A 47,343-nucleotide genomic window follows, 5' to 3' on the forward strand; every position below is an offset into this window, starting at 1 on the left:
GGCCGCGGAACGGGCCGCCGGAGGCGGTGACGACCAGCTTGCGGACCTCGGCGCGCTCGCCGCCGGCCAGCGCCTGGAAGAGCGCGGAGTGCTCGGAGTCGACGGGGACGATCTGGCCGGGCCTGGCGACGGCCTTGACCAGCGGGCCGCCGACGATCAGCGATTCCTTGTTGGCCAGGGCGAGCACCCGGCCGGCCTTCAGGGCGGCGAGGGTGGGGGCGAGGCCGATGGAGCCGGTGATGCCGTTGAGGACGGTGTGGCATGGCGAGGCGGCGAGCTCGGTGGCGGCGTCGGGGCCGGCCAGGATCTCGGGCAGCGGCTCCCCCGCCCCGTAGCGCGCCGCCAGGGCCTCGCGCAGCGCGGGGACGACGTTCTCCCGGGCGACGGCGACGGCGGACACCCGCAGCTGGTGGGCCTGGTCGGCGAGCAGGTCCACCCGGCCGCCGGCCGCGGAGAGCGCGGTGACGCGGAAGCGGTCGGGGTTGCGCAGCACGATGTCGATCGCCTGTGTGCCGATCGAACCGGTCGAGCCGAGGATCACGATGTCGCGCGGGCCCGCCGTACCGGCGGTGGCCGGCTCGAAGCGCAGGTGCGGATGGGAGAGGGAGTGGGAGTCCGTCATGCCGTCCATTGTTGCCGGTCGGCGGGGCTCCTCGTACGGGGGACCCGGTGGCCGCCCGTACGAGGGGCCGAGCGCGTCACCTCAGCCGATGGGGCGGCGCACGTTGTCCTTGGCGCTGGGGCCGGGGGTGGCGTCCGCGATCCAGGGGCCGTCGCCGCTGGGGTCGATCACGCCCTCCTCCAGCCAGGTGTAGCTGCCGCCGAGGACCCCGGAGACGATCTTGCGGTCGAGGTCGTCGGTATTCGCCCACAGCCGGTCGAACAGCTCCTCGACGCGGATCCGCGACTGGCGGCAGAAGACGTCGGCGAGCTGATGGGCCTCGCGGCCGTGCTCGCCGGTCAGCCGCAGATGTTCGGCGCGCACACAGGCGGCGCTCATGGCGAACAGCTCCGCACCGATGTCGACGATCCGGCCGAGGAAGCCCTGTTTGGTCTCCATCCGGCCCTGCCAGCGGGACATCGCGTAGAAGGTGGAGCGGGCGAGCTTGCGGGAGGCTCGCTCGACATACCGCAGATGGCCCGCGAGATCACCGAACTCCGCGTAGGTGCGCGGGAGTTGACCGGGTCCGGCGACGAGCTTGGGCAGCCAGCGGGCGTAGAACCCGCCGGCCCTGGCCGCCGCGCGGCCCTTCTCGGCGAGGGACTTCTCGGGGTCGATGAGGTCACCGGCGACGGACAGATGGGCGTCGACGGCCTCGCGGGCGATCAGCAGATGCATGATCTCCGTGGAGCCCTCGAAGATCCGGTTGATGCGCATATCGCGCAGCGTCTGTTCGGCGGGGACGGCGCGTTCGCCGCGGGCGGCGAGCGAATCGGCGGTCTCGAAGCCGCGGCCGCCGCGGATCTGCACCAGGTCGTCGGCCATCAGCCAGCCCATCTCGGAGCCGTAGAGCTTGGCGAGTGCGGCCTCGATGCGGATGTCGTTGCGGTTCTCGTCGGCCATCTGGGAGGAGAGGTCGACGACGGCCTCGAGGGCGAAGGTGGTGGCGGCGATGAAGGACACCTTGCCGCCGACGGCCTCGTGTTTCGCGATCGACTTGCCCCACTGCTCGCGGGCCGTGGACCATTCGCGGGCGATCTTCAGGCACCATTTGCCGACGCCGACGCACATCGCGGGCAGCGAGAGGCGGCCGGTGTTGAGCGTGGTCAGGGCGATCTTGAGGCCGGCGCCCTCGGGGCCGATGCGGTGGGCGGCCGGGACCCGTACCCGGTGGAAGCGGGTGACGCCGTTCTCCAGACCGCGCAGGCCCATGAAGGCGTTGCGGTTCTCGACGGTGATCCCGGGCGAGTCGGCCTCGACGACGAAGGCGGTGATGCCGCCCTTGTGGCCTTCGGAGGCGGGCACCCGCGCCATCACGACCAGCAGGTCGGCGACGACGCCGTTGGTGGTCCACAGCTTGACGCCGTCCAGGACGTAGTCGTCCCCGTCGGGGACCGCGGCGGTGGCCAGCCGGGCCGGGTCGGATCCGACGTCCGGTTCGGTCAGCAGGAACGCCGAGATGTCCGTACGGGCGCAGCGCGGCAGGAAGGCGTCCTTCTGCTCCTCGGTGCCGAAGAGCTTCAGCGGCTGCGGTACGCCGATGGACTGGTGGGCGGAGAGCAGTGCGCCGATGGCGGGGCTGGCGGAGCCGGCCAGGGCGAGGGCCCGGTTGTAGTAGACCTGGGTGAGGCCCAGACCGCCGTACTTGGTGTCGATCTTCATGCCGAGCGCGCCGATGTCCTTGAGCCCCTTGAGGGTCTCGTCGGGGATCTTGGCCTCGCGCTCGATGCGGGCGCCGTCGATCCTGGTCTCGCAGAATTCGCGCAGGGTGGCCAGGAACTTCTCGCCGCGCCGGACGTCGTCGGCAGCCGGTGTGGGGTGCGGATGGATGAGGTCGAGCCTGAAGCGTCCCAGGAACAGTTCCTTGGCGAAGCTGGGCTTGCGCCAGTCCTGCTCGCGGGCCGCCTCGGCGACCTGCCGGGCTTCGCGCTCGGAAACCTTGCGGATGGACGGAGCCGTCATCAGGAGCTCACCTCGCCGCGTCGGGGAGTGCTGCGCCGGACGGCCGGTCGGCCGGCCGGACAGTGCTACTTGTGAGGGTTACCCGATCCGCAGGTGTTGCACCAGTGGTGCCGCAGGAAGGCGGTGCGCGGGCGGGCGGTATCCGCCATGGGCCGTATGGGCGACGGCGCCGGCCGCGCGGGGGTCCGTCCTATCGGCCGAACGGGGGACGCGGCGCGCTCCGGTACGGGGGTGCCGGAGCGCGCCGCGGCCAGGGGCCGGCGCCGGGGGGTGCGCCGGCCGGAGCCTGGACGGCAGTACGGCCCAAGGGATGGCCGTCGCTGTCCACCGGTCCAGGCCGGTCCGGTGTGACGGTGTTGACAGTGTTACGGCTGCCACAGCTGTGACAGCTGTGACGGCGTTACAGAGCCAGTCCGGTCAGGACCAGGACCCGCTCGTAGGTGTAGTCGTCCATCGCGTAGCGCACGCCCTCGCGGCCCACGCCGGACTGCTTGGCGCCGCCGTACGGCATCTGGTCGGCCCGGTAGGACGGCACATCGCCGATGATCACGCCGCCGACCTCCAGGGCGCGGTGGGCGCGGAAGGCGGTCTGCGTGTCGTGCGTGAAGACACCGGCCTGCAGACCGTACTTGGAGGCGTTGACCGCGGCGAACGCCTCGGCCTCGCCGTCGACCTTCTGGATGCTCAGCACCGGGCCGAAGACCTCTTCGCAGGCCAGGGTGGCGTCGGCGGGCACGTCCGCCAGGACGGTCGGCGCGTAGGAGGCGCCGTCGCGCTTGCCGCCCGCGAGCAGCTTCGCACCGCGCTCGACGGCCTCGTCCACCCAGGACTCGACGCGCTGGGCGGCGGCCTCGTTGACCAGCGGGCCGACCTCGGTGGCGTCGTCGGAGGGGTCGCCGGTGACCTGCGCATTGACGGCCGCGACGATCTTGGGGACCAGGCGGTCGTAGACGGAGGCGTCGGCGATGACCCGCTGCACCGAGATGCAGGACTGGCCGCCCTGGTAGTTGGAGAAGGTGGCGATCCGCTGCGCCGCCCAGTCCAGGTCCGCCTCGGAGGACCAGTCGGGCAGCACGACGGCCGCGCCGTTGCCGCCGAGCTCCAGGGTGCAGTGCTTGCGCGGCACCGAGTCGAGGATGTCGTAGCCGACCTTCTCGGAACCGGTGAAGGAGATGACCGGCAGACGCTCGTCCTGCACCAGCGCCGGCATCGCCTCGTTGCCCACCGGGAGGATCGACCAGGAACCGGCCGGCAGGTCGGTGCCCTCCAGCAGCTCGCCGATGATGAGTCCCGAAAGCGGGGTGGCCGGGGCGGGCTTGAGGATGATCGGGACGCCGGCCGCGATGGCCGGGGCGATCTTGTGGGCGCACAGGTTCAGCGGGAAGTTGAACGGGGCGATGCCCAGGACCGTGCCGCGCGGGAAGCGGCGGGTCAGCGCGAGACGGCCGGTGCCGCCCGCGTCGGTGTCCAGGCGCTGCGCCTCGCCGCCGTTGAAGCGGCGGGCCTCCTCGGCCGCGAAACGGAACACCGAGATCGCCCGGCCCACCTCGCCGCGCGCCCACTTCATCGGCTTGCCGTTCTCGGCGGAGATCAGCCGGGCGATCTCCTCCGTACGCTCCACCAGCCGGCGGCCGACCTGGTCGAGGGCGGCGGCCCGCACATGGGCGGGGGTCGCGGCGAGCTCGTCCTGGACGGCGACGGAGGCGGCGATGGCCTCCTCGACCTGCGCCTCGGTGGGGACGCTCACCGTGCCGACAAGACGTCCGTCCCAGGGGGAGGTGACATCGAAGGTGGCATCGCCGGTGGCCCTGCGGCCGGCGAGCCAGAAGGCGGTGGGGGCTGCAGCAGTGTTCGGCACAGTAATCCCGGCCCTTCCCAAGTGGTGGAGTGGTGCATGGAGCTCCGCGGGCGGCTCGGTGAGCGGCACGCTGCACCCACGGTAGGGGCGGGGCGCCGCCCTGGCGTTTGTCCGAACCGGAGAAATCGGGGGGCGTGTCCCTACGCGGTGGAGGGGGCGGCCGCGTGCGCGTCACTCCTCCGGCGGCGCCGAGGTCGCCTTGAGCGCCAGCCACAGCTCCATCCGGACGTCCGCATCGTCCAGCGAGCGGCCCAGGATCTCCTCCACCCGCCGCATCCGGTAACGCAGCGTATGACGGTGTACGCCCAGGTCGGCGGCGGCCGCGTCCCACTGGCCGTGGCGGGCGAGCCAGGCGCGCAGCGAGGCGACGAGATCACCGCGCCCGGTCGCATCGTGCTCCCGCAGCGCCCGCAGCAGCCCGTCGGCGAACGCGCGTACCGCGTCGTCGGCGAGCAGCGGCAGCACGGAGCCGGCCGCCACGTCCTCGTGCTCGACCAGCGTCCGGCCGCGGCGGCGGGCGACGTAGAGGGCCTGTTCGGCCTGGCGGTAGGCGGTGGCGGCGGACATCGGGCCGGTCGGTGCGGAGATGCCGACCGCCAGGCCCTCGGCGCGGCCCGCCTCGTCCCGTGCGGACCGGCCGCCCACCCGCGGCCGGTCCCCGGCGCGGGCCTCGGCCAGGGCGGCGAACTCGGCGCAGGCGTCGGCGGCCGCCCCGCCGTCCGCGACCAGGACGATCAGCCGGGTGCCGTCCGGGACGGCGAGGACCGCCTCGCCGGTCCGGGCGGCGGCCGAGTCCATGGCATCGGCGAGCGCATCGAGAACGGCCGGGGTTCCGGCGCCCGGGGGCTCGCCCTCGGCGGCCACCGGCTCGGCCACCACCATCCGGAACGGGGCGTCCAGCAGCCCGCCGTAGAGCCGTCCCGCCACCGCCCGCGCATGGTCCGGCTCCCCCGCCAGCAGCATCTTGAGCACCGCGGCGCCGAGCCGCTGCTCGGCGTCCTGCAGGGCGCGGGACCGCTCGGTGGTGAGGGTGAGCAGGGCGACGGCGGAGTGCACGGCGTACCGCTCGGCGGTGCCCAGCGGCGCGCCCGTCCCGACCGCCAGCACCCCGCGCGCCCGCCGGCCGGTGCCCAGCGACTGCAGCTCGACCCGGTCGTCGCCGTCCGTGTCGCTCACCACCGAACTGGCGGGCGCGGGCCGCTCCCGCAGCCGCGCCACGTCGTCGGCCAGCCGGGCCGCGCGCCGGGCCGCCCAGTCGGGGGCGGCGGCCACCACGGCACCGGACGCGTCGTAGAGCGCGGCCCAGCCGTCCAGATGCGCGGCGAGCCGGGCCAGCAGTTCGGCCGGGCCCTCGGCGCTGAGCGCGGCCCGGGTCAGCTCCCGCTGCGCCTCGAACCCGGCCGTCACGGCCCGGTACTGATCGGCGGCGACGGCGGCCGACACGGCCTTGCTGATCGCGATGAACGGCGTCCGGCGCGGCACCCCCAGCAGCGGCAGCCCCTCCTGCCGGGCCGCCTCCACCAGCGCCTCGGGTGCCTCCTCGTAGTTCACCCCGACCGCGAAGCCCAGCCCGACGACACCCGCCTGCGCCACCCTGCGCACATACCGGCGGCTGGCCTCCGCGTCCTCCGCGTCCAGCTTCAGCGCGGTGATCAGCAGCAGCTCGCCGCCCTCCATGTAGGGCACCGGATCGATCAGCTCGCTCGCATGCGCCCAGCGCACCGGAACGTCCAGCCGGTCCTCACCCGCGAGCACGGTCAGCTTGAGCGCGGTGTGGTTGACGAGAGAGGCGAGGGTGTGGGGCATAGGACCTTCGATGACGAGGGGGAGCCGACGGCCACCCTACGGGGCTTTGCGCCGCCCCGTATGAACGGCCAGTGCCGATTCTGCCTGAACGGAGGAATCCAGGGGACCTCTCGTGCGGTTCCCGCAGGGACGGATCGGGACGGATCCCGCCTGTGGGCCGCCCGGGGCGCCGCCCCGTCCGGCCCTGCAACCGGCTCCTCCCCCTCACCTCGCCCCTCACCCCCTCAGATCCACCAGCACCGGCGGCGCATGCTCCCCCTTCACCGATGTCACCGACAGCACCGCATGCCCCGCGGGCAGGGAGTTGGCGAGATCCGAGGCGGACCAGCGCTCCCGTTCCACCGTCCGCACGGTGACCGCCTTGGCGGTGGCCGCCTTGCCGGTGACCAGCTGGCGGAAAATGTGGAACGCCTTGCCCGCGGCGCTCTCCGCGATGATCTGACGGTCGGTCACATCACGGGTCTCCACCCACTCCTTGCCCCACACCTCGGCGAACCGCGCGCCGTCCCACGTCGTCACGCCCGCGAACGCCATCCGGCAGCCGACCGCGCCGAGCAGCGCACTGCGCAGCGCGTCGGGGACGTCGTCCAGCGAGCGCAGCGTGAGCACCGCCCCGGCGTTCGCCGAGCGCAGCCGCTGGAGGCCGCGCAGCGCCTCGGCGGTGATGGTGTGCGCCGCCTCGTCCAGCACCAGACAGGCGAAGAGCGAACGGTCACTGCGGGCTACCGCGCACTCGGTGAACTGGGCGAGCACCAGGCGCGCCAGGATCCGTGAGGCCTCGGCGTGACCGCGTTCCGGAAGCTCGATACGGACCCGCAGGGGGTGGTCGAGCGCACGCAGCGAGACCTGGCGGGTGCGTCCGGTGGGGTCGAAGCAGTCGGCGAAGGCGGGCCGGTCGAGCAGCGCGATGCGGTCGGCGAGCAGCACGCCCGCATCGCCCGGACGCTCCGACTGCCGGGCACGCGCGTCCAGTTCGCGCAGCAGCGTCTGCTCGCCGCTCCCCTCCAGCGCGGACCGCAGCGCGCCCATCGCCGCGGGCGCGCCGTCGAGCAGTTCCCGCAGCTCGGGAACGCTGGGAAAGCGCTCATGCACGGCCCGGAAGGGCCCGAGCAGCTGCGCGAGCGCGGTAGCCGCCCGCCGGCTGTCCCCGCCGGGCAGCTGCTCGGCCAGATCACCGACCAGCGCCTCGGCGAGGATGGCGGCGGCCTCGTCGGGGTCGGTGGTGCCGCCGTAGAGGTCGAGGTCGCACTCCGGGTCGCGGCGGCCGATCGTGACCACCACATCGAACGCGTCGTCCGGGCCGAGGTCCGCACCGGCCGGTCCGACGGCGATCACCGCGCACTGCCCGGCCAGCGCCTGCAGGCACATCGACTCCACCACGGGCCGGACCACCCGGGTCGTCTTACCGCTCCCCGCCGGGCCGACGGCCAGCAGGGAGGTGCCGAGCACGGCAGGTTCCAGGGCACAGCCGGCGCCCCGGTGCTGGTACGGATTGCGCTCATGGTCGGCGGCGGTGCCGAGCCGCACCTGGTGGGCCAGGAGATCGTGCTCGGCGGTCCTACGGGTCAGATCGCGCCGGCCCGAGGGGTGCGCACAGGCCGCGGCACCCTGCCGCAGCACGGTGTCCGTGAAGGAGGCCAGCGAGTTCTTGCCGGACCGCACCGACTGCCAGGCACGGTCGATCCTGGCCACATCCACATCGTTCATCCGCCCGGCGCGGGCCTCCTCGGCAAGCTTGTCCGCGGCGTCGGGGGCACCGTGGGCGCGCAGCTCGGGCCATTGGGCGGGGTCGGTGGCGGGCTTGGGGGCGGCGGCGGCCGGGCGGGGACGCAGGCGCCGGACGAGCGGCCCGACGAGCGGCATCAGGAAGCGCCGGCCGAGTTCGGGCCAGCGGCCGAGGCGGCCGAAGACGACGGCCATGAGGACGATGAAAAGCCCGTAGTAGATGTAGCTGGCCCAGACATAGGCCATCGGGTCGGTGCCGTCCCGCCAGGAGTCGGGCGTGAGGAGCACCAGCGGCCACAGCCAGTAGCTGCCGAGATATTGGTTCCACAGCAGCGACCACAAAAGCCACCCGCACAGAAACGAGATCAGCGCACCGCTGATCAGCTGCCGGGTGGGAATCCGCTCCGGCTCCTCCGCAGGCCGCGGCCGGTGCCCGTACGTCCAGACGCCCGGCCCCGCCGCCGGGCGCGGGGTCCGCAGCCAGGCGAGCAGCGGCGGCTCGGGGGCGTCGGCGGGGTGGCCGGGCGGGGCCGTGGGCATGGCGGGAAGCCCGGCGGGGGGTGTGGCGGGAGGCGGCGGCGCATCCGGCGGTGCCGCCGGGCGCGGGACGAGTTCGGAGCGGGTGTTGCGTGCGTCCTGCGTGCCCTCGGTATCCATCCGCTGCCCTTGTCCCCCTCGAGCCGTCATCTGCTGACGCCGCTCAATCTACTGGCCCCCCGCCCCCGCTATATCCGGTGCGGACAACGCAACACGCGCACTTCTCCCGAACGGAACATGCCCGCACCGGTCCACCGGCCCTAACCTGCGAGAACAAGACCTCTGTACGTCCCCGTCCGACCCCAGGAGACTGCTATGACCGAACTGTCCGGAGGCCCGGCCCTCCCCCAGGAGCGTCGCATCGTCACCGCGATTCCCGGCCCGAAGTCGCAGGAGCTGTGGGCCCGTAAGCAGGAGACCGTGGCCGCTGGTGTCGGTGCGGTGCTGCCCGTGTTCATCAAGCGTGCCGGTGGCGGTGTCCTGGAGGACGTGGACGGGAACTCCCTGATCGACTTCGGTTCGGGTATCGCCGTGACCTCGGTCGGCAACAGTGCGGAGGCCGTGGTGCGCAGGGCCACCGCGCAGCTCGCCGACTTCACCCACACCTGTGCGATGGTCACGCCGTACGAGCCGTACATCGAGGTGTGTGAGCAGCTCGCCGAGCTGACCCCGGGTGACCACGCGAAGAAGTCGGCGCTGTTCAACTCCGGCGCGGAGGCCGTGGAGAACGCCGTCAAGATCGCGCGGGCGTACACCAAGCGGCAGGCCGTCGTCGTGTTCGACCACGGCTACCACGGCCGGACGAACCTGACCATGGCGCTGACGGCGAAGAACATGCCGTACAAGCACGGCTTCGGGCCGTTCGCGCCCGAGGTGTACCGCGTACCGCTGGCCTACCCCTACCGCTGGCTGACCGGTCCGGAGAACTGTGCGCAGGAGGCCGCCGACCAGGTCATCTCGCAGATCACCAAGCAGATCGGCGCGGAGAACGTCGCGGCGATCATCATCGAGCCGGTGCTCGGTGAGGGCGGCTTCATCGAGCCGGCCAAGGGCTTCCTCCCGGCGATCGTGAACTTCGCGCGGGAGAACGGGATCGTCTTCGTCGCGGACGAGATCCAGTCGGGCTTCTGCCGTACGGGCCAGTGGTTCGCGTGTGAGGACGAGGGGATCGTGCCGGACCTCATCACGACCGCGAAGGGCATTGCGGGCGGTCTGCCGCTGGCCGCGGTCACCGGCCGCGCCGAGATCATGGACGCCGCGCACGCGGGCGGCCTGGGCGGCACCTACGGCGGTAACCCGGTGGCCTGCGCCGCCGCTCTCGGCGCCATCGAGACCGCGCGCGAGCTGGACCTCAACGGCAAGGCCCAGCACATCGAGCAGGTCATGAAGGCCCGTCTCACGGCCATCGCGGAGAAGTTCGACATCATCGGCGAGGTCCGCGGCCGCGGCGCGATGATCGCGATCGAGCTGGTGAAGTCCGGTTCCAAGGAGCCGAACCCGGAGGCCACCGGCGCGCTCGCCAAGGCCTGCCACCAGGAGGGTCTGCTGGTCCTGACGACCGGTACGTACGGCAATGTGCTGCGCTTCCTGCCGCCGCTGGTGATCGGTGAGGACCTGCTCAACGAGGGTCTGGACATCCTTGAGGCGGCGTTCGCCAAGCTCTGAGCGGCGAGCGGCTGAGCAGTCCGGCGGCGGCCCGGGGCACGACGATGACGTGCCCAGGGCCGCCGCCGCTTTGCGGATGCGAGCGGTCCGGACGAGGACGACCTGCGCTGCCGCGTGAAGAAGATGTGCGGGGCGAATGGCGGCCCGGTGATGCGGCTGTCGGGTGCGCGGCGGGTGCCGTACGGTTTCTGCAGATGAGAGAAAAACCCCGTCCGCAGGGGACTGCGGGCGATGCCCGGTCGGCGCTTCCCCGGCTCCGATCTGGCCGTGCCCTCGCGCACACGACCGGGACCCGTGCGATACGGGGCTCCGGGAATCCTCACCGATCGGATGTCCGCCCGCCCCATACCCCCCGGGGCGCGCGGGACACCGGTCAGCACGGCCGCCTCGGAACCACCCCCCCTGTTCCGAGGCGGCCTCCTCTTTTTCCCGTTCTCGGTTCTCCCGTTCCCGGTTCTCGCGTTCCCGCTTTTCCCACCCGCGCAGTGGGTCCGCTCGCTGCCGTGCTCGTCCTCGCCGTGCTCCTCTTCACGGTGATCAGCCGGCAGGTGGCCGGTCACGGTCCGCTCCGTACGGTGGATGAGCGGACCGGGCGGGCCGTTGCCCACAGCGCGATTCCTCCGGGGCTTGCGGAGTTTTTCGCCGATCTCGGCAATACGGCCGTTGCCTTGCCGGTGCTGCTGGTGGTGGCGGGGTGGGCCGGATGGGCCGCTCGGCGCGGGCGGCGGCGGGTGGCGGAAGGCGGCGGTCCGGTGCGCTGGTGGCTGCCGCCCGTCGCCGCCGCCTCGGCCCTGGCCGCGGTGCCCGCGCTGGTCGTCCCGCTCAAGCTGTGGTTCGCCCGGCCGGGGCCGCCGGGTATGGGCGGGGGCGCGCAGGACGGCTTCTTTCCGTCGGGGCACGCCGCGACGGCGGCGGTCGCGTACGGGGTGGCCGCGCTGCTGCTGATCCGGGCGCGGGTACCCGGGCGGGCGCGCCGCCGGGCCGCGTGCGCCGTGGCGGCCGGCGGCGTGCTGGTCAACGTCGGCGTGGGCATCGGGCTGGTGCGCCGGGGCTACCACTGGCCCCTGGACGTGCTGGGCAGCTGGTGCCTGGCCGGAGTGCTGCTGGTGGCGTGGTGGGCGGTGTGCGAACGGTGGGCGCGGGCCGGGGCGCCCCTCACCCCTCCGCCGCCCGCCTCGCCGCCGCCTCATGCAGCGCCAGCTCCAGGACGCACGGGTCGGTGAGCGTGCCGGTGCCGTCCGGCGGCACCAGCCAGCGGATGCCGCCGGTGGTCCGGCCCGGATGCGGGACCGCGATCCAGGTGCCGCGCCCGGCGCCCCGTACGCCGGTGCCCAGCCAGTGGGCGACGGTGCCGGGCGGGACGAAGAAGCCGATGCGGGCACCGGCGGAATCGGCCAGGACCGGGCCGGGGCGGTCGAGGAGGCGGGTGAGGACCGCGAGGGCCGGGGCGGCCAGCACGGCATCGGCGATCAGCACGTCCCAGAGCCGGCCGGCCGGCAGCAGCGCGACGCCGAGCGGATTGCGCTCCCATTCCCAGCGGCAGGGCCCGGGGTCCGCTGCCGCCGATACCAGCCAGTCCACTGCCTTGTTCGTCCCCGCGGCGCCCATGTCCGTACCTCGCTTCCCGGTGGCCCTGCCGGGCCGGTGTCTCCGGGAGGGAGAGCGCGCGCGGACGGAGTCCTTACACGGGTGACGAGGGCTTTCGCAGTAGGGACGAGGGCGTTCGCAGCACTAGGGGGGCGTGCAACTCCACGGCGCCCGCCCCCCGTTGTGCGTCAGCTGTCGAAGCCCAGGCCCACCTTGTCCATGGCCTTCAGCCACAGATTGCGGCGCCCGCCATGGGTGTCCGCGCGGGTCATCGACCACTGCGTGATGCCGATACCGGCCCAGCGCAGCGGCTCGGGCGGGAAGGGCAGCGGCTTCGTGCGGACCATCTCCAGCTCCGTGCGTTCCGTGCGTTCGCCGGAGAGCAGATCGAGCATCACCTCCGCACCGAAGCGGGTGGCGCCCACGCCGAGGCCGGTGTAGCCCGCGGCGTAGGCGACCCGGCCGGCGTGCGCGGTGCCGAAGAAGGCGGAGAAACGGGCGCAGGTGTCGATGGCGCCGCCCCAGGCGTGCGTGAAGCGCAGGCCCTCCAGCTGCGGGAAGCAGCGGAAGAAGTGCCGGGCGAGCTTCTCGTAGGTGGCCGGGTGGTGGTCGAACTCGGCCCGTACGCCGCCGCCGTAGCGGTAGACGATGTCGTAACCGCCCCACAGGATGCGGTGGTCGGCAGTGATGCGGAAGTAGTGGAAGTGGTTGTTGGAGTCGGAGAGGCCCTGGCGGTTCTTCCAGCCGATGGCGGCGAGCTGTTCGTCGGAGAGCGGCTCGGTCATCAGGGCGTGGTCGTAGACCGGCACGATGTACGGGCGGACCCGCTTGACCAGCGACGGGAAGGCGTTGGTGCCGAGCGCCACATGACGGGCGAAGATGCGGCCGTAGGGGGTGCGGACGGCCATGCCCATGCCTTCGGAGGCGAGGCCGGTGGCGCGGGTGCGCTCGTAGATGCGGACGCCGTAGCCGAGGCAGGCCTGCTTGAGGCCCCAGGCGAGCTTGGCCGGGTTGAGCATGGCGACGCCGTCGCGGTCCCACAGGCCGGCGCGGAAGGTCGGCGAGTCGACCTCGGCGCGCAGTTCGTCCTGGTCGAGGAAGCGGTGGCGGTCCAGGCCCAGCTGGGCGGCCTCCTCGGCGGCATCCTTGAGCTCGGCGACCTGGTACGGCTCGGTGGCGATGTCGATCTCGCCGGTGCGCTCGAAGTCGCAGTCGATGTTGTAGCGGGCGACCGCGTGCTCGATGGCGTCGAGGTTCTTGATGCCGAGCTCTTCGAGCTTGGGGAGTTCGCCGGGCCAGCGCGCCAGGCCGTTGCCGATGCCGTGGGTGAGGGAGGCGGCGCAGAAGCCGCCGTTGCGCCCGGAGGCGGCCCAGCCGATCTCGGCGCCCTCGATCAGGACGACGTCGCGCTGGGGGTCGCGCTCCTTGGCGATCAGTGCCGTCCACAGGCCCGAGTAGCCGCCTCCGACGACCAGCAGATCGCAGGTCTCGTCGCCGACGAGGGCGGGCTCGGCGACCGGGCGGCCGGGGTCGGCCAGCCAGAAGGGGGTGGGTTCGGCGTCGGCGAGCGCATGGACGGGGGATGCCCCCGACGGATACGGCATGGCAGCTCGTGCCATGGTTCTCAGCTCCTCTTACGGATTGCTCCGCTTACGGCGGTTTCCGGCCACTTGGCCGACCAGGACGCACAGCACGGCGACCAGGAACATCGCCGTACCGATGACATTGATCTGAACGGGCGTGCCCCGCTGCGCCGATCCCCAGACGAACATCGGGAAGGTCACGGTGGAGCCGGCATTGAAGTTGGTGATGATGAAGTCGTCGAAGGAGAGGGCGAAGGAGAGCAGGGCACCGGAGGCGATGCCGGGGGCGGCGATCGGCAGGGTGACGCGCAGGAACGTCTGCAGCGGCGAGGCGTAGAGGTCCTGGGCGGCCTGTTCCAGCCGCGGGTCCATGCTCATCACCCGGGCCTTGACGGCAGTGACGACGAAGCTCAGGCAGAACATGATGTGCGCGATCAGGATCGTCCAGAAGCCGAACTCGATGCCCATGTTGAGGAACAGGGTGGCGAGCGAGGCGGCCATGACGACCTCGGGCATGGCCATCGGCAGGAAGATCAGGGTGTTGACGCCGGCGCGGGCCCGGAAGCGGTAGCGCGCGAGCGCGAAGGAGATCATCGTGCCGAGGACGGTGGCGCCGAGGGTCGCCCAGAGGGCGATCTGGAGGCTCAGCCCGAGCGAACCGCACAGGTCCGCGACGCCGCAGGGGTCGGCCCAGGCGTCCGTGGAGAAGTGCTGCCACTGGTAGTTGAAGCGGCCGTTGGGCTTGTTGAAGGAGAAGACCATCACCACGACGTTGGGCAGGATCAGATAGCCCAGTGTGGCCAGGCCCGCGAGGGTGACGATGTTGCGGCGCAGCCAGCGCAGCGGATTGCCCCCGGTGCGCGGCGCGGTGGCGGCGGTGGTGGTGTCGGTTGCGGCCATCAGACCAGGTCCTCCGTCCCCGACTTGCGGATGTAGATGGTGACCATGGCGAGGATGGCCGCCATGAGGATGAAGGAGAGGGCGGCGGCGGTCGGGTAGTCCAGGACCCGCAGGAACTGCGACTGGATGACGTTGCCGATCATCTTCTGGTCGGTGGAGCCCAGCAGTTCGGCGTTGATGTAGTCGCCGGCTGCCGGGATGAAGGTGAGCAGGGTGCCCGCGACGACGCCCGGCATGGACAGCGGGAAGGTCACCTTGCGGAAGGTGGTGGCGGGGCGTGCGTAGAGGTCGCCCGCGGCCTCGTGGAGGCGGGGGTCGATGCGCTCCAGCGAGGTGTAGAGCGGCAGGACCATGAACGGCAGGAAGTTGTAGGTCAGTCCGCAGACCACCGCGAGCGGGGTGGCCAGCACCCGGTGGCCCTCGGTGATGCCCAGGGCGCTGGTGACGTCCAGAAGGTGCAGCGCGTTGAGGGCGCCGACGACCGGCCCGCCGTCCGCCAGGATCGTCTTCCAGGCGAGCGTACGGATCAGGAAGCTGGTGAAGAACGGCGCGATGACCAGGATCATCACGACGTTGCGCCAGCGTCCGGCCTTGAAGGCGATGAGATAGGCGAGCGGGTAGCCCAGGAGCAGGCACAGCGCGGTGGCGATGCCGGCGTAGCCCACGGAGCGGACGAACTGCGGCCAGTATTCGCCGAGCGCGTCCCAGTAGGTGGCGAAGTGCCAGGTGACCTTGAAGCCCTCTTCGAGGGAGCCGGTCTGGATGGACGTCGACGCCTGGTAGACGAGCGGGGCGGCGAAGAAGACGATCAGCCACAGCATGCCGGGCAGCAGCAGCCAGTAGGGGATCAGCCGCTTGCGAGTGGGCGTCTTGCGGAGCGGGAGCGGCTCGGCGTCGGCCGTCTCCGGTGGCGCGGGGGCTTCGGTGGTGCTCACGCCGCCTCCTCGTCGAGGTCCGCTCCCGCTGCGATGTCCTGGGCGGCGTCCAGCCCGAACGTGTGCGCGGGGTTCCAGTGCACGACGACCTCGGCGCCCGGTACGAGTCGGCCGTCGCGCGCGATGTTCTGCTCGTAGACGGAGATCTCGCCCAGGCCCGGCGCCTCGATGACGTACTGGGTGGAGACGCCGATGAAGCTGGCGTCCTTGATCCGTCCGGGCAGCTGGTTGTGGCCGTCGGGGAGGGACCCGGTGTCGTCGGTGTGCGCCAGGGCCATCTTCTCGGGCCGTATGCCGGCCAGCACCTTGTCGCCGCTGCCGGCCGTCGCGCTGCACCGGGCGGCGGGCAGCCGCAGCTTGGTGTCCGCGGCCCTGAGCAGCAGCTCCTCGCCGGCGGCCTCGACGACCTCGGCCTCGATGAGGTTGGAGGTGCCCAGGAAGTTGGCGACGAAGGTGGTGGCGGGGTTCTCGTAGAGGTCGGCGGGGGCGCCGAGCTGCTCGACCCGGCCGCCGTTCATCACGGCCACGGTGTCGGCCATCGTCATGGCCTCCTCCTGGTCGTGGGTGACATGGACGAAGGTGATGCCGACCTCGGTCTGGATGCGCTTGAGCTCCAGCTGCATCTGGCGGCGCAGCTTGAGGTCGAGGGCGCCCAGCGGCTCGTCGAGGAGCAGCACCTGGGGGTGGTTGATCAGCGCGCGGGCGACCGCGACGCGCTGCTGCTGGCCGCCGGAGAGCTGCTGCGGCTTGCGGCGGGCCATGGGGCCGAGCTGGACGAGGTCGAGCATCTCCTCGACCTGCTTCTTGACGGACTTGATGCCGCGGCGGCGCAGCCCGAAGGCGACGTTCTCGTAGATGTCCAGGTGCGGGAAGAGCGCGTAGTTCTGGAAGACGGTGTTGACCTGCCGCTTGTAGGGCGGCAGGGCGGTGACGTCCTGGCCGGAGAGCTCGACGGTGCCGGTGGTGGGGTCCTCCAGTCCGGCGATCATCCGCAGCGTGGTGGTCTTGCCGCAGCCGGAGGCGCCCAGCAGCGCGAAGAAGGAGCCCGCGGGGACGGTGAGGTCGAGCGGGTGGACGGCGGTGAAGGAGCCATAGGTTTTGCTGATCCCGGTGAGGCGGACGTCACCGCCGCTGCTCTGGGTCTGGTCGTTCTTTGTCATGTCGGTCGTCCCGTGGGTCGGAGGTCGAAGACGGCTCGCAGGGAGGTGTGGCGGCCGGGCGTCTGCGGGGTCGCACCGGGCGCCGGCCGTATCCGGTCAGGCGCCGGTGAGCCGGGTGAACTTCTCGCTGAACGCCTTGCTCTCCTTGGCGTTCAGGGCGCGGAAGGAGTGGGACTTCTCGGCCATCTCCTCGTCCGGAATGATCAGCGGGTTGCGCGCCGCCTCCTTGTCGATCTTGGCGAGTTCCTCGCGTACGCCGTCCACGGGGCAGACGTAGTTGATGTACGCCGCGAGCTTGGCCGCGGTCTTCGGCTCGTAGAAGTAGTCGATGAGCCGTTCGGCATTGGCCTTGTGACGTGCTTTGTTCGGCACCATGAGGTTGTCGGTGGACGTCATGCAGCCGGCCTTGGGGATGACGTACTCGATGTCCGGGTTGTCGCTCTGCAGCTGGACGACGTCGCCCGCCCAGGCCACACACGCCGCGAGGTCGCCCTTGTCCAGGTCGGTGGTGTAGTCGTTGCCGGTGAAGCGGCGGATCTGCTTGCTGTCGACGCCCTTCTGGAGCCGGGCGATCGCCGCGTCGAAGTCGTCCGCGGTGACGTCCTCGGGCTTCTTGCCCATGTCCAGCAGCGTCAGCCCGACGCTGTCGCGCATCTCGGTGAGGAAACCGACCCGGCCCTTGAGCTTGGGGTCCTCCAGCAGCTGGCTGACCGAGTCGACCTTGCGTCCGCCGGTGGCCTTCTTGTTGTACGCGATCAGCGCCGGGATGCCCTGCCAGGTGTAGGAGTGCGCACGTCCCGGGTCCCAGGCGGGGTTGCGGAACTGCGACGAGAGGTTGGCGTAGGCGTGCGGGAGGTTGGCGGGATCCAGTTTCTCGATCCAGCCCAGTGAGATCATCCGCGCGCACATCCAGTCGGTGAGCACGATCAGGTCCCGGCCGGTGTCCTGCCCGTTGGCCAGCTGCGCCTGGATCTTGCCGAAGAACTCGTCGTTGTCGTTGATGTCCTCGGTGTATTTGACGGCTATGCCGGTGCGCTTGGTGAAGGCCTCCAGCGTCGGCCGGTGCTTGCCGTCGTCGGTGACGTCGATGTACTCGGTCCAGTTGGAGAAGGTGACGCGCTTCTCCTTCGCCGAGTGGTCCGTGCTCGAGCCCGCGTCCGTACGGCTCGCGGGCGGGATGCCGCAGCCGGCCAGTGCCCCCAGGCCCCCCGTTGCGGCCGCCATGGCGCCGGTCGCGCGCAGCAGCGAGCGACGGGTCATGGCGAGGCGGCCGGTGGTCATACTGCGGCGCATGGCGGCCAGTTCGGCCGCGGAGAAGGGTTCGGGCTGCTCGTGGTGCTCCATGCGCGGTGCCTTTCAGGAGGGGAGCCCGGCGCGGGGCCGGTGAGGAGGGTGCCGCGTGGGGGGGGTGGGGGCGGATCCGGGACGGGTGCTAGGCGCGGTCCCCGAAGACCGTACGGTGCCAGTCCTTCCTGACGACCGCGGTGTTGTCGTACATCACATGCTTGACCTGCGTGTACTCCTCGAAGGAGTACGCCGACATGTCCTTGCCGAAGCCGGACGCCTTGGCGCCGCCGTGCGGCATCTCGCTGATGATCGGGATGTGGTCGTTGACCCAGACGCAGCCCGCGTTGATCTCGCGGGTGGCGCGGCCGGCGCGGTAGACGTCCCGGCTCCAGGCGGAGGCGGCCAGTCCGTAGGGGGTGTCGTTGGCCAGCGCGATGCCCTCGTCGTCGCTGTCGAAGGGCAGCACGACCAGCACCGGGCCGAAGATCTCGGACTGCACGATCTCGCTGTCCTGCGCGGCGCCGGCGATCAGCGTCGGCCGGTAGTACGCGCCCTTGGCCAGCTCGCCGCCGGGGATCTCGCCGCCGGTGACGACGGTGGCATAGCCGCGCGCCCGGTCGACGAAGCCGGCCACCCGGTCGCGCTGGGCGTGCGAGATCAGCGGGCCGAGGTCGGTGGACGGGTCGAAGGGGTCGCCCAGCCGCACGGTCGCCATCAGGTCGGCGACGCCGCTGACGAAGGCGTCGTAGAGCGGGCGCTGGACATAGGCGCGGGTGGCGGCGGTGCAGTCCTGGCCGGTGTTGATCAGCGCCCCGGCGACCGCGCCGTGGACGGCGGCCTCCAGGTCCGCGTCGTCGAAGACCACGAAGGGGGCCTTGCCGCCCAGTTCGAGGTGGAGCCGCTTGACCGTCCCGGTGGCGATCTCGGCGACCCGCTTGCCGACCGCGGTGGAGCCGGTGAAGGACGTCATCCTCACGTCGGGGTGGCCCACCAGGCGCTCGCCCGCGTCCCGGCCCGCGCCGGAGACGATGTTGATCACGCCGTCGGGCAGTCCGGCCCGCTGCGCGGCCTGCGCGAACAGCAGCGAGGTGAGCGGGGTGATCTCGGCGGGCTTGAGGACGATGGTGTTGCCCGCGGCGACGGCCGGCAGCACCTTCCAGGCGGCCATCTGGAGCGGATAGTTCCAGGGCGCGATGGAGCCGACGACACCGATGGGCTCGCGGCGGATGACGGAGGTGTGATCGGCGCTGTATTCACCGGCCGCCTTGCCCTCCAGATGGCGGGCCGCACCGGCGAAGAACGCGGCATTGTCGATCGAACCCGGCACGTCGAACTCCGTGCTGAGCTTGATCGGCTTTCCGCAGTTCAGCGATTCGGCGAAGGCGAGATCGGCGGCGTCCTCGGCGAGTGCGGCGGCGAAGCGGTGCAGCGCGTCGGAACGCTCGCCCGGGGTGGCCCCGCCCCATTCGGCGAACGCCCCTTGTGCGGCCTCGACGGCGGCGTCCACATCTGCCGGACCAGCAAGTTCGTAGGAGTACACCTGCTCGCCGGTCGCCGGGTCCACCACCGGCTGGGTGCGGCCCGAGGTGCCGCCGCGGAGGCTGCCCGCGATGAATTGCGCGCCCTCGGCGAATCGCTCGGTGACGTCGAAACGGTGATCCATGGTGTTCTCCTCCGCCGTACGCCCAGGCCGCTCGGCGGCCCCGCCAGGCGTAGCTATTTCCGGAATCGATGGCCGATCTTGACAGAGGGATAGGCCACCAACAAGTGATTCCGTTGTTGCCTTTTGGTTACGCGACGAATTCTGCGATTTACGTTGCCGGCCCCCCGACACGTTGTCAGTGCCCGCTGACAGAATCCCGGCATGGTGCACAACATCACGGGGACCGACACGCAGGACGACACCCGGCGCACGGCCGACGGCCCGCGCTCGGTCGAGGAACTCCGCGCGGTGACCGCCGCCGGCAAACGCGTCAAATACGTCCATTTCTGGGGTCATCGGCCCCAGCGCGACGGCAGCATCGGCGCAAGCTGTTTCAGCCAGTGGTGGCCCTCCCCCTTCACGGCCGACGGGGTCACCTACGCCACCGCGGAGCACTGGATGATGGCCGGCAAGGCCCGTCTGTTCGCCGACGAGGAGGCGGAACGGCGCGCGATAGCCGCCGGCCACCCCAAACAGGCCAAGGACATCGGCCGCACGGTCCGCGGATTCGACGACGCCCTCTGGCAGCGGCACCGCTTCGGCCTGGTGGTCGAGGGCAATCTGCACAAATTCGGCCAGGACACCGCGCTGCGCGAGTTTCTGCTCGGCACGGGTTCCCGGGTGCTGGTGGAGGCCAGCCCGCTGGACCGGGTCTGGGGGATCGGGCTGGCCGCGGACGACGAGCGGGCCCAGGACCCGGCGCGGTGGCGGGGGCTGAATCTGCTGGGGTTCGCACTGATGGAGGTGCGGCAGAGGCTGGGCGAGGAGGGATAGAGGAGGGGCTCGGGAGCTGTCCGGTCCGCGGTGGGGCCTCAGTGGTGTGCCAGCACGAGGAGCGCGACCACCAGAGCGCTGACCGTCACGGCCACCCCGCCCAGCACCATCCCGGCCAGCGCCGACCCGCCGTTGGTCGCCTGCCCCCTGGCCCGTCTGGTGCGGCCGACGGCCCCGAAGACCATCGCCAGGACGCCGAGGACGATCCCCGGGACGACGGCGACACCCAGGGGCACACCCACGATCCCGACCACCAGGGCCGCGGTGCCGAAGCCGTTGCCGGGGCGCGCGGGGAGCCAGACCGGGTGGGCGAGCGGGGCCCTGGGGGCGGGGTGTCCAAGATAACCGGGCAGTCCGGGGTGTCCGCCGTAGGCGGGGTGGAGGAGGTAGTGCGGACGGTTCGCGGAATTGGGGGCAGGCGGGGGCAACGGAACGGCGTACGGGCCAGGAGCGGCATACAGGCCAGGAACGGCGTACGGGTCCGGGGCGGCATACGGGCCGGGCGCGGCGCACGGCTCACGCGCGGCATCACCGTCCCCGCTGTCCGCCATACCGCTCCACTCCCCTGTGCCTCCCGCGCGCTGCCATGGTAGGACCCGCGCCGGACCGCCTCCCCGGCCGCGCATACGATGGCCAGGCCGTGACCAGGCCGTTCCGCCCCCGTCAGCCCCCGCCCCACCACCCGACCAGGAGGAACCGTTGTCCGAACTCGATGCATTCATCGCGGGCCTGCCCAAGGCGGAGCTGCATGTCCACCACGTCGGCTCGGCCTCGCCGCGGATCGTCTCCGAACTGGCCGCCCGGCACCCGGACTCCGCCGTCCCCACCGACCCCGAGGCGCTCGCCGATTTCTTCACCTTCCGCGACTTCGCGCACTTCATCGAGATCTATCTCGCGGTCGTGGACCTGATCCGCGACGCCGAGGACGTGCGGCTGCTGACGTACGAGGTCGCCCGCGACATGGCGCGGCAGAACATCCGCTACGCCGAGCTGACCGTCACCCCCTTCAGCTCGACCAGCCGCGGCATTCCCGACGCCGCCTTCGTCGAGGCCATCGAGGACGCCCGCAAGTCCGCGGAGTCCGAGCTGGGCGTGGTGCTGCGCTGGTGCTTCGACATCCCCGGCGAGGCAGGCCTGGAGGCCGCCGAGGAGACCGCCCGTATCGCCTGCGACCTGCAGCCCGAGGGCCTGGTCTCGTTCGGGCTCGGCGGCCCCGAGATCGGCGTCCCCCGCCCGCAGTTCAAGCCGTACTTCGACCGCGCCCTCGCGGCCGGCCTGCACTCCGTACCGCACGCCGGCGAGACCACGGGCCCCGGCACCATCTGGGACGCGCTGCACGACCTCCGCGCCGAACGCATCGGCCACGGCACCAGCGCCACCCAGGACCCGAAGCTGCTGGCCCACCTGGCCGAGCACCGCATCCCGCTGGAGGTCTGCCCGACCTCCAACATCGCCACCCGCGCGGTGCGCACCCTGGAGGAGCACCCGCTCAAGGAGATGGCCGACGCGGGCGTGCTGGTCACCATCAACAGCGACGACCCGCCGATGTTCGGCACCGACCTCAACACCGAATACGGCGTCGCCGCCCGCCTGTTGGGCCTGGACGCCCCCGGCCTCGGGGACCTCGCCAAGAACGCCGTCACGGCCTCCTTCATGGACGCCCCCGCCAAGGCCCGGCTGGCGGCGGAGATCGACGCCTACGTGGCGTCGTGGCGCGGCTGACCGGGCAGGCACCGGACGTACGGGTCCCCGGTGGCCGGCCGCACCGGCCGCCGCGGGGCCCCGTCCCTCACTCCACGCGCCACGGCGCCGCCAGCCCGCCGGGAAATCCCGCGACGAACTCCCGCACCGCCCACCGCGCGGCCGCGCCGTCGACCAGCTCGTCCGCGGGGAAGTACGCGCCCTGGCCACCGCACACCAGCCATACCGGCTCTTCCTGCAGGCCGTGCAGATCACCGTCCAGGCACCGCGCGCCGAGCTCCTTGGGGCGCACCCGCCGCCCCGGCCCGCCGCCGTCCGCTGCGACGGGCGCCCGGCACAGCTGGAAGAGCGTGCCGTCATCGCGTTCACCGGTCACCAGGAAGACCCCGGGCCCGCCGCTGACCGTCAGCACACCGCCGCCCTCCTCCCAGCGCTCGACCGAGAGCTCCGTGCAGACCTCACCGTCCAGTTCGGCCAGCGCCGCCTCCAGCCGCGCACCGTCCGGCTCCTGCAGCACCCGCGACCGGCAGATCCCCGCCTCCCAGCGGCTGACCACGGCCCTCATCCGGCACCCGCCATCCGACTCATGTGCGGAGCATACGATCGCCGCAACCGGCCCCCTGACCAGGGGTCATGACATCCGGATCAACGTGCGTGCCACCGCGTGGGAGACCACCGTGGCCGCCCCCGCCACGGCCGCACCGCTCACCGCGTCCCGTACGGACACCGGCCGGAGCAGCCCGGCCCGCCGCAGCCGTGCCCGCGCCCAGAGGGTGAAGGGGATGACGATGACGGGTGAGGTGGCGGAGCCGGGGGTGTAGCCGCGGGCGGCCGCCGCCTGGGCCAGGTGCATGACGCCGTGCAGGCCGAAGCCGTTCAGGGCGCCCTGGAAGAACGCGGACCGGCCGCCCGTACGGTGTCCGCTCGCCGCCGCGGCGGCCACGATGACCGCCATCACGCCCACCGCGGCCCGGAACTCCCGGTCGTCGAAGGTCTCCATGAACTGCCATACGGAGTCCGGCACTTGGGGAAACCGCTTGCGCAACGCCGGCACGTTCTCCCGGATCCAGCGCGGCCCGAACGCCACCTCCTCCGCGTCGTGCAGCGCCCAGGCGGCGAAGAGTCCGAGCGTGACGGCCGGAGAGATCCCGTACGGCGCCGGCTCCGGCGCGGAGGCGGCGGCAGGGGCGGCGGCCCCGGAGGGAGAGAACGTCATGAACATCAAGTCTGGCACGGCAGTTGACGCCCGATCACACCGCGGCGGGCACCCTCTCGAGTGCCGCCGCACCCCTCAGGCGTCCCCTCCCCCGCCTCACAGCCCCACGATCCCGTTCCACTCCTTCGCGAATTCGGTCCGCTCCGCGGAGGTGATGTCACGGGCGATCGCCAGCCGCTTGCGCATCGCGTCGTCGGGGAAGATCAGCGGGTCCTCCGCGAGCGCGGCGCGCTCCTTGTCCTTGGACGAGGCCAGGACGTCGCGTGCGGCCGGGACGGGGCAGACATAGTTGACCCAGGCGGCGAGATCCGCGGCGACCTCCGGCTCGTAGTAGTAGTCGATCAGCCGCTCGGCGTTGCGCTTGTGGTCCGCGAGATTGGGGATCATCAGGCTCTCCGCCCACAGCTCGGCGCCCTCTTGGGGCACCACGAACTCGATGTCCGGGTTGTCCGCCTGGAGCTGGATCACATCGCCGGAATAGGCCTGTGCGGCGAGCACATCACCGGAGTCGAGGTCCTTGATGTAGTCGTTGCCGGTGAAGCGCCGGATGTGGCCCTTGCGGACGAGGCCGCGGAGCTGGTCGGTCATGCGGTGGAAGTCGTCGGCGGTCCAGCGGGTGATGTCGGCCCCGTTGCCCTGCATCAGCAGGGCAAATGCCTCGTCGAGCCCGGACAGCAGCGTGACCCGGCCCCGCAGATCGCTCTTCCACAGGTCGGAGGTGTGCCGGATCTCCCGGCCGAGCTTCCTGCGGTTGTAGGCGATGCCGGTGATCCCGGACTGCCAGGGCACGGAGTGCTTGCGGCCGGGGTCGAAGTGCGGGGTGCGCAGCAGCGGATCGAGGTTCTTCGCGACGTGCGGCTGGGCGGCGCGGTCCATCTCCTGGACCCACCCCAGCCGGACGAACCGCGCGCACATCCAGTCGCTGATGACGATCAGGTCGCGGCCGGTGGGCTGGTGGTTCATCAGCGCCGGGCTGATCTTGCCGAAGAACTCGTCGTTGTCGTTGATCTCCTCGGTGTAGGTGACGGAGATCCCGGTGCGGCGCCGGAAGGCGTCGAGGGTGGGGCGGCGCTGTGTGTCGTGGTCGTCGACGTCGATGTAGAGCGGCCAGTTGGCGAAGGTGATCCGGTGGTCGCGCGCCGAGCGGTCGGGGCTCGTACGGTCCGCGGCCTCGACATAGGCGGGCGGTACCCCGCATCCGGTGAGGGCGGCCAGCGCCCCCGTCACCCCGACTCCGCCCATACCCCGTAGCAGCGCACGCCGCGCAAGATCAGCCATGGGCTGCACTCTCACGCGCCGCGGGCGGAGGCGGCAAGAGACAGAGCGTCAACTGCCGGGCCTCCGCCCGCGACGGTGTGTCGAGCGTTCCGTGCCGCTCGACGGTGGTGATCCCCCGGGTCAGCCGTCCAGCGAGGTCATCACGTGCTTGATGCGGGTGTAGTCGTCGAAGCCGTAGGCCGAAAGGTCCTTGCCGTAACCGGACTTCTTGAATCCGCCGTGCGGCATCTCGGCGACCAGCGGGATGTGGGTGTTGATCCACACACAGCCGAAGTCGAGGCTCTTGGACATCCGCATGGCGCGGGCGTGGTCCTTGGTCCACACCGAGGACGCGAGGGCGTACTCGACGCCGTTGGCCCACTCCACGGCCTGCTTCTCGTCGGAGAAGGACTGGACGGTGATGACCGGGCCGAAGACCTCCTGCTGGACGATCTCGTCGTCCTGCTTGAGGCCCGAGACGACGGTCGGAGCGAAGAAGTAGCCCTTCTCGCCGACCTGCTCGCCGCCCGCCTCGATCTTGGCGTGCGCGGGCAGCCGCTCGATGAAGCCCTTGACCTGCTTGAGCTGGTTGGCGTTGTTCAGCGGCCCGTAGAGCACGTCCTCGTCGTCGATGGCGCCGGTCTTGGTCTCGGAGGCGGCCTTCGCCAGCGCGGCGACGAACTCGTCGTGGATGGACTCCTGGACGAGCACCCGGGTCGCAGCCGTACAGTCCTGGCCGGCGTTGAAGTAACCGGCGACCGAGATGTCCTCGACGGCCTTGGCGATGTCGGTGTCCTCGAAGACGACGACCGGCGCCTTGCCGCCCAGCTCCAGGTGGACCCGCTTGAGGTCCTTGGAGGCGGACTCGGCGACCTGCATACCGGCGCGCACGGAGCCGGTGATGGAGGCCATCGCCGGGACGCTGTGCTCGACCATCAGACGGCCGGTCTCGCGGTCACCGCAGATGACGTTGAACACGCCGCGGGGGTGGCCCAGTTCGTCCAGGACGCTGCCGATGATGTCGGCGATCAGCACCGTCGAGGCGGGGGTGGTGTCGGAGGGCTTGATGACGACGGTGTTGCCCGCGGCGAGCGCCGGGGCGAACTTCCACACGGCCATCATCATCGGGTAGTTCCACGGCGCGACCTGGGCGCATACGCCTACCGGCTCGCGGCGGATGATGGAGGTGAAGCCGTCCATGTACTCGCCGGCCGAGCGGCCCTCGAGCATCCGGGCCGCACCCGCGAAGAAGCGGATCTGGTCCACCATCGGCGGGATTTCCTCGGAGCGTACGAGGGCGATCGGCTTGCCGCAGTTCTCGGACTCGGCGGCGATCAGCTCCTCCGCCCGCTCCTCGAAACGGTCGGCGATCTTGAGCAGGACCTTCTGGCGCTCGGCCGGGATCAGGTCACGCCAGGCGGGGAAGGCGGCCTCGGCGGCGGCCATGGCCGCGTCGACGTCCGCGGCGGCCGAGAGAGGGGCGGTGGCGTATGCCTCACCCGTCGCCGGGTTGACCACCTCCGTGGTCCGCCCGTCGGCGGCGTCCCGGAACTCCCCGTCGATGTAGTTGCGCAGACGACGCAGTGCGGTGGTCACTGTGCGCCCCCTTCAGTCAGATGTCCGGTGATTTGGCTCCACCTGTCCGGTGGTGTGGGTCCACCCTAGCCATGGGAGCGACGTTTTCAACACACCCGCCACTCATCAACAACGAAATCAGTGAAATTTAGATCACTGGACAACTGATTTCATCGGTTTGGGGTTGCGCGACTGACGAGGCTGGTGCACAGTGAGGGACGTGGCGCCTCCTCGAAACAGTCATGACAGAACCGGCACTCCGTCGATCGACTCCGTCTCCCTGGCGATCATCGAGCAGCTCCAGGAGGACGGGCGCCGGCCGTACGCCGCGATCGGCAAGGCCGTGGGCCTGTCCGAGGCGGCCGTGCGCCAGCGCGTACAGAAACTGCTCGATCAAGGCGTGATGCAGATCGTCGCCGTCACCGACCCCCTCACGGTCGGTTTCCGGCGGCAGGCAATGGTCGGCATCAACGTCGAGGGTGACCTCGATCCCGTGGCCGACGCCCTGACGACCATGGAAGAAGTCGAGTACGTCGTCATGACCGCAGGCTCCTTCGATCTCATCATCGAGATCGTCTGCGAGGACGACGACCACCTGCTGGAAATGATCAACAAGCGGATCCGCACGCTTCCCGGCGTCCGGACCACCGAGAGCTTCGTCTACCTCAAGCTCCGGAAGCAGACCTACACCTGGGGAACGAGATAGCAATGAGCCGCGACCTCTCCAAGACGGCATACGACCACCTGTGGATGCACTTCACCCGCATGTCGTCGTACGAGAACGCCCCCGTGCCCACGATCGTGCGCGGTGAAGGCACCAACATCTACGACGACAAGGGCAAGCGCTACATCGACGGCCTCGCCGGCCTCTTCGTGGTCAACGCCGGCCACGGCCGGGTCGAGCTCGCCGAGACCGCCTACAAGCAGGCGCAGGAGCTCGCCTTCTTCCCCGTGTGGTCCTACGCGCACCCCAAGGCCGTGGAGCTCGCCGAGCGCCTGGCCAACGAGGCCCCCGGCGACCTCAACAAGGTCTTCTTCACCACCGGTGGCGGCGAGGCGGTCGAGACCGCCTGGAAGCTCGCCAAGCAGTACTTCAAGCTCACCGGCAAGCCGATGAAGCACAAGGTCATATCCCGCGCGGTGGCCTACCACGGCACCCCGCAGGGCGCCCTGTCGATCACCGGCCTCCCCGGCCTGAAGGCCCCCTTCGAGCCGCTGGTCCCCGGCGCGCACAAGGTGCCGAACACCAACATCTACCGCGCCCCGATCCACGGCGACGACCCCGAGGCCTTCGGCCGCTGGGCCGCCGACCAGATCGAGCAGCAGATCCTCTTCGAGGGCCCCGAGACCGTCGCCGCGGTCTTCCTCGAGCCGGTCCAGAACGCCGGTGGCTGCTTCCCGCCGCCGCCCGGCTACTTCCAGCGGGTCCGCGAGATCTGTGACCAGTACGACGTGCTGCTCGTCTCCGACGAGGTCATCTGCGCCTTCGGCCGCCTGGGCACGACCTTCGCCTGTGACAAGTTCGGCTACATCCCGGACATGATCACCTGCGCCAAGGGCATGACCTCGGGCTACTCCCCGATCGGCGCCTGCATCATCTCCGACCGCCTGGCCGAGCCGTTCTACAAGGGCGACAACACCTTCCTGCACGGCTACACCTTCGGCGGCCACCCGGTCTCCGCGGCCGTCGGTGTCGCCAACCTCGACATCTTCGAGCGTGAGGGTCTCAACCAGCATGTCCTCGACAACGAGGGCAACTTCCTGAGCACCCTGCAGAAGCTGCACGACCTGCCGATCGTCGGCGACGTCCGCGGCAACGGCTTCTTCTACGGCATCGAGCTCGTCAAGGACAAGGCCACCAAGGAGTCCTTCAACGAGGAGGAGACCGAGCGCGTCCTGTACGGCTTCCTCTCCAAGGCCCTGTACGACGCCGGCCTCTACTGCCGCGCCGACGACCGTGGCGACCCGGTCATCCAGCTGGCCCCGCCGCTGATCGCCGACCAGCCGGTCTTCGACGAGATCGAGCAGATCCTGCGCGGTGTCCTCACCGAGGCCTGGGCCAAGCTCTGATCACCGGACCGTGATCACCGAACTGTGATCACTGAACTGTGATCACCAGGTTCCGATCATCGCATCGCCTGCCGGTGCGTTAATAGAACACAACCGAATATCCGACGGCTCAGATTCACTCATTTTCAGCTATACGGGTGAATCTGAGCCGTTCTCCGTGCCGAGCGCCGAATACCAGGGGTCAGCAGTACTTACCGTGCCAGTGACCGATAACCTCCATGGTCGTTCACCCGCTTGGGGGAACGAACGGACGCGAACAAGCAAGAGGTGCGCAGATGGTGGCCCCGCCTGACAACGACGTGCTCTGGGCCCGCGGCCTGCACCACACGCACGGCAGCACCCCGGCCCTCACCGGCGTCTCCCTCGGCGTACGCGACGGAGAGATCCTCGCCGTCACCGGCCCCCGCGGCAGCGGCAAGACCACCCTCCTCAAATGCCTCTCCGGCCAGCTCGCCCCCACCGAGGGCGAAGTCTGGTTCAACAGCTCACCCGTGCACACCCTCTCCTCCCCCAGCCGCGAACGGCTGCGTCTGGACCGGTTCGGCTGGATCGACACCGAACCCCATCTCGTTCCCGAGCTCACCGCCTGGGAGAACGCCGCCCTCCCGCTCCTGCTGCGCGGCACCGGCCACCGCGCCGCCAAGCACACCGCCATGGAGTGGCTCGACCGTCTCGACGTCGGCATGTGCGCCCGCCGCCGCCCCGCCCGTCTCGACCAGTCGGAGCGCCAGCGCATCGCCGTCGCCCGCGCCCTCGCCGCCGAGCCCCAGGTCCTCTTCGCCGACGACCCGACCGCCCCGCTGCACCGCGCCGACGGCGCCCAGGTCCTGCGCACCCTGACCACCGCGGCCCGCTCCCACCACATCACCGTGGTCCTGGCGACCGACGACCCGGAGGCCGCGGCCCTTGCCGACCGCTCCCTCGCCCTCCTCGACGGCCGCCGTACGGGCGCCCCGGCCGGCCCCAACGGATCCCCCGACGCGGAAAGCAGGGCAGCGTGCTCGCTCTCCGTCTAGCCCGCAGGTCTCACCCCGTCGTTCTGCTGCGCCGCCTCTTCGTCACCGCAGCGGCCTTCGGCACGGGCTTCCTGCTGCTCTCCACCCTGGGCCATGCCGCCGGCCACCCGGCCTCGGCCGACGATTCGCTGGCCCGTCTGCTGTGGTGTGCCGCGCCGCTCGCCGCCACCGCCCAGCTCGCCGCATCCGTGGCCCGCACGGACCCGGCCGCCCGTCTCCACCGCGGGATGGCCGCCGCCGGCCTCGGCCCCCTCCGGCTGGCCCTGCTCGCCGCGGCCTCCACCGCGCTGTTCTGCCTCCTCGGCGTCCTCCTCTCCCTGCTTGCCTTCCTCCGCCTCCGCGGTGACCTCGGCGGCGCCCCGTCCACGGCCGCCGGGGGGTTCGGCATCGGCTCCGACGTGCTGGGCACGGGCCACCCGTTCCCGCTCGTCGGCGCCCTGATGCTGCTGTCGATCGTCCCGCTGACCGCCGCCGCCACGACCGCCGTGGCCCTGCGCCCCCGCAGCGCCGACATCTCTCCCGAGGCAGAGGCTCCCACCAAGGCGGCCAACCCCTCGGGACTCCCCTGGGGCATGGCCCTGACGGCGGCAGGCCTGGCCATCGAGGCCTACGCCAGCCGCGGCACCGTCACCTCCGGCGGACTGCTGCCGCTGCCCGGCCGGCTGGTCAGCAGCCCCCCGGGCGTCCTGAGCGGCTGGGCACTGTCCACCGTCGGCCTCGTCCTGGCCGGCCCCGGCCTGGTGCACCTGTGCGGCCGCCTTCTGTGCGCGGGACGCCCCGGCGGGCTGCGCCTGCTCGCCGGACGCGTGCTCCAGGAGGAGTCACGCCGCCTGGGGCGCCCGCTCGGCGTGCTGTGCGCGGTCGCCTCCGCCACCTATGCAGCGGTGCATGTGTACGACACCGAGCACACCCGTCCCTACGGTCCACTCACCGCCGTCGGCGCGACCGTCGTCGTCGCCTGCGTCACCGCCAGCGCACTCACCGCGGCGCTCGAATCCCGCTCGGCCCGCGCCCGGACCACGGCCGCCCTGCGCCGCCTCGGCGCGCCCGGCTCGACCCTCCGTCGCGCCGCTGCCCTGCGCGCCGCGGCGGTGGGGATCGTGGTGGGACCGCTGACCTGGGCCGTTGCCGAAATGGCCACGCTTCCTTTGCTGCGCTGAGGAGCCGGAGGTCCGCTGAGGGGCTGGGGTCCGCTGAGAGGCGGGGACAGCGGCCGCTCAGCGGGCCAGGGCCGTGGCCTCCACCTCTATTCGCCAGTCCGGCCGGGCCAGCGACGACACCTCCAGCAGCGTGTCGGCCGGATAGGGCTCGGACAGGAACTCGCCCCGCAGGGCGATGACGTGCTCGAGATCGGCGGCCATGTCCGTGACAAAGATGCCCACCTTCACCACGTCGGCGAGCGAGGCGCCCGCCTCGGCGAGAACCCTGGCGACGTTCGCGAACGCCTGCCGCCCCTGAGTGAGGAAGTCGTCCGAGACGGTCCGCCCGCGTTCGTCGATTCCCGCCTGCCCGGAGACGTGGATCAGGCCACCCGCTTTGATCGCCTGCGAGATCTTGTACGGCTCGTACCAGTCCGGCGTGGTGGCGATTCGCTCGATCTCCGCCGCCCCATGAGCCTTTGCAACGCCGTTCATCGGCACACCACTCCCCCTGCGTTCCTATGTACACGCATCTCTTGCATGTGCATACATAAGTTTCAGGTGCATGTACGCTGCTGTCAAGCGCTCAGCGGAAAAACGCGGAAGAAAGCAGAAGATGATGGACGCGGAGCACTGGGACCGGTTCGGCGCACTGCACACACGAGTGGAACAGGAGCTGGCCAAGGCCCTCCAGCAGCACCACAGCATCGGGCTGTCGGAGTACCGCGCGCTGGCGCGACTCGCCGAGGCTGATGACGGCGAGCTACGCATGCAGGAGCTTGCCGACCTGATCGGCCTCAACCAGAGTTCCGTGAGCCGGCTGGCCTCCCGCCTGGAGTCGTCCGGGCTCACCCGCCGTGACCTGTGCCCGAAGGACCGGCGCGGCGTCTACAGCGTGATCACGGACGAGGGGCGCGACGTCCAGCAGAAGGCACGCCCCACGTACGACAGCGCCCTGCGCGCCGCACTCGACGCGGCAGCCGAAGACGGCCACCTCGGTCCGCTGGTGGAAGTCCTGCGGGCCTAACATGGCGGGCGTGCAGCCGAATTCAGAGCCCCCAGCCTCCCGCCGGGCCCACGACGGCGACTACGAGATCGAGTCCCTTGCGGAGTTCGACCGGGTCGTCACCTCGGGCAGCCTCGCCGGACACCGCATCCAGTCGGTCGATCTGACGGACCGTACGTTCGCGCTGCTCAGCACCGACACCACCGAGTCCGTGTTCCTCGGCTGCGCCATGGAGCCGGACGCCGCCGCCAAGGTGCGGGCCGGCGGTGCGCTGGTCTTCCCGCCCATACCGGATCTGCCGTTCAACCCCTACCGCGGCAGCCTGTACGGACCGGACGAGCTGTTCGAGGGTCTGACCGACGCCGGATACGAAGCCACCCCGGACGCGCGCACCTACCACTGGTACCAGGAGACCAGGACGGACGGCGATGTCTTCGCCTCGATGCTGCGCAGCATCCACGACGACGCCGTCTCCGACGCCCTGGACGAGCATCTCGCCGGTGCGCGGGTGGTGGGCGTCATGGGCGGACACGCCATGGAACGCGGTTCCGCGGCCTATGCAGGCGCCGCCCGGCTCGGCCGCCGGCTCACCCGCGACGGCCTGACCGTCGCGACGGGTGGCGGACCCGGCGCGATGGAGGCGGCGAACCTCGGGGCGTACGCCGCGCCCTTCGAGGACACCATGCTCGACTCGGCACTGGAACTCCTGGCCAAGGCGCCGCACTTCACCCCCTCCGTCACGGACTGGGCGCGGGCCGCCTTCGAGGTCCGCCGGAGCTGGCCCGGCGGCAACTCCTCGGTCGGCGTCCCCACCTGGTTCTACGGACACGAGCCGCCCAACGCCTTCGCTTCCCATATCGCGAAGTACTTCGTCAATGCGGTGCGTGAGGACGGGCTGCTGGCCCGCTCGAACGCCGGAGTGGTGTACCTTCCCGGCGCCGCCGGAACAGTGCAGGAAATCTTCGACAATGCCACCCCGAACTACTATGAGTCCCGTGGCGAGCCGACTCCGATGGTGCTGGTGAACCGCGACCACTGGACCGAGAAGCTGCCCGCCTGGCCGCTGCTGCAGGCGCTCTCCGCGGACCGTGCGATGGCGCCGCGGATCGCGCTGGTCGATTCGGTGGACGAGGTCCCCGACGCGCTGGCCCGTCTCGCGTCCGGGCCGGCTTCCTGACCGAGTCGGGCCACCGAGTCGGCATCCGCCCTGGCGCATCGGTCCAGTACACCCTCCCCTTGATCCACTTCTTGATCCACTGCGCGGCCCGAGATCCACGAGATCTCTTTGCTCACGAGAGGCAACTGCCGCCCCGAAATGCGCGTCTGCCAAGCCAGGTAATGAACAGGTAATGCACGCAGTGCGCGAACGGAGCTCTTGGTGATCATCGGCCTTCTGACGGCCGTAGCGGCATCGGCCTGCTACGGCACGGGTTCGGTCCTGCAGGCAGTGGGTTCGCGTAAATCCGCCCGCCAGGAGGCGGCTGCCGCCTCGACCTCCGGCGTCACCCAGCATGGCGGCCCCAGCCTGTCGTCCACCGCCAAAGCCGCCGTGACCTGGGAGTTCATGGTCGGCACGGTGCTGGACTTCATAGGGTTCGGGCTCGGTGCACTCGCCGCCCGGCTGCTGCCGCTGTTCCTCTCCCAGACGGTGATCAGCGCCAATCTCGTGATCACGGCAGTGCTGAGCATCAAGCTCCTCGGCATCCGGCTCACCCGGCCGGAATGGGCCTCCATCGCCGTGGTCTGTTCGGCTTTGGTACTGCTCGCCACGGCCGCGGGGCCGGAAGGCGGCGGCCACACCCCGATCGCCGGCCACTGGTGGCTGCTGGCCGCGTCCATCGCGGTCATCGGCGGCGGCACCCTGATCGTGCGCCTCCTGGGCGGCCGGGCCGCGATCCTCGCGGGCCTGCTCTCCGGCCTGGGCTTCGGCGCACTCGGCGTCGGCGTACGCGTGCTGAACGGCGTCGAACCGTTCAACCTGTCGTCCCTCCTCGGCGACCCCGCTCTCTACGCCATCCTCATCGCGGGCATCGGCGGGATGTACCTGCACACCGTCGCCCTCCAGATCGGCTCGGTGAACGGCGCCACGGCAGCCCTGGTCGTGGGCGAGACCGTGGTGCCGGGCATTCTCGGCGTGCTGTGGCTGGGGGACTCCTCCCGGCCGGGCTTCGCATGGGTTGCCGTCCTCGGCTTCGTAGTGGCTGTGGCCGGGGCCGTCGCGGTCGCCTGGTGCGGAGAGCCGGAGGCGGAGGCCGTACCTGCGACGGCAGGCGGTACGCACTCGCCGGACGGGCCCTTGACCGACGACGGCTCGGCGCCGGGCGATGACGCGCAGCAGCCCTCCCAGTCCCTGGCCGGCAATCGCGCCGGCTCCTGATACGAACGGCCCCGACCCACTCCCCTCGCACCCGCTGATGCGCGGCCCGGCACACTCCCACCCCCGGCCGCGCCCCGAGCCGCGAAGGGCTGCGTCGCCCCATGCAGGTACAGACTTCAACTTCGCCTCGAATAGAGCGTGTTGATTGTTCATGAGACCCCTTTTCTCGTCCTGATCACGAGGCTACGGACGGCGGGATCGCACGACGTCAAACGACGAACCGAACTCTGGCGTCAACCCGTGGCATGACACTCGTCCGATGGATCAACCCGTGCGGCGACGCGGCGGAGACCGCTCAGCCGAAAAATAAAGGCATGAGCAAACCACTCCGGCAGCGGCTGCGAGCGTGGGTCGCCTCGCCTTCTTGTCCCTGGGTCTCCGGCGGAGCCCTGACCGCGCTCGCGGTGGTGGAGCTGGCGGTCGTGCCTGGGCATTCGTCGGCGGTCGCGCTCGGCGTACTGGTGTCCACGGCAGCACTGTCGTGGCGGCGTTCACGGCCGGGCGTCGGGGCCCTGGTCGCGGGTGGCACCGTTCTCTCTCTCGGCGTGAATCTGTGGCACACATCGACGTGGGGCGGACACTCCTCTTCCCTGGGCCTGTTCACCGAGTGGTTGGCGCTGACCATGGCGATCGCCGCGGCGGTGGCGATGGGAGATGCCGTACGCGCCCGCGAAGAGACGCAGCGCGAGCGGGAGGACGCCCGGACACGGCAGATCACGATGGAGCGACAACAGGCAACCGATGCCGAACGGGCAGCGTTCGCACGGGAGTTGCACGATGTCGTCTCGCACTCCGTTTCGCTGATCGCGGTTCAGGCGGAGAGCGCCACGTACACCGTCCCTGGACTCTCGCCTCAGGCCCGCGACAGCTTCCAGCAGATCGCCGCGTCCGCCCGCTCGTCAATGGCGGAGCTGCGCCGACTGCTGGGTGTGCTGCGGACCGGTCCGGACGACAAGGCCGGGACCGCTCCCCAGCCGACCCTGGCGGCGCTGGACGACCTCATAACGCAGCACCGCTCGGTGGGCGGTGAGGTCGAACTGCGCGTCAGCGGTGACCGCATGGCGCTGCCGACCTCCTGGGAGCTGTCCGCATACCGCATCGTGCAGGAGGGGCTCGCCAACGCACGCCGGCATGCCCCGGGCGCTCGTGCAGTGGTGGAGATCGGCTACCGGCCCGACCGACTGGCGGTGCGGATCACGGACGACGGACCAGGCCCGACGGGCGCGGTCCACTCCGGTCATGGTCTGGCCGGGATGCAGGAGCGGGCGGCGCTGCTCGGCGGGAATCTCAGCGCCGGCCCCGGGCCCGACGGCGGATTTCTCGTAGAGGCGGAATTCCCTTGGTGATCAGAGCAATTGTCGCCGACGACCAGGCGGTCGTCCGCACAGCATTCGTCAACCTCCTGGGCACCCAGGACGACATCGAAGTGGTGGGTGAGGCGGAGGACGGGGTCCAAGCGATTCGCGTCGCCGCGGAGCGGCGCCCTGACCTGGCCTTACTCGACATCCGGATGCCCCACAAGAACGGTATCGAGGCGGCCCGTGAAATCACCCGGGCGTCCAACGGCGCGACCAAGGCGCTGATGCTCACGACGTTCGGGCTGGACGAGTACGTCTATGACGCGCTGTCGGCCGGGGCCAGCGGGTTCCTCCTCAAGGACACGACCTTTCCCGAACTCCTGCATGCGGTACGGGTCGTGGCCGAAGGCAATGCCCTGCTGGCGCCGGAGCTGACCAAGCGGCTGGTCGCGGCCTTCGTCAGACAACGGGCTGCGCCGGTGCCGGTCCGCACTGTCGAGGAACTGACGGCCCGCGAGGTGGAGGTGCTCGTCCAGATCGCTCAAGGGCTGTCCAACGCGGAGATCGCCGCGCGTCTGACGATCTCCGACCACACCGTGAAAACGCATATCAACAGGCTCTTCGCGAAGATGGGCCTCCGTGACCGCGCCCAGGCGGTGATCCTCGCCTACGAGCTCGGCCTGGTGGTCCCGCAGGGCAAGCGACCCGATTCCCTCCCCCGCCCATAGGAGCAGTCCAGCATCTCAGGAGCCCCACATGACACAGGCACGGCAGCGATATCTCTCGTGGTTAACCCGCCGTGGCGTCCAAGATCACCACGTCCTGCGCCGCGAAGGCAATGCCCACTTCCTCTCCGGTCTCCGGCGCGTTCTGCAGTGCGCAGGCCGCCTCCAGCTGCGGTCCGGCGGCCGGCTGGAGGAGCAGCGCGACATGGGTTCCCCGGAACGTCCGGGCCGCGACCGTACACGGCAGCCCCTCCCGGGCCGACGTCAGCCGCACTCCGGCAGGCCGTACGAGCAGACGGCACGGTCCGTCCGTGGTGCCGTCCGGAACCGGCACCTTGCCCCATGGGGTGACAGCGACGTCCCCCTGCACCGTAGCCTCGACCACATTGTCGAAACCGAGGAAACGGGCGACGAATTCGGTGGCGGGACGCTGCCACACCTCCAGCGGGGTACCGGTCTGGGCGATCCGCCCGTCCTGCATCACGACGACCCGGTCGGCCAGCGCGAACGCCTCTCCCTGGTCATGCGTGACGGCGAGCACGGTCGTACCCAACTCCCGGAAGAGCCTCCGGAGTTCGGCGACCAGGCGCTCACGCAGACCGCGGTCGAGCTGGCCGAGCGGCTCGTCCAGCATCAGCAGCCGGGGCTGCGGGGCGAGCGCGCGGGCGAGGGCGACCCGCTGCTGCTCACCGCCGGACAGCGAGGCGATGGCGCGCCGCTGTGCACCCGGCAGCCCGACGAGATCCAGCAGTTCGGTGACCGTACGCTCCTGGTCGGCGCGCGAGGCGCCCCGCATCCGCAGCCCGAAGGCAACATTTCCCGCGACATCGCGCTGCGGGAAGAGCTGGTGGTCCTGGAACATCAGCCCGACGCCACGCCGGTGCGTGGGCACCCCTGCCTGATCCCGGCCTTCCAGCAATACCCGTCCTTCATCGGCCGGTTGAAGTCCGGCCACGACTCGCAGAAGCGTCGATTTGCCACTGCCGCTCGGCCCCAGCACGCACACGATTTCCTGCGCGGCGACCTCCAGATCCACCGCGTCGAGCGCCGGACGCACACCAGGCTTGCCGAAGCGGACGGTCACCCCGCCCAGCCGCAGCAACTGCCGCGTCGTGGTATCGGCTGCTACCGACATCTAGAACTCCCCGGACTGGTCGATACGGATGCGCTCCAGAGCCAGCAGGGCGCCGGCGCACACCACCATCAAGATGGTCGACAGGGCCATCGCCTGCCCGTAGTTGAGTCCCCCGGCGCGTCCCAGCAGCCGCGCCACGGCCACCGGCAGGGTCGGGCGGTCAGGCCGTGCGATGAAGACCGTCGCACCGAATTCACCGAGGGACACGGCGAAGGCGAAGCCGGCCGCGATCAGCAGCGCCCGCCGCACCATCGGCAGATCCACCTCGCGCCACACCCGCCACGGCGAGGCTCCGAGCACAGCGGCGGCCTCCCGCAGCCGTCCGTCCACCGCTCGCAGCACGGGCAGCATCGTCCGGACCACGAAGGGCACACCCACCAGGGCCTGGGCGAGCGGCACCAGCCACCACGAGGAGCGCAGATCCAGCGGTGGCGCATCGAGGGTGATCAGAAAGCCGAAGCCGACGGTCACCGCCGACACCCCGAGCGGCAGCATCAGGAGGGCGTCGAATCCGCGAACCAGCCGATCGGCGCGGGGGGACTGCCCATCCGGGCGAAGCCCGGAGTGGGAGAGCGTCAGGGCGGCTGCCGCCAGCCCTCCCACCACCAGCGCGATCACCGTGGCCGCGGCGCCGTAGGTGAGGGAGTTCCACAGGGCGTCGAGGGGCGCGACGACGAAGGTGCTGTCGGCGGACCCGGCGGAGCTCAGCGTGGTGTAGAAGATCCCTCCGTAGCCGTCGGGGCCGGCGAAGGATCGTTCCACGAGCACCAAGAGAGGCACGACGAGCAGAACGGCGATGACGGCCAGCGTGCCCCACAGCAGCGCCCACTGCCCATGTCCGCGCGGCCGCCGGGCGGTCGTCGATGCGTCCACGAGCCGCAGGGTGGATTCCCGTCGGCGCACGGTCCAGGCATGCAGCGCCAGCAGTCCCAGCACTGCGGCGAATTGGAACAGTGTGAGGACGGCGGCCGTCGGCAGATCGAGGAAGTCCGCGGTCTGCCGGTAGATCTCGACCTCCAGGGTCGAGAAGGTGGGGCCGCCCAGAATCTGCACGATTCCGAAGGAGGTGAAGGTGAACAGGAAGACCATCAGCGCGGCGGCGGCCACGGCCGGGCCGAGCGCGGGGAGCGTCACCCTCCGCCAGGCGGCGAACCGTCCGGCTCCCAGCACCCGCGCCGCCTCTTCCTGACGGGGATCCAGCTGTCCCCAGAGGCCGCCGACAGTCCGTACGACCACGGCGTAATTGAAGAAGACATGCGCCAGCAGAATCGCCCATACCGACGTGTCCAGGCGCATGCCCCACAGGTCGTCGAGGAGACCACCGCGGCCGACCAGCGCAAGGAAGGCCGAGCCGACGACGACGGTCGGCAGCACGAACGGCACCATCACGACCGCCCGCAGCAGCTGTTTGCCGGGGAAGTCGAAACGTGCAAAGACATACGCGCCGGGCAGCGCGATCAGCAGGGTCAGCGCTGTCGAGGCCGCCGCCTGCCAGACGGTGAACCACAGCACATGAAGGACATCGGGATCGCTCAGCACCGTACCGAGCCGGCCGAGCCGCCACTGCCCGCCGTCCTTCAGCCCCCGCCCGACGATCGCGATCACCGGATACGCGAAGAACAGCGCGAAGAAGGCGAGCGGCAGGGCCATCAGGCCGAGCCGCACCGCCGTCCCCCGCGAGCGCCTCCGGTGCGAGGCGCGGGTTACTTCAGAACGAGCGAGGACCACTGCTTGATCCAGTGTTCACGGTTCTTGGTGATCGTCTCCGGGTCCACCGTCGCCGACTTGTCGATCTTCGCGCCGTACTTGGTGAACAGCGCCGGCACCTTGGCGTCCTTGAGAACCGGGTTGACGAACATCTTCAGCGGCATGTCCTCCTGGAACTTCTTGCTCAGCAGGAAGTCCAGAAGCGCCTTACCGCCCTTCTCGTTCCTGGCGCCCTTGAGCAGACCGCCGAATTCGATCTGCCGGAAGCAGGTGCCGGTCGCGACGCCGGTCGGCGCCTGGCGGGGCTCCGGCTTCTTGCCCATGACCTCGGCGGGCGGGCTGGAAGCGTAGGAGACCACCAGCGGCTTGTCGCCCTTGCCCTTGCCGGCCGCGGAGCCCGAGAACCGGTCGTTGTACGCCTGCTCCCAGCCGTCGACGACCTCGACGCCGTTGGCCTTGAGCTTCTTCCAGTAGCCCTGCCAGCCGGTTTCGCCGTACTTGGCGATGGTGCCGAGCTGGAAGGCGAGTCCCGGAGAGGAGGTCGCGGAATTCTCCGTGACGAGCAGCCCCTTGTACTCAGGCTTGATCAGATCGTCGAAGGTCTTCGGCGGAGCGATCTTGTGCCGGTCGAAGTAGGCGCGGTCGTAGTTGACGCAGATGTCGCCGTAGTCGAGCGGGGTGACGCGGTGCCGGCCCTTGTCGAGCTGCAGGTCGGCGGGCACACCGTCGAGCCCCTTGGCCTTGTACGGGGTGAAGAGGTCTTCCTTCAGGCCCCGCGAGAGCAGGGTGTTGTCGATGCCGAAGAACACATCGCCCTGCGGATTGCCCTTGGACAGGATCGCCTGGTTGACGGCCTTTCCGGCATCCCCGCCCGGAAGCAGCTTGACCTTGTAGCCGGTCTCCTTCTCGAAGGCGGCCAGCACCGACTTGGAGGCACCGAACGAGTCATGGCTGACCAACGTGACGGTCTTGGCGTCCGCGCTGCCGCTGCCGCACGCAGCGAGTGCGGTCATGCCGACCGCGGCGGCGAGCGCTGTCGCGGTGATCCTTCTGGTGGTGCTCACTGAATTCCTCCTGGCTGGCCAGGAAGAGACGCGGCCCCGCCCGGTGTCCGCGGCTCGCGACGTCGAACGACGGACGGCAAGCGGATCCGGGCAGGGCGCAACAGCATGAGTGACGACCGAACTTCCTACCCGGAATGACCCGGGCGAGGTTCAAGGGTCTGCGGGCACCGTAGCTCTACGACGCTTCCGCACTCTCAGCGCTGTGGCGCTCCCCTGTCGGAATGTGCATTTGTTCGAGCAGAGGGTACCAGCGAGCGGTCAGCGCTCCGAGGCCGCGAGCTGTCCACACGCGCCGTCGATCTCCTGGCCTCGGGTGTCCCGGACGGTCACCGGGACGCCGTGCGCCTCGATGGCCCGTACGAACGCCAGCTCGTCCTCGGGCCGCGAGGCGGTCCACTTCGACCCGGGCGTCGGATTCAACGGAATGAGGTTCACATGGACCCGCTTACCCTTCAGCAGGCGTCCCAGCAGGTCACCGCGCCAGGCCTGGTCATTGATGTCGCGGATCAGGGCGTACTCGATCGAGATCCGGCGCCCGGACTTCTCGGCGTACTCCCATGCCGCGTCCAGTACCTCACGTACCTTCCAGCGGGTGTTGACGGGCACGAGCGTGTCGCGCAGCTCGTCGTCCGGCGCGTGCAGCGACACCGCGAGCCGGCATTTGAAGCCCTCGTCCGCGAACCGCAGCATCGCCGGGACGAGGCCGACGGTGGAGACCGTGATACCGCGCTGGGACAGCCCCAGGCCGTCGGGCTCGGGGTCGGTCAGCCGCCGGATGGCGCCGACCACCCGCTTGTAGTTGGCAAGCGGCTCGCCCATCCCCATGAAAACGATGTTGGACAGCCGCGCCGGACCGCCGGGCACCTCGCCGTCACGCAGCGCACGCATGCCGTCGACGATCTGGTGCACGATCTCGGCGGTGGAGAGATTGCGGTCCAGGCCCGCCTGGCCGGTGGCGCAGAACGGGCAGTTCATACCGCAGCCGGCCTGCGACGAGATGCACATGGTGACCCGGTCCGGGTAGCGCATCAGCACGGACTCGACGAGCGTGCCGTCGTGCAGCTTCCACAGGGTCTTGCGGGTGGTGTCGTTGTCGCACGAGATGTGGCGGACGACATTCATCAGGTCCGGCAGCAGCTCCGTGGCCAGCTTTTCGCGCGCGGCCGCCGGGATGTCGGTCCACTGGGCCGGGTCGTGCGCGTAGCGGGAGAAATAGTGCTGCGAAAGCTGCTTGGCGCGAAACGGCTTCTCACCGATGGCGGCCACCGCTTCGCGCCGCTCGACGGGGCTGAGGTCGGCAAGGTGACGCGGGGGCTTCTTGGCGCCGCGGGGGGCGACAAACGTCAGTTCTCCCGGGGCCGGGCGTGCCATGAGCGGTTACTCCTCTGTACGACGAGGCCGGGCGACCTCCGCTTCCGCGGAGCCAAGGGCCGGACGATGCCGGAGCCAGGAGACCTCAAGGGATCATCCCCGCGGTCGCGGGGCGGAAAGGGCGCGTCGCTCGCGAGCGACGCGCCCTTCAAGGGTAACCGGCTACGGTCAGCCCGATCCCACGAAGACCACGTACAGCAGCCAGACGACCGGCGCGGTCGGCAGGAGGGAGTCGAGGCGGTCCATGATGCCGCCGTGGCCGGGCAGCAGGGTGCCCATGTCCTTGATGCCGAGATCGCGCTTGATCATGGATTCGCCCAGGTCGCCAAGGGTGGCGCTGGCCGCGACGGCGAGGCCGAGCAGCAGGCCCTGCCACCAGACGCCGTTCTTGATCAGGAACTGCATGCACAGCGCGCCGGCGGCCATCGCGAAGAGCAGCGCTCCGAGGAGCCCCTCCCGGGTCTTGCCGGGGCTGATGCGCGGCGCGAGCTTGCGCTTGCCGAAGCGCCAGCCGACCGCGTACGCCCCGGTGTCGCTGACGACCGTCAGCAGCAGGAAGGTCAGCACCCGCTGCGGCCCGTCGTCCTCCGCGGCGAGCATCAGCGCCACGAATGTCGCCAGGAACGGCACGTAGAACGCCGCGAAGACACCGGCGGTGACGTCCCGGAGATAGTTCTCGGGGGCTTCGGTCATCCGCCAGACCAGGACGGCCAGCGCGGTGAGCGCCATCGCCACCCATGCGCCTTCGGCGCCCCGTACATACCCGGCGACCACCATGGCGGTGCCGCCGACGGCGAGCGGCACCAGCGGCACCCGGATGTCCTTGCGTTCCGACAGCCGCGAGGTCAGCTCCCAGAGGCCCACGACGACGGCGATGGCGATGACGCCGACGAAGACGGGCTTGTAGACGAAGAGCGACGCGAGGATGATCGCGCCGAGGCCGACGCCGACTCCTATCGCGGCACGCAGATTGCGCCCCGCGCTCTTCTTCTTCGGCTTCTCTGGGTCCCGCGACCTGCCACGGTCGGGGGAGCCGGGGAAAGCAGTGGGCATGGGCTCCTGCGGCTCTTCGTCGCGGAACAGGGGGCCACTCAGTCGAGCGGCCCCCCGGTCGTGCCGGTGGTCCCGGTGGTCGTCCTGGTGTCCGCCTGGCTCCGGCACGATGGGCATGGGCCGAGTCTGCGCCGCGTCGCCCCCGTCGCGCACGGGACCCGCCGAGGCGGGGGGCGCCGCCCCGCGCAGCGCGGAGGCCGCGCCCTGGTCGGGTGGCCCCCAGTGAGCGGCGCCGGGCGGGGTCCCCCAGGATGACTCGTTCATCAGACCTCGAGGAGCTCGGATTCCTTGTGCTTGAGCAGCTCGTCCACCTGCGCGACGTACTTCGCGGTGGTGTCGTCGAGCTCCTTCTCGGCGCGGCGCACCTCGTCCTCGCCGGACTCCTTGTCCTTGACGAGCTTGTCGAGGGTCTCCTTGGCCTTGCGGCGGACGCTGCGGATCGAGATCTTCGCGTCCTCGCCCTTGGCCTTGGCGACCTTGATGTACTCCTTGCGGCGCTCCTCGGTGAGCTCCGGGAAGTTCACGCGGATGATGTTGCCGTCGTTGCTCGGGTTGACGCCGAGGTCGGAGTCGCGGATGGCCTGCTCGATGTTGCGCAGCGCGCTCTTGTCGAACGGGGTCACCACGGCCATCCGCGGCTCGGGAACCGAGAACGACGCCAGCTGGTTGATGGGCGTCATGGCGCCGTAGTAGTCCGCCACGATCTTGTTGAACATCGCCGGGTGCGCACGACCGGTGCGGATCGCGGCGAAGTCCTCCTTGGCGACCACGACGGCCTTCTCCATCTTCTCCTCGGCCTCGAGGAGGATCTCTTCGATCACCACTTGCTCCTGGTCTTATCGGTAAGAAGCAGAGCCTCGCCCCTGCCGCGCGTCTTCTCCTGCACGGTGTCCGACCGGCAGGCTGTTGTCCATCCCCGTACCGAGGTCTTCCCACGGCCGGGAGTTGCCGCCCCTACGGGTGAAGCCCGTACGGAGTCTCGGCAGTTGCGGGCCGTCAGGCCCGGGTGCCCTGGTCGCTGACGAGCGTGCCGATCTTCTCACCCTTCACGGCGCGCGCGATATTGCCCTCCGCGAGCAGCTCGAAGACGAGGATCGGCAGCTTGTTGTCGCGGCACAGGGTGATGGCGGTGGCATCGGCGACCTTCAGCTCGCGCGTGATGACCTCGCCGTATTCGAGTGCGTCGAACTTGACCGCGTCGGGGTTCGTCTTGGGGTCGGAGTCGTAGACACCGTCCACACCGTTCTTGCCCATCAGCATGGCCTCGGCGTCGATCTCCAGGGCCCGCTGGGCAGCGGTGGTGTCGGTGGAGAAGTACGGCATGCCCATACCGGCGCCGAAGATGACGACCCGGCCCTTCTCCAGGTGGCGCACCGCACGCAGCGGAATGTACGGCTCCGCGACCTGGCCCATGGTGATGGCGGTCTGAACGCGGGAGTCGATGCCCTCCTTCTCCAGGAAGTCCTGGAGAGCCAGGCAGTTCATGACCGTGCCGAGCATGCCCATGTAGTCGGAACGGGCCCGGTCCATGCCGCGCTGCTGGAGTTCGGCGCCACGGAAGAAGTTGCCGCCGCCGATCACAACGGCGATCTCGTAGCCGTCACGCACCACGGCGGCGATCTCGCGGGCCATGGCGTGCACGACATCGGGGTCGACGCCCAGCCCGCCGCCACCGGCGAACGCCTCGCCCGACAGCTTCAGCAAAAACCGTCGCCTGCCGCCGTGGTGGGCCTTGTCCGTGTCCGCGCCGTCGGCACCGTGATTCATTGAGCTCTCCTCGTGCACATACGAAGAAGGCCATTGCCGTGGGTCTGGTCCAGATCCCTGTGCGGCAATGGCCTCCTCGTCACATCTGCGGCCGGCCGTTGAGCGGCCGACTGCGTACGACCCTAGCGGGGTCGCAGGTCATTCGCTGCCTTCGCGGCAGGCTCAGATGCCGACCTTGATGCGCGAGAAGCGCTTCAGGGTGACACCGGCCTCCTGCAGGACCTTCTCGACGGACTTCTTGTTGTCGAGCGCGTACGGCTGACCGAGCAGCGTCGCGTCCTTGAAGAAGCCGTTGAGGCGACCCTCGACGATCTTCGGCAGGGCAGCCTCGGGCTTGCCCTCCGCACGCGTGGTCTCCTCGGCGACGCGGCGCTCGGCCTCGACGACCTCGGCCGGGACGTCCTCCTTGGAGAGGTACTTCGGGGCGAAGGCGGCGATGTGCTGCGCGACACCCTTGGCGACCTCGGCGTTCTCCTTGTCGAGCTCGACAAGGACACCGATCTGCGGCGGCAGGTCAGGCATGGTGCGGTGCATGTACGCCGACACGTAGCCGTCGGAGAACTGCGCGAAGCGGTCCAGGACGATCTTCTCGCCCAGGTTGGCGTTGGCCTCGTCGACGAACGCCTGGACGGTCTTGCCGGCCTGGATCTCGGAGGCGAGCAGGGCCTCGATGTCGGCCGGGGAGGTCTTCGCGACGTGCGCGGCGATCTCGTTGGCGACGGCCTGGAACTTCTCGCCCTTGGCGACGAAGTCCGTCTCGCACTTCAGCTCGACGATGACACCGGAGGTGTTGTCGCCGGCGATCACGGAGACCACAGCGCCGTTCTCGGCGGAGCGGCCCTCGCGCTTGGCGACGCCCTTCTGGCCCTTGATACGGAGCGCCTCGACGGCCTTGTCGACGTTGCCCTCGGCCTCGTCCAGGGCCTTCTTGCAGTCCATCATGCCGGCGCCGGTGAGCTCGCGGAGCTTCTTGACGTCAGCGGCGGTGTAGTTCGCCATGGTCTGTGAATCTCTTCTCGAAATCTCGAAGTCGAAAGATCTACGGGTGGACGGCGGGGGCGGCGCTCGTGGCGCCCGCCCCCGCCGTCACCAACCGGATGCTGCGGGTCAGGCCTGCTCGGCGTCCGCGGCCGGCTTCTCGGCCTCGGCAGCCGGGGCCTCGGCAGCCGGGGCCTCGGCGGGCTTCTCGGCCTCGTCGGACTTCTTCTCGCCCTCGAGCAGGTCGCGCTCCCACTCGGCCAGCGGCTCGGCGGCAGCCTTGTCGCCGGGCTTCTGGTCGCCGGTGGCGGCGCCGGAGCGGGCGATGAGGCCCTCGGCGACGGCGTCGGCGATCACACGGGTGAGCAGGGTGACGGAGCGGATGGCGTCGTCGTTGCCCGGGATCTTGTAGTCGACCTCGTCCGGGTCGCAGTTGGTGTCGAGGATCGCGACGACCGGGATGTTGAGCTTGCGCGCCTCACCGACGGCGATGTGCTCCTTCTTGGTGTCCACGATCCAGACGGCGCTGGGCACCTTCTGCATCTCGCGGATACCGCCGAGGGTCTTCTCCAGCTTGGCCTTCTCGCGGGAGAGGACGAGGAGCTCCTTCTTGGTGAGGCCGGAGGCGGCCACATCCTCGAAGTCGATCTGCTCGAGCTCCTTCAGGCGCTGCAGGCGCTTGTAGACGGTCGAGAAGTTGGTCAGCATGCCGCCGAGCCAGCGCTGGTTCACGTAGGGCATGCCCACGCGGGTCGCCTGCTCGGCAATGGCCTCCTGGGCCTGCTTCTTGGTACCGACGAACATCACCGAGCCGCCGTGGGCGACGGTCTCCTTGACGAACTCGTAGGCGCGGTCGATGTACGACAGCGACTGGAGCAGGTCGATGATGTAGATGCCGTTGCGCTCGGTGAAGATGAAACGCTTCATCTTCGGGTTCCAGCGCCGGGTCTGGTGTCCGAAGTGGACGCCGCTCTCAAGCAGCTCCCGCATCGTGACGACGGCCATGGCCGTACTCCTCGTGTTTCTCGGTTCCACCGCGGCCGGTCGGCCGAGGTGCCTGACGCCCCGACGCGCCTGCCGGGGAATGAACCTTGCGGAACGTTCCGAGGACCGAGGGACGCGGCCATCGTGCTGCCCGAAAGGGACTGCTGCACTGATGGCGGGGCGTGCGAAGTCGACCCGGTGACCCGGATCGCCACAAGAAGTGTACGGGACGGCCGATGTACTGGGCGACACGCACCTTTTCATGCCCCGTGCGAGTGACACCGTTGTCCACAACCGGCGGGTTATCCACAGTTTCCGACCAAGATCCCCACACGGCGGCGGACTGCGTCACGGTCGGGACATGAAACGAGATTCCGGCTCGGATACGAGCTTCCGGGGCACCTCTCCCGCAATGCGCAGCCTGCGGGTGCCGGGCGCACGGCGACTGCGGAAGGCGGCCGAGGGGCGCGGGCGAAGCTGCTTCTTTCCGGTGCGGATGGTGACCGGATTCCTGGGCGTCGCGGCAGCTGCGGCTCTTTCCGTGGCGATGTTGATGACGGGGGATGCGGTGCCGAGCTCTGGGGTCGGGGCGGCTGTCGGCGAGGGTGTGGACTCGTCGAGGACGGTTGCGGTGGCGGAGTGGCCGGGGGTGAAGGCGGTGGGGCGTACGCGGCGGACCCCTGCCCGGGTGCCAGAGTCGGCTCGCGCACCGGCTTCGGCTTCGGCTTCGGCTTCGGCTTCGGCTTCGGCTTCGGCTTCGGCTTCGGCTTCGGCTTCGGCGGATCGTGCGTGGCCGGTGGAGGGTCCGGCAGGGATACGGCCTGCGGTGTTACGTGGCTGGGAGCCGCCGCCCAAGCCATGGGCCGCGGGTCACCGCGGCGTGGACCTGGCAGCGTCGGCCGGTACGACGGTGCGCGCGGCGGCACCCGGCCGGGTGACCTTCGCCGGAACAGTCGCCGGCCGCGGCGTCCTCACCGTCGAACTGTCCCGCTCGGGCCGACCTCCGTTACGCACCACGTACGAACCGGTCCGCGCCACTGTCGGGAAAGGGGAGCACGTCATGGCGGGCCGGCCCGTGGCCGTACTGCAAAAGGGGCCTTTCCACTGCCGCGGCCCGTGCCTCCATTGGGGCCTGCTCCGCGGAAAGACCTACCTGGACCCGCTCACGCTTCTCCCTCCGCCCATGCTCCGGGGCGGCCTGTCGCGGCTGCTCCCGGTCGACGGCGTACCCGTACCCCCGGCCCGTCCGGCTCCCGGGCGGCCGGGCCCGCCCACCGCGCACGAGACGGCCACCGCGCCCACGGGAACAGCGCTCGCGGGCGCGGTCGCACTCGCCGCCGCGGCGCTCTGGTCGCTGGGGCGTCTCTCATCAGGCGGGATACCGGGGCGTGGCCGGAGGCATCGGGGAAGCCGGCCTCACGGGTGGTGAAGGCCGGTGGGGAGGAGCGAACCAGGGAGGTGAGAGGCGGGGCGATACGTAGCCGCGGGTTAGGCAGCGCCATGGCCACGGGCCCCTGCGGCCTGGGGTCAACCGGGATTCGACCGAGAGGGGCCGCCTGCGTTCGGGGGAGAGGGGCGGCCTGGGTTCGACCGGGAGGGGCAGCGGGCGCCGATGCGCACGGAGGCGCTGTCGCGGGATGCGGCTGGAGCTGGAGTTTCCACTGCGGCTGCGGCTGCGGCTGCGGCTGCGGCTGCGGCTGGAGATTCCACTGCAGCTGCCGTGCCAGCGGGCGGGGTGGGGGTGGAGGGGGTGGGCGGGGCG

41 protein-coding genes (1 of these 41 cut by a window edge) are annotated in these 47,343 nt (G+C 70.5%); 14 read left to right on the top strand and 27 right to left on the bottom strand.

The window, feature by feature from the left end:
- The 5 genes from dxr to ADL29_RS19585 all read right to left on the bottom strand — a co-directional run.
- Window positions 1-622: the 5' portion of a 1-deoxy-D-xylulose-5-phosphate reductoisomerase gene (gene dxr, locus ADL29_RS19565; RefSeq protein WP_053924970.1), read on the bottom strand. It extends 650 nt beyond the left edge of the window; 622 of the gene's 1,272 nt are visible here — the first part of the coding sequence; the start codon lies at window positions 620-622; the stop codon falls past the left edge of the window.
- 81 nt (window positions 623-703) lie between these two features.
- Window positions 704-2,623 (bottom strand): acyl-CoA dehydrogenase family protein, encoded by a 1,920-nt coding sequence (locus tag ADL29_RS19570; protein WP_053924943.1) that lies wholly within the window; start codon window positions 2,621-2,623, stop codon window positions 704-706.
- A 400-nt stretch (window positions 2,624-3,023) separates the two neighbouring features.
- Complete coding sequence (locus ADL29_RS19575; RefSeq protein WP_211274353.1) at window positions 3,024-4,481, bottom strand: aldehyde dehydrogenase family protein; 1,458 nt, start codon at window positions 4,479-4,481, stop codon at window positions 3,024-3,026.
- Between the two features lie 171 nt (window positions 4,482-4,652).
- Entirely contained in the window at window positions 4,653-6,287 is a 1,635-nt protein-coding gene (locus ADL29_RS19580; RefSeq protein WP_053924944.1) for a PucR family transcriptional regulator, read from the bottom strand.
- Window positions 6,288-6,503: 216 nt separating this feature from the next.
- Window positions 6,504-8,669 (bottom strand): type IV secretory system conjugative DNA transfer family protein, encoded by a 2,166-nt coding sequence (locus ADL29_RS19585; protein ID WP_053924945.1) that lies wholly within the window; start codon window positions 8,667-8,669, stop codon window positions 6,504-6,506.
- Between the two features lie 195 nt (window positions 8,670-8,864).
- Here ADL29_RS19585 and gabT point away from each other — a divergent pair, with 195 nt between their 5' ends.
- Complete coding sequence (gabT, locus tag ADL29_RS19590; protein ID WP_053924946.1) at window positions 8,865-10,214, top strand: 4-aminobutyrate--2-oxoglutarate transaminase; 1,350 nt, start codon at window positions 8,865-8,867, stop codon at window positions 10,212-10,214.
- 485 nt (window positions 10,215-10,699) lie between these two features.
- On the top strand, window positions 10,700-11,437 hold the full coding sequence (locus ADL29_RS19595) for a phosphatase PAP2 family protein (protein WP_245689533.1): 738 nt from the start codon (window positions 10,700-10,702) through the stop codon (window positions 11,435-11,437).
- Here ADL29_RS19595 and ADL29_RS19600 read toward each other — a convergent pair.
- The 7 genes from ADL29_RS19600 to ADL29_RS19630 all read right to left on the bottom strand — a co-directional run bounded on the left by ADL29_RS19600 (window position 11,370) and on the right by ADL29_RS19630 (window position 19,329).
- A complete protein-coding gene (locus ADL29_RS19600; protein ID WP_053924947.1) occupies window positions 11,370-11,822 on the bottom strand; it encodes a hypothetical protein in 453 nt (150 codons plus the stop codon). The two genes, ADL29_RS19595 and ADL29_RS19600, sit on opposite strands and share 68 nt — an antisense overlap.
- Before the next feature lie 167 nt (window positions 11,823-11,989).
- Entirely contained in the window at window positions 11,990-13,405 is a 1,416-nt protein-coding gene (locus tag ADL29_RS19605; RefSeq protein WP_107095027.1) for an NAD(P)/FAD-dependent oxidoreductase, read from the bottom strand.
- A 30-nt stretch (window positions 13,406-13,435) separates the two neighbouring features.
- Entirely contained in the window at window positions 13,436-14,284 is an 849-nt protein-coding gene (locus tag ADL29_RS19610; RefSeq protein ID WP_053924949.1) for an ABC transporter permease, read from the bottom strand.
- Entirely contained in the window at window positions 14,284-15,219 is a 936-nt protein-coding gene (locus ADL29_RS19615; RefSeq protein WP_053924950.1) for an ABC transporter permease, read from the bottom strand. The genes ADL29_RS19610 and ADL29_RS19615 overlap by 1 nt, the downstream gene beginning before the upstream one ends.
- A complete protein-coding gene (locus tag ADL29_RS19620; RefSeq protein ID WP_053924951.1) occupies window positions 15,216-16,379 on the bottom strand; it encodes an ABC transporter ATP-binding protein in 1,164 nt (387 codons plus the stop codon). Before ADL29_RS19620 ends, ADL29_RS19615 begins: the two co-directional genes overlap by 4 nt.
- A gap of 96 nt (window positions 16,380-16,475) precedes the next feature.
- Window positions 16,476-17,723 carry a polyamine ABC transporter substrate-binding protein gene (locus tag ADL29_RS19625; RefSeq protein ID WP_053924952.1) on the bottom strand — a complete coding sequence of 416 codons (1,248 nt, stop codon included), beginning with the start codon at window positions 17,721-17,723 and terminating at the stop codon, window positions 16,476-16,478.
- A gap of 88 nt (window positions 17,724-17,811) precedes the next feature.
- Window positions 17,812-19,329, bottom strand: a complete 1,518-nt coding sequence (locus ADL29_RS19630) for a gamma-aminobutyraldehyde dehydrogenase (RefSeq protein ID WP_053924953.1) — start codon at window positions 19,327-19,329, stop codon at window positions 17,812-17,814.
- Window positions 19,330-19,530: 201 nt separating this feature from the next.
- On the opposite strand from ADL29_RS19630, the gene ADL29_RS19635 reads away from it, so the two are divergent.
- Window positions 19,531-20,142, top strand: a complete 612-nt coding sequence (locus tag ADL29_RS19635) for a riboflavin biosynthesis intermediates N-glycosidase (RefSeq protein ID WP_053924954.1) — start codon at window positions 19,531-19,533, stop codon at window positions 20,140-20,142.
- Between the two features lie 38 nt (window positions 20,143-20,180).
- Here the strand turns inward: ADL29_RS19635 and ADL29_RS19640 are convergent, their stop codons facing one another.
- Window positions 20,181-20,693, bottom strand: a complete 513-nt coding sequence (locus ADL29_RS19640) for a DUF4190 domain-containing protein (protein WP_053924955.1) — start codon at window positions 20,691-20,693, stop codon at window positions 20,181-20,183.
- Window positions 20,694-20,841: 148 nt separating this feature from the next.
- On the opposite strand from ADL29_RS19640, the gene ADL29_RS19645 reads away from it, so the two are divergent.
- The gene (locus ADL29_RS19645; RefSeq protein ID WP_046925753.1) at window positions 20,842-21,864 is read left to right on the top strand and encodes an adenosine deaminase; all 1,023 of its coding nucleotides are present in this window, start codon (window positions 20,842-20,844) and stop codon (window positions 21,862-21,864) included.
- Window positions 21,865-21,931: 67 nt separating this feature from the next.
- On the opposite strand, the gene ADL29_RS19650 is transcribed toward ADL29_RS19645, so the two are convergent.
- The 4 genes from ADL29_RS19650 to ADL29_RS19665 all read right to left on the bottom strand — a co-directional run bounded on the left by ADL29_RS19650 (window position 21,932) and on the right by ADL29_RS19665 (window position 25,912).
- The gene (locus tag ADL29_RS19650; RefSeq protein WP_053924956.1) at window positions 21,932-22,408 is read right to left on the bottom strand and encodes a hypothetical protein; all 477 of its coding nucleotides are present in this window, start codon (window positions 22,406-22,408) and stop codon (window positions 21,932-21,934) included.
- Between the two features lie 66 nt (window positions 22,409-22,474).
- Window positions 22,475-23,059 (bottom strand): HXXEE domain-containing protein, encoded by a 585-nt coding sequence (locus ADL29_RS19655; protein ID WP_078971138.1) that lies wholly within the window; start codon window positions 23,057-23,059, stop codon window positions 22,475-22,477.
- Between the two features lie 96 nt (window positions 23,060-23,155).
- Window positions 23,156-24,337, bottom strand: coding sequence for a polyamine ABC transporter substrate-binding protein (locus ADL29_RS19660; RefSeq protein WP_046925755.1), 1,182 nt, complete (start codon window positions 24,335-24,337; stop codon window positions 23,156-23,158).
- Window positions 24,338-24,457: 120 nt separating this feature from the next.
- Window positions 24,458-25,912, bottom strand: coding sequence for a gamma-aminobutyraldehyde dehydrogenase (locus ADL29_RS19665; RefSeq protein ID WP_053924957.1), 1,455 nt, complete (start codon window positions 25,910-25,912; stop codon window positions 24,458-24,460).
- A gap of 190 nt (window positions 25,913-26,102) precedes the next feature.
- Here ADL29_RS19665 and ADL29_RS19670 point away from each other — a divergent pair, with 190 nt between their 5' ends.
- The 4 genes from ADL29_RS19670 to ADL29_RS19685 all read left to right on the top strand — a co-directional run bounded on the left by ADL29_RS19670 (window position 26,103) and on the right by ADL29_RS19685 (window position 30,137).
- A complete protein-coding gene (locus ADL29_RS19670; protein WP_063781358.1) occupies window positions 26,103-26,597 on the top strand; it encodes an Lrp/AsnC family transcriptional regulator in 495 nt (164 codons plus the stop codon).
- A 2-nt stretch (window positions 26,598-26,599) separates the two neighbouring features.
- Window positions 26,600-27,961, top strand: coding sequence for an aspartate aminotransferase family protein (locus ADL29_RS19675; RefSeq protein WP_053924958.1), 1,362 nt, complete (start codon window positions 26,600-26,602; stop codon window positions 27,959-27,961).
- Between the two features lie 275 nt (window positions 27,962-28,236).
- Window positions 28,237-28,977, top strand: a complete 741-nt coding sequence (locus tag ADL29_RS19680) for an ABC transporter ATP-binding protein (RefSeq protein ID WP_053924959.1) — start codon at window positions 28,237-28,239, stop codon at window positions 28,975-28,977.
- Complete coding sequence (locus ADL29_RS19685) at window positions 28,959-30,137, top strand: hypothetical protein (protein WP_053924960.1); 1,179 nt, start codon at window positions 28,959-28,961, stop codon at window positions 30,135-30,137. The genes ADL29_RS19680 and ADL29_RS19685 overlap by 19 nt, the downstream gene beginning before the upstream one ends.
- A 57-nt stretch (window positions 30,138-30,194) precedes the next feature.
- Here ADL29_RS19685 and ADL29_RS19690 read toward each other — a convergent pair whose 3' ends face one another.
- Window positions 30,195-30,611, bottom strand: coding sequence for a RidA family protein (locus ADL29_RS19690; RefSeq protein ID WP_053924961.1), 417 nt, complete (start codon window positions 30,609-30,611; stop codon window positions 30,195-30,197).
- 124 nt (window positions 30,612-30,735) lie between these two features.
- On the opposite strand from ADL29_RS19690, the gene ADL29_RS19695 reads away from it, so the two are divergent.
- The 5 genes from ADL29_RS19695 (at window position 30,736) to ADL29_RS19715 (ending at window position 35,525) form a co-directional block, all read left to right on the top strand.
- On the top strand, window positions 30,736-31,143 hold the full coding sequence (locus ADL29_RS19695; RefSeq protein ID WP_053924974.1) for a MarR family winged helix-turn-helix transcriptional regulator: 408 nt from the start codon (window positions 30,736-30,738) through the stop codon (window positions 31,141-31,143).
- Window position 31,144: 1 nt separating this feature from the next.
- Entirely contained in the window at window positions 31,145-32,299 is a 1,155-nt protein-coding gene (locus ADL29_RS19700) for an LOG family protein (protein WP_053924962.1), read from the top strand.
- 201 nt (window positions 32,300-32,500) lie between these two features.
- Window positions 32,501-33,499: a DMT family protein gene (locus ADL29_RS19705; RefSeq protein ID WP_053924975.1), complete on the top strand. Its 999-nt coding sequence runs from the start codon at window positions 32,501-32,503 to the stop codon at window positions 33,497-33,499.
- A gap of 314 nt (window positions 33,500-33,813) precedes the next feature.
- Complete coding sequence (locus ADL29_RS19710; protein ID WP_053924963.1) at window positions 33,814-34,845, top strand: sensor histidine kinase; 1,032 nt, start codon at window positions 33,814-33,816, stop codon at window positions 34,843-34,845.
- Window positions 34,839-35,525 (top strand): response regulator, encoded by a 687-nt coding sequence (locus ADL29_RS19715; RefSeq protein ID WP_053924964.1) that lies wholly within the window; start codon window positions 34,839-34,841, stop codon window positions 35,523-35,525. Before ADL29_RS19710 ends, ADL29_RS19715 begins: the two co-directional genes overlap by 7 nt.
- A gap of 61 nt (window positions 35,526-35,586) precedes the next feature.
- Here ADL29_RS19715 and ADL29_RS19720 read toward each other — a convergent pair whose 3' ends face one another.
- From ADL29_RS19720 to rpsB, 9 genes are all read right to left on the bottom strand, one after another.
- Entirely contained in the window at window positions 35,587-36,657 is a 1,071-nt protein-coding gene (locus ADL29_RS19720) for an ABC transporter ATP-binding protein (RefSeq protein ID WP_053924965.1), read from the bottom strand.
- On the bottom strand, window positions 36,658-38,385 hold the full coding sequence (locus tag ADL29_RS19725) for an ABC transporter permease (RefSeq protein ID WP_425424259.1): 1,728 nt from the start codon (window positions 38,383-38,385) through the stop codon (window positions 36,658-36,660).
- Window positions 38,361-39,428 (bottom strand): thiamine ABC transporter substrate-binding protein, encoded by a 1,068-nt coding sequence (locus tag ADL29_RS19730; protein WP_211274354.1) that lies wholly within the window; start codon window positions 39,426-39,428, stop codon window positions 38,361-38,363. Before ADL29_RS19730 ends, ADL29_RS19725 begins: the two co-directional genes overlap by 25 nt.
- 258 nt (window positions 39,429-39,686) lie before the next feature.
- Window positions 39,687-40,799: a dual-specificity RNA methyltransferase RlmN gene (rlmN, locus tag ADL29_RS19735; protein ID WP_046925767.1), complete on the bottom strand. Its 1,113-nt coding sequence runs from the start codon at window positions 40,797-40,799 to the stop codon at window positions 39,687-39,689.
- A 168-nt stretch (window positions 40,800-40,967) separates the two neighbouring features.
- Window positions 40,968-42,116 (bottom strand): phosphatidate cytidylyltransferase, encoded by a 1,149-nt coding sequence (locus ADL29_RS19740; protein ID WP_078971140.1) that lies wholly within the window; start codon window positions 42,114-42,116, stop codon window positions 40,968-40,970.
- Window positions 42,116-42,673, bottom strand: a complete 558-nt coding sequence (gene frr, locus ADL29_RS19745) for a ribosome recycling factor (protein ID WP_053924967.1) — start codon at window positions 42,671-42,673, stop codon at window positions 42,116-42,118. The genes ADL29_RS19740 and frr overlap by 1 nt, the downstream gene beginning before the upstream one ends.
- A gap of 175 nt (window positions 42,674-42,848) precedes the next feature.
- Window positions 42,849-43,619 carry a UMP kinase gene (gene pyrH, locus ADL29_RS19750; protein ID WP_046925770.1) on the bottom strand — a complete coding sequence of 257 codons (771 nt, stop codon included), beginning with the start codon at window positions 43,617-43,619 and terminating at the stop codon, window positions 42,849-42,851.
- Between the two features lie 162 nt (window positions 43,620-43,781).
- Entirely contained in the window at window positions 43,782-44,618 is an 837-nt protein-coding gene (tsf, locus tag ADL29_RS19755) for a translation elongation factor Ts (protein ID WP_046925771.1), read from the bottom strand.
- Window positions 44,619-44,726: 108 nt separating this feature from the next.
- Window positions 44,727-45,602 (bottom strand): 30S ribosomal protein S2, encoded by an 876-nt coding sequence (gene rpsB, locus ADL29_RS19760; RefSeq protein ID WP_053924968.1) that lies wholly within the window; start codon window positions 45,600-45,602, stop codon window positions 44,727-44,729.
- Between the two features lie 532 nt (window positions 45,603-46,134).
- Between rpsB and ADL29_RS41245 the strand changes: the two genes are divergently transcribed.
- Entirely contained in the window at window positions 46,135-47,010 is an 876-nt protein-coding gene (locus ADL29_RS41245; protein WP_078971142.1) for a peptidoglycan DD-metalloendopeptidase family protein, read from the top strand.
- Window positions 47,011-47,343: the final 333 nt, after the last annotated feature.

It is taken from the genome of Streptomyces chattanoogensis, assembly GCF_001294335.1.
In the GTDB taxonomy this organism is placed as follows: Bacteria; Actinomycetota; Actinomycetes; order Streptomycetales; family Streptomycetaceae; genus Streptomyces; species Streptomyces chattanoogensis.

Excerpts from the sequence above, each read along its gene's own strand:
- ADL29_RS19740 (WP_078971140.1), bottom strand. The coding sequence starts at position 42,116 with ATGAACGAGTCATCCTGGGGGACCCCGCCCGGCGCCGCTCACTGGGGG.
- ADL29_RS19610 (WP_053924949.1), bottom strand. The coding sequence starts at position 14,284 with ATGGCCGCAACCGACACCACCACCGCCGCCACCGCGCCGCGCACCGGG.
- ADL29_RS19570 (WP_053924943.1), bottom strand. The coding sequence starts at position 2,623 with ATGACGGCTCCGTCCATCCGCAAGGTTTCCGAGCGCGAAGCCCGGCAG.
- ADL29_RS19625 (WP_053924952.1), bottom strand. The coding sequence starts at position 17,723 with ATGGAGCACCACGAGCAGCCCGAACCCTTCTCCGCGGCCGAACTGGCC.
- gabT (WP_053924946.1), top strand. The coding sequence starts at position 8,865 with ATGACCGAACTGTCCGGAGGCCCGGCCCTCCCCCAGGAGCGTCGCATC.
- pyrH (WP_046925770.1), bottom strand. The coding sequence starts at position 43,619 with ATGAATCACGGTGCCGACGGCGCGGACACGGACAAGGCCCACCACGGC.
- ADL29_RS19635 (WP_053924954.1), top strand. The coding sequence starts at position 19,531 with ATGGTGCACAACATCACGGGGACCGACACGCAGGACGACACCCGGCGC.
- rlmN (WP_046925767.1), bottom strand. The coding sequence starts at position 40,799 with ATGGCACGCCCGGCCCCGGGAGAACTGACGTTTGTCGCCCCCCGCGGC.
- ADL29_RS19600 (WP_053924947.1), bottom strand. The coding sequence starts at position 11,822 with ATGGGCGCCGCGGGGACGAACAAGGCAGTGGACTGGCTGGTATCGGCG.
- ADL29_RS19690 (WP_053924961.1), bottom strand. The coding sequence starts at position 30,611 with ATGAACGGCGTTGCAAAGGCTCATGGGGCGGCGGAGATCGAGCGAATC.
- ADL29_RS19700 (WP_053924962.1), top strand. The coding sequence starts at position 31,145 with ATGGCGGGCGTGCAGCCGAATTCAGAGCCCCCAGCCTCCCGCCGGGCC.
- ADL29_RS19650 (WP_053924956.1), bottom strand. The coding sequence starts at position 22,408 with ATGAGGGCCGTGGTCAGCCGCTGGGAGGCGGGGATCTGCCGGTCGCGG.
- ADL29_RS19675 (WP_053924958.1), top strand. The coding sequence starts at position 26,600 with ATGAGCCGCGACCTCTCCAAGACGGCATACGACCACCTGTGGATGCAC.
- tsf (WP_046925771.1), bottom strand. The coding sequence starts at position 44,618 with ATGGCGAACTACACCGCCGCTGACGTCAAGAAGCTCCGCGAGCTCACC.
- ADL29_RS19680 (WP_053924959.1), top strand. The coding sequence starts at position 28,237 with ATGGTGGCCCCGCCTGACAACGACGTGCTCTGGGCCCGCGGCCTGCAC.
- ADL29_RS19585 (WP_053924945.1), bottom strand. The coding sequence starts at position 8,669 with ATGGATACCGAGGGCACGCAGGACGCACGCAACACCCGCTCCGAACTC.
- ADL29_RS19630 (WP_053924953.1), bottom strand. The coding sequence starts at position 19,329 with ATGGATCACCGTTTCGACGTCACCGAGCGATTCGCCGAGGGCGCGCAA.
- ADL29_RS19620 (WP_053924951.1), bottom strand. The coding sequence starts at position 16,379 with ATGACAAAGAACGACCAGACCCAGAGCAGCGGCGGTGACGTCCGCCTC.
- ADL29_RS19695 (WP_053924974.1), top strand. The coding sequence starts at position 30,736 with ATGGACGCGGAGCACTGGGACCGGTTCGGCGCACTGCACACACGAGTG.
- ADL29_RS41245 (WP_078971142.1), top strand. The coding sequence starts at position 46,135 with ATGACGGGGGATGCGGTGCCGAGCTCTGGGGTCGGGGCGGCTGTCGGC.
- ADL29_RS19720 (WP_053924965.1), bottom strand. The coding sequence starts at position 36,657 with ATGTCGGTAGCAGCCGATACCACGACGCGGCAGTTGCTGCGGCTGGGC.
- ADL29_RS19710 (WP_053924963.1), top strand. The coding sequence starts at position 33,814 with ATGAGCAAACCACTCCGGCAGCGGCTGCGAGCGTGGGTCGCCTCGCCT.
- ADL29_RS19655 (WP_078971138.1), bottom strand. The coding sequence starts at position 23,059 with ATGACGTTCTCTCCCTCCGGGGCCGCCGCCCCTGCCGCCGCCTCCGCG.
- ADL29_RS19580 (WP_053924944.1), bottom strand. The coding sequence starts at position 6,287 with ATGCCCCACACCCTCGCCTCTCTCGTCAACCACACCGCGCTCAAGCTG.
- rpsB (WP_053924968.1), bottom strand. The coding sequence starts at position 45,602 with ATGGCCGTCGTCACGATGCGGGAGCTGCTTGAGAGCGGCGTCCACTTC.
- ADL29_RS19660 (WP_046925755.1), bottom strand. The coding sequence starts at position 24,337 with ATGGCTGATCTTGCGCGGCGTGCGCTGCTACGGGGTATGGGCGGAGTC.
- ADL29_RS19605 (WP_107095027.1), bottom strand. The coding sequence starts at position 13,405 with ATGCCGTATCCGTCGGGGGCATCCCCCGTCCATGCGCTCGCCGACGCC.
- ADL29_RS19640 (WP_053924955.1), bottom strand. The coding sequence starts at position 20,693 with ATGGCGGACAGCGGGGACGGTGATGCCGCGCGTGAGCCGTGCGCCGCG.